Here is a 56,436-nt window from a genome sequence, read left to right on the forward strand (position 1 = left end):
TTTCAGGGGAAGTGAATTCTTTAATAAAGGAAGGCTCATTGGAAGAGCTCTTTATGAAGGAGCTTGCTAATGAATACTAATAGTTTAGGTCTTTTGAAAATCCGTTTGATAACGCAGCTCGGTTTAAACACTTTTAAATACGAAAAAGATAAGAAAAAGAGGCAGAATAAGATTTTACTTTCAGCAGCTATTGCACTAGTTTGTGTCATGTTAATGTTGTATTGCGGAACCTCGGCATATGGATTGGTGAAACTAGGAATGAGCGAAATTATTCCAGTTTATGCACTAGTTATTAGCAGTATATTAACGTTGTTTTTCACTATATTTAAGGCAAATGGCGAAATTTTTGCTTTTAAGGACTATGATTTTTTAATGTCATTACCGATTCGTGTAAGTACTGTTATTGCAAGTAGATTTTTGTATTTATACTTGCTGAATACGATCTTTTCAATCATAATTATGCTACCAATGGGAGTTGTGTATTGCATACATGAGAATCCATCAGTTTCTTTTTACTTTATGTGGTTCATCAGTATGTTTATAGCATCTTTAATCCCAACAACAATAGCAGCGATTTTTGGAGCTGGGATTACGGCAATCGCTTCTAAATTTAAAAATACGAATAAAATAACTACGATTTTAAGTTTTATAGTAATTATTACATTTGGTTTCTTTATGATAAAAAACGGAAATGCTCAATATAGCCTTAATGATATGAACGGGATTGGTGCAATTGTTTCAGAGCAATTAACGAAAGTGTATCCATTAGCTAACATGTTTCAAAAGGCAATTGTTCATGCTGATATTGTAGCTTTTATCCTGTTTGTTGGGATATCAGTTATTTGGTATTATCTTTTTGTAAAAATACTTTCGCTAAAATATAAGCAAATAAACACAAGAATCTCCACTTATCACATGCTTTCAAATTATGAGATTAATAGTATGAGAAAAGAAAGTGTATTGGTTGCATTGTATAAAAAAGAGATGAAGCGTTTCTTTTCTTCTACAGTGTATGTCATAAATAGTGGAATGGGAGTCGTGATGGCGATAGCTTTCTCGCTGGCTATAGTTGTAGTAGGGCCAAGTCAATTGATAGCGTATCCTGGAATTGAGGATATTTTGCAAAAGATTGCGCCATTTGCTATTGCAGCAGCGATTTCGATGACGTGTACAACATGTGTGTCATTGTCTTTAGAAGGAAAAAATGTATGGATTATTAAGTCACTGCCTATAGCGCCAAAGATGATTTATGACAGTAAAATACTTATGAATCTTTCATTGAGTGTACCTGCATCACTTATTAGTGCCGTATTACTGATAATAGGGTTAAAACTAGATATTTGGAGTTCTCTTTTAATCGTAATAACACCAATAACATATTCATTCTTTTCGGCAGTATGGGGGATTTTTGTTAATAATCGATTTGGGTATTATGATTGGGTATCAGAAACGCAAGTAGTAAAACAAAGTGTAGGATCGTTTGTTGGTATGTTTGGTGGCTTAATTGTGGCTGTTATACCTGCCTTGCTAATTGGTACCGCTACTATCTCGAACTACAGAGTATTTACTTTTTTAGTTGTTATAGTGCTTGTGATTATTACTATTTTCTTGTATAAGAACGAGTCGAGAAGAAGTATAAAATAAAGTGAAACTTTAATCAGTGGGGGCCATCCCCCACTGATTATTAGGCTTCACCAATCGGGCGTTTACGGGATAAAAAGCTGCTTTTCCTTTAAAGAGGAAGAGCAGCTTCTTTATTTTGAAAAAGTTTAGACCTTTATATTACTTTTTAAAACAGGTATCCATATCTCGCTTCTGAAATTCGGCGATGATACGTCTTTACTTTCATTCCACAATATTTCCGGTCCTTCCGCTAGTTCGTAGTCCGAAGAAGGGAACCATTCGGAATAAATACGTCCCCACACATTTTGTAATGCATCAGGAAATGGACCGACAGCTTCAAATATAGCCCATGTTGAAGCAGCGACTTCAAGTTGTTTGAATTGCTCTGGACAATCTTTCGTTGTGGCTACTCCAATATAATGATCGAGTTCGCCTTTTTCCTCCATTCTTCCTTCAGAAAAGTTAGTAGATGCACTAATGATTCCATCGGGTTCCACATTTGAAAGCATCTTTAATGTTTGAATGGACTGTGGGTTTAAACTTTTCCACATAGAAGCAATTTCTTCATTTACACCATTGAAAACGATTGGTACTCGTTTTGTAATACCTATAATTCGAAATGAGTCTTTTTCTTCAATTCGATAGTGCATTTCATTTCCCCCTTGAATAGATAATTGGAAGGTCATTGGTGAATAAGCTTTCAAAAAATGACTAGTACTTCGAGCTTCTGAAGGCGTTATGCCATGCAAATTTTGAAATGCACGTGCAAATGAATCTGGTGAATTGTAGCCATATTTTATAGCAACATCAATGACTTTTATATTGCTGTTTTTTAGTTCAAAGGCAGCGAGAGTAAGACGTCTACAGCGAATATAATCTGACAGTGATATGCCAGCTAGAAATGAAAACATCCTTTTAAAGTGATACTCGGAGCAGAGTGCTAGCCTCACAACTTCTTTAAAATCAATTTCATTAGTAAGGTTATCTTCAATATAGTGCATTGCTGCATTCATATTTTTAAGTGAATCCATATTATGACCTCCTCTGTACATAGAATAGCAGGAACGAAATAGCTCCATCCGACATTTCGTGCACAACTTTGTAGGTAGCTTTTTCACCTTACAAAAATGTAATGTTTCTGTAAGGAGAATGAATGGATGGTATGATATCCCAATGTTATAGTAACAAAGTACTTTAGCTCATTAGGTTAAATTTTGATTTCTCCGCTTATGTGCCTTACATAACTGTCATGTTTGTGTAAGAAACATCGATAGTGGCAAGAGTAGAGAGTGTATATAGTTGAAAATAGAGAATAGAAGAAATGAGGGATGTCGAGATGAAAACAGTGTTAGAAGCAAAAAATATTGAAAAAGTATATGACACAGGTGGGAATAAATTTGCAGCTTTAAAAGGTATTAACTTACAAGTAAAAGAAGGTGAGTTCGTTGGAATTATGGGACCTTCTGGTTCGGGTAAGACGACTCTTTTAAATGTTCTTTCTACAATTGATAATGCGACGAACGGTGAAATTTTAATTGATGGAAAAGATATCGTGAAGATGAATGATGATAAGCTGGCGTTGTTCCGCCGTGATCATTTAGGTTTCATTTTCCAAGATTATAACTTATTAGATACGTTAACGGTGAAAGAAAATATTGCGTTACCTCTTGCGTTGTCAAAGGTGAAAGCGAGTGAGATTGATCGCCGCGTTCTTGAAATATCAAAGAAATTCGGTATTGATCATATTTTAAGTCAGTTCCCATATCAAGTATCCGGTGGACAGAAGCAGCGCTGTGCGGCATCACGTGCAATTGTTACAAATCCGAGTATGATTTTCGGGGACGAGCCAACTGGAGCGCTTGATTCTAAATCTGCAACAGATTTACTTGAAAGTATGAAGTCGTTAAATGAATATGATAACTCAACAATTTTAATGGTAACGCACGATGCATTTGCGGCAAGTTATTGTAAACGAGTTGTTTTCATTAAAGATGGTGAGTTATATAAAGAATTACACCGCGGTGAATCAACGCGTAAACAGTTCTTCCAAAAAGTCGTGGATGTGATGTCTTCCATTTCTGGAGGTATGGCTGATGACCTTATCTAGCATTGCCCTCCGCAACATACAGCGGAACTTTAAAGACTACTTTGTATATTTTGCATCTATGATATTTAGTATTGTAATTTACTTTACATTTAAAGCACTGCAGTACAATTCACAAATGGAAAAAGCTGCGGAAGCTTCTAAAAAAATTAGTGGAGCGTTCCAAGTTTCCAGTGTGATGCTTATCATTTTCGTAGCAGTGTTCATTATATATTCGAACGGTTTCTTTACACGGAAGCGTAAAAAAGAAGTTGGACTGTATTCGTTACTCGGTATTCGTAAAAAACAAATCGGTAAAATGCTCTTTTATGAAAATATGTTAATGGGATTAATGTCTTTAATTATCGGGATTGCAATCGGTAGCGTTCTTTCAAAATTATTCCTTGAGTTATTAGTAAGTATGATGGGACTAAACTTAAATGTTCATTTTGAAGTACCGATGGCTGCGATTATTGATACAGCAATTATTTTCTTTGTGATTATTTTATATACATCACTTCAAGGATATCGTTTAATTTATCGTTTTAAGTTAATTGAACTTTTCCGCGCAGAACGTGAAGGAGAAGCAATGCCAAAAGGATCTGTCATTATGGCATTAATTTCAGTTTTCTTAATCGGTTCAGGTTATTTCTTAGCATTAATGTACATGAAAGCAGTTATGTATGCAGACTTTATGGTCGTTGCATTATACATTTTATTAGCGACAGTAGCAGGGACTTATTTATTATTCATGTTCTTCACAGTATTTGTATTGAAACGTGCAAGAAATAATAAGTCAGCGTTTTATAACGGTATGAATATGGTAACGACATCACAGTTACTATATCGTATTAAAGGAAACGCGAAATCACTTGCGACAATTGCTATTTTAAGTGCAGTAACATTAACGGCGGTTGGTACGTCAGTTACGATGTATTACAATACATTCACGCAATCAAAAGTAGCTGCACCATATAGTTATTCTTATGAGAAAAAAGATGAAGCATTAGATAAAAAAGTAAATGAAATACTTGCTGGAGAGAAGAAGAATCATCCAGTGACATATGAAGCAGAAGTTGAAATGATTCCTGTGAAAGGAACATTTAAAGGTGAAAGAGCGGATCAAGTTCTGAACACACACTATAATGTTACGAAGCAGTACGAGCTTATTTCTCAATCAAACTTTAATGCACTTGCGAAACATTTAGATGTAGAACCTGTAAATTTAAGTACGAATGAAGCTTTTGTATACGATAGCTTATATATTGAAAAGCTTGATTTTGGTCCTCTTTACACAGGAAATACAGCTGTATTCCCTGTTGGAAATGAATCAAAAGAGTTAAAGATTAAAGGCGTAAATAGTAGAAGTGTTACAAACTTAAATGAACTATTTGTAATCGTTCCGGATCAAACATATGAGCAAGCGAAACAAGTAAACGAAACGCGCATTGTAAAAAATATTGATGTAAAAGGTGAGCGAAATAGTAAAGAGTTAACAGCGAAATTAGCAGGTGTTATGCCAGCTAGTGAATCAGAAGTTTTAAAGCCATTTGAAGATTTCTATACAGGATTCCAAATGGGGCTTGAAACGACAGGGTTAATGATGTTCATCGGACTGTTTTTAGGATTAGTATTCCTATTAGCGACAGGCTCAATCATTTACTTCAAGCAGCTTACAGAAGCAAGTGCTGACCGTGATCGTTACGTTGTCCTTCATAAAGTTGGTGTAACGAAGCAAGAGATGAAGAAAGCTATCGCAAAACAAGTGAGCTTTATCTTCGCTATTCCGTTAGTAATCGGTATTTTACACAGCTTATTTGCACTAAAAGGATTAGCAAATATATTACCATTTGAAATTATGATCCCGCTTCTAATTAGTATCGGAGTATATGGTGTCATTTATATCGGATATTACTTCTTAACAGTTCGTTCTTATTATAAGATTGTGAGCGCGAAGTAATAGATGGTAGCTGTAAGTAAATAAGAATTATAAAATAGTGATTCACCTGATTTTTTAGTCAGGTGAATCACTATTTTTTGTTTTGATAAGCGCTAGTGAGAGATAAACAAAGTAACATTTGGGGAGGGAATAGGCAAACAGAATTTGTGTACTACAAGTCTATTATTCTGATTATATTAATAAAAGGATAAAAATGAAATGTTACATATTACTCGATGGGAATAGCATGAATTTTATAGACATAATTAATGCGCATCAATTATGTCTATAAAATTAAAGGTATGTTTATAGTCAAAGGTATCTATGCATATTACATAACGCTTCAAAGGGTTTATTTCAATTACAGTCATACGGCTTGAAGGAAAATAACAATCTTCATAATAAGTGATTAATATTTCTTTTTCGGAAATGAATGACTGTAATAGAAGATCTTCAATCCGCTCTCTATCGTTTTGTGGTGATACTCTTATTGGTCCTTTAATAACCTTGCGTGTGCCAGCAGATTGTTCAGGTGTAATAGTCATTTGAATCACTTTCGATGTACCTCTATCCTTTGATATATTTGCGCTACTCATGCCTTATATTCTCCTAACAATATATTTTCTGTATCTTTCTGACCTAGGAAGAACAGTTACTATTTAATTACTATTAATTTAAGCGCTAAATTTCTTATGTTCTTGAACTGAATACACTGTATAAAAAGCCTATTTTGAGAAGTAGTCTGCTATAAAACTTATATAATGAAGAAATTATGACGAATTAGCTTAGTACTAAAAAATTATCAAATTTATCAACTTATTTATAGTAATTTGTTTGTCATTATTGTACTTTTTTGAAGGGGCTAGAACTTTATTAGGATTAAGGGAAATAAGGGCGTGTAAAGATAAATAGAAAGAATATAAAAAAGAAGAAACAATCGACTGATTTTGAGGTGAGAGTATTACTACTCACAAATGATGGGATGTATTGAATTGGTGAATTCTATATATAGGTGAGCTAGTATTATATCTATCTCACCTAGTGTTAAGAAATCGCTTCTATATTACAGTATGATTTTCCCGATATTGTCTAGGGGTCATACTAGTAATTTTTTTGAAAACTCTTGTGAAATAACTTTGATCATTAAAATTAAGCCAAGCACAAATATCCGATAATGGATATGTTGTTAATGTTAATAACTTTTTGGCTTCTTCTACTCGTTCTCTTTGAATATATTCACTTAAAGGAATCCTTACTTCTTTTTTAAACAACTTAGATAAATAAGTAGGAGAAATCTCTAAAAGGCTAGCAAGATCATTGAGAGATATTTCATCGTAAATATGTTTGTGAATATGATTTAGGCATGTAGTTATTGAATTAGAATATGCTTGATTACTATATTCTTTAACACGTTCTGCAAAAGTACATAAGGCATCTTCAATTAATCTATTTACGGAGTACATGTTATCTAGTTTTTCAATGGTTTGGATATATAAAGTACCAAGTGAAAAAGCAATATGTGATGGAAGATTACCAGCTATCGCATATCGAATAGCTAAAGTAATTGCGATAATACCATTGTTTTTTTGATTTCTGAGTTGATCTCCTTTTGATGAAATCGCCGCATCCTCTTGTGGAAATGAATACGCATATTGTATTACTTGTTCTTTATTTCCTTCTTTAATTGCTGAAAAAAATTTACGTTCCAATGACATGTCATAATTTTGCGGATCATGCCGACGACGTTTTGAAATATATAAATCAGGATTTACAATTTTGTAAGAAACATCTTCTAGTAATTTATTTTTTTTCCAAACAATATCTCTATCTAATTTTTCATTGAAAACTACGTAATGTAACCAAATACTTATATCAATTAGAGTGCTTTTTTTAATCTCGGGCAGAAATTGATAGTAGTCTATTCCTTTTTGTATATTAGTACAATTAAAATATTCCATAAGTTTGATGGCCATTTCATCGGACACTTTTGGATAAGTAGTAGGGCCGATTATAATCGTTCCTTTTATATGCTCATGATTTGTTATATGGATGCTAATGAAATTCTCAAGATACTTATTCCCTTTGAAAATTGGGAAATTACAAGGAGCGTTTTCTTGATAAATTTCATTAAAATGTTCTTCTTTAGAAGAATAAAATGGACTACCAATCGTATGAGAAGTAGATTCATATAAAATTTTTCTATCAGTAGATAAAAATTGAACAGGAACAAGAAAAGTTCTATGTACAAGATCACATAAGTGCTGTAGGTCGATGGGATTATTCATTATCTTCTCCTTTTAAATAGTTTTGAAATAACAAATATTCATACTTAGATATACAGTCGTTTCTATAAGGGATAAATTTTTTATTATTCGAATTTTTCTGCTTACATGCAAAGGATTACATATATTTGATAGAAATGAAAGGCGATTTATAGATTAATTTTCGCAGATATTGTATGAAAATAAACATAGCGATGGTACCTTCCATAAAAGTTCTCTTTTATATCCATTATACCAAATTAATAAATGTAAAGGAGATATTTATATGTGGAATACGAAATGTTTCATGTATAAGAATGAATGACAGATACTGCTTTTTAATTCTTAATAAAATCTTAAGAAATCTCCTCAATTTTTATTAAGAAACGATAGTTATACTTAGAAACAAGTTAAAAACTATTGAACGAATGGGGAGAGTACATGCAGCTCATAACATTCTTAACTGAATTTATAAAACATCCGAAACATACCGGTGCAGTTGCACCGAGTTCTAAAATATTAGCAAAAAAAATGGTAGATGTAATTGATTTCAATAGAGCGGAATGCATTGTAGAGCTAGGTCCTGGCACAGGAGCTTTTACGAAAGAAATTATGAAGCGAAAGAAGAAGGAGACGGTATTACTTCTTATTGAAATTAATGAAGTGTTTTTTAAAGAGTTAAAGAGAAAGTTTAAAGGTGAGCAGAACATCATTGTTATACACGGTTCAGCGGAAAATATAAAGAAGTATATGAAAGAGTTAAATATAGACTACATCGATTATGTCTTATCAGGATTGCCTTTTACTTCTTTACCAGAAGAGGTTTCAAAGCGTATTTTAAATAATGTAATGGAAGCCATACATGAGAACGGTGAATTTATTACATTTCAATATTCACTTGTGAAAAAGGGATTTATACAGCACTTCTTTCCTGAAATTACATTGAAAAAAGTGTGGTTAAATGTTCCGCCGGCTTACGTCTTTAGCTGCAAAAAAGAATTACGGAGGGCGTATGCATAATGGAATTACATGAATTATTATCATACATTGAGCAGTACGGTTATTGGGCATTATTTTTCTGTTTATGGCTCGGGATTGTCGGTATGCCAATTCCCGATGAAATGATTGTAATGAGTGGCGGTTTCGTATCATCATTAGGCATATTAAATGTAATTCCCGCTTTTGTCTTAACATATTTAGGCGTTGTATCAGGGCTTTCTTTAGGTTATATATTAGGAAAAGTATTTGGTACGAAAGTACTTGATAAGCTAATGAAAAAGAAAAAAGCAAAATATCTTTTAAAATCGCAACAGATGGTTGGAAAATACGGTCATTATGCGTTAGTTACAAGTTATTTCATACCTGTTGTAAGACATATTGTGCCGTATTTAGTTGGAATGAATAACATGTCATTTAAGACGTATGCTTTATATTCCTATACGACAGGGTTCGTTTGGACACTTGTTTATTTTGTGCTCGGTTCTTTATTTGGACAACATATTGAAAGTATTGTAGCAGTTGCGATAAAGTATGGCGCGTATTTTGGCGGGATCGTTTTTGTTGTTGTGAGTGGTGCTTATTTGTATAAGCAAAGAAGAAATACAGTGATGAGTAAGTAAATAGAATAGAGGTTTATACTTAGGGAGAGTTATTTTGTAGAATAACTCTCCCCTTTAATGTAATAGCTTCTTATTGCTTACATTAGGCATTGTCTGAAATACAATTATATAAATTGTTAATATGATTGTATTGATCAGATTGGCTAATATAGTCATAAAATCACTTGATGGAGTGATAAGAACAAAGATTGAAAGTGCGGCAGAAGCAAGTGGAATGAACTTTTGTAGCGTAGTTAACTTTCCACCTTTATGAAGCTTCGAAGATTGAAAGAAGCAAAGTAAGAAAATAAAGGATGTAAATAATAATCCTAAATATCCCCATCCATCTTCAATATACCAAGGTAAAAAGCTTATTCTCGATGTGTAAATAAATAAATTGAATACTAAGGTGCTAATGATTAGCGTATTTAAAATCGTGATATTTGTCTGTTTTTTCATTTGAATTATACTCCGAAATTTATTTTATCCCGTATTAAAGGGCAGTAAAACCCCACTGATTAAAGTTTTACTTTATTGAGATGCTTTTGCCATTTCCATAAATCGCTTTTCAATTTCATCCAATTCGAATGAGTGGCATATTCTGTGGTCTTCTGTATCTAAAATTCTATAATGTTGTGATAAAATATTTTGTTGGATTTGGTAACCGTTTAATTCTTTTATTTGTCGCCACCATACTTTTCCTCCTAAAGTCTTCGGGAAGTTCGTATTGTAGTGTGTAAAAGCGATCGTTTTTATAATTTCATTCACATCATCCCCGAATGTCATTTGGACTGTATCGCTCTGTTCGAAGAGTGTTACGACACAAACTGCGCCTGCCCATGTTAGTGTGCGTCTTCCTTTTTCAATTTCCACTAATGTTTTCTTCGATAAACCAATAATTTCTGACATTTTATCTTGTGATAAATCGCTCTCAACACGAATGAGTTTTAATTTTGAATTGACTAATCCAATGAATTCTTGCTTGTCCATCATACATCTCCCTCTCTTGTATAGTGTAAAATTACACTATAGGTGTAAAGATGTCAACAATGGTGTAAAGGGTCACTTTTTATTTTTTTGATCTTGCTAATTAATAGTTCCCTTTTAGTTTAAGAAAATGTTAAGAAATCGTACAAGTTTTTATTAAGAAATACACTCTATACTTAGAGACGTCCTATAGAAAAACATAATGAAAGGTGGAATATAGATGAAAAGATTTATCCTTGCATCATTACTTGTCATCATGGCCGGAGCGGTATATTTATTAAATGGGAGCGCTAAGCTAGATCAAATGAATCCCTTTCTTGATATAGAGGATCATTATGCAATTATTGATACAGATGGAAAAGAGTTAGGCGGAAATAAAAGTCGTGAATATACGGTGAAAGCTTACGATCAGGATGGGAAGGAAAAAGAAGTTACAATTGATGGAGTAGATGAATTACAAAAAGGTTCGTACTGGCATGTGCTTACGAGAGGTAAGTTCTTACATGATAAAGTGCAAGTAACGACAGATAAAATTCCTGATGGGGCGAAGGCTAAGTTAGGACTGTAAGTATAAAACCGATTCTTGATGAGAGAATCGGTTTTGTTATTTTATGGTAAAATATAGAGGGGAGGAGTGAGAGTTGTGCTACTCATTGTTAGTCTTATTTTAATTGGATTTATGTGTAGTATGAGAATAGTATCCTTACATATGATAGAACGAGAAAAGATAGAAGAGCGATATGTATATTGTCCAAAATGTGATGCGAAAATTAGAAGAGGCAATTCCGCTCCTTTTTGCTCGAAATGCAATGTAACATTTTAACTATAAAAAATCCAAAATCACTTTGTATGGTTTTGGATTTTTTATGTTGAAAAATCACAGTGCGATTTCAGAAAAATGAAAGAGAAAATGATGTTCTCTTTCGTTTTTTTAGTTAAAATGAGGTGTACATAACAAGGATATTTTAAATGGAGTGTTATATTTGGGAATTCTTATCATAGTAGGGTGCCTATTAATAGGCATCATTTTTATTGGTTTAAGTATGTATAGGTTTGTAAAAGAAATAAAAGAAAAAAATTCAAAAAAAGATAAATGGACAGTAGTGGCACAAAACATTCTAGAGCTATTTTGTGATCCGCTGCACGGAGCACCGTTCTACTTTTTAATTGGTGCGCTCTTTTTTGTAGTGGGGCTTTTATTTCTCTATATGGGAATGGGATGGATTGAAATTGATTAGTTGGCGCTAGAGAATCAATTATATAGTCGTAGTATTAAGAAGGAGAGAGTAAATGCCGATTATAAGAGATATCCGATTAAGTTTTCTAAAGAGAAAAGAGAATATAAGCAGTCTAGAGATATTACAATCAACATCCTCGAGTAACTATGAGGAAGAGATATCTTTTTTTAAAGAAACGAGCTGTATTACTTCTTTATACGATCGACATATGTCAAAGTTAAGAACAGACTATGAAAAAGTTATCTTGATTTACTGTGTGGATGATATTTCATTATTAAATCAGTGGGAGAAGAAATATCGAATTTTTCCTGAATATATGAATGTGTTTGTAGAGTATGGGAGTGTAAAGGATTTTCCATATTTATCAGATAGAGAGAAAAAAGAATTAGCCCTTCAAATCGTTCATACTGAAATGAAGAGTTTAGCTGTGGAATGTGATTGGGATATAGAGATGTTAGAAAAAGCATACAATAAGGTACTGGATTTGGATTATAAAAATGAACTTGTATATATAAAGAAGAGTAGTCCAAATAAAAAATATGTATGTAGTATAATTTGGCAGCATGAAGTGGCTTATGCTGATATGTACTTAGAAATAAGAGAGTATAGGACGAGACGGTTAATCAAAAAGGAAAAACTTATTAGAGAAGAAGATATGTATAAAATGTTTAATCATGTTAGTGACGTGGCTTGGAAATTAAACCATAAAGTAATGTTGATGAACGACAAAGGGAAAACTATGTGGATGTTAACTTTTTTAGAGAAAAACGATCCAGATAATTTAGTTTGGAAGATGGAAAGAATAGGTTAGAAATAGATAAGAAGTGGAGTGCATATGATGGAGACACAAATCGTTATTGGAGTACCTGGTTTATGGAAAGATAGAATGGAATTAATACAAGAAGTTGTGAGTAAGAGTAACTATATGTTAGCAGGCAATATTATGCACCATCAGGAGAAAGAGATTGGCTTTGAAATTGATGTATATGAACAAGATCCATCTTTAGGAGAAGCTTTCTTCTATGCAAGTGGTGAGCGTTTTGATGAAGAATTGCGTCGGGAGTTGGAGAAGCATACTTATACAGTGTATGTTATTGCGAAAGTTGATGATACAGAGAGATTACAAGAAGTGATTGATGTAGGAATGGAACTATTAAATGCAGGTGGACTTGCTTTAAAAGTTGAAACAGCAGGCGTAGCTTATTCAAAAGATGAATGGAAAGAGCTTGCAGAGAATAAGGAAATATTCCCTATGTATTCGCATCTTGTAACTTTAGTGGGTGATGAAGAAGACGGCTATTATTCATGCGGGATGCGAGCGTTTAATCTACCGGATGTTGTTTTAGATGGAGGAATAGATCCAGAAGTAGCTGTAGATTTATTAAATGATTTTAACCTACATAATATATTGGAAAAACCTAATTTGAAAGATGGAGATACAATTAGTTTCACAGAAGATTCTCCAATGTACCGTCTATCTCATTATATAGATGAGCGTTATGAACAAGAGGATCCATTTTATAATCCGTGCGGGTTATGGCAGTTAGAGAGTGCTTCGGCAAAGAAATCTATATTTCAGAAGTTTGGGAGTGTGCTAAAAGGATGGAAAAATACATAAAAGAGCAAAAGAGTATATGTGAGAAATATAAAGCTGAGTATGTAGCATCACCGAATGACTCGAAATTAGGAATAGCACAAAATGTGAAAAGTGGTATTGTTCCAATTAATGGGTTACGAATGCCTGTAGAAAACGGAACGACAGGTTGGTACATTTGGGCGGGTGAAGAAATGGAGACAGAAGAAGATTTCTTTCTTCCTTTACACGTTCAACATATTGATGAATGGGCACCTGAAATAAAGAAATATTTAGGGTTACCACCTGGTTGGAGATTTTTAATTGCTGGAGATTACGAGGATGTGTGGTATGATCCGAATTTGCTTGATGAAGATTTAGAAGAGGATTCAGATGAATGGGAAGAAAATATGCTACAAGAGTATGGATGGTACATGCATAGCATATTAGCGGAAGATAATGATGGGATTCATGCCAATTATCATACTCATGGTCTAAGAGATAATTTTAATCATCAAGATTTACAAATAATATTAAATATGGATCCTGAAGTCGCGCATGGTGTTTTTTGTTCTATAATAGAAGAAATACGTAGTGGGAAAAAGTTTGAACAAGGGATTGAGTATACGAATATTATTGAAGGATATCCCATTATTATGAAGTCTTTCGTAGAGATGGATCGAGAAGTTTTGAGGGTTTTATTACCTGATGAAAGAGGGATTCTTCCTACTATGCTAGAGTGTGATGAATGTTATAAGACTCAATTGGATGATATTGAGGAAAGTTGATAAAAAGGGGCTTGAAACCATTCAAGCTCTTTTTTATTACTATTTATGTCCTAAAATATGCTCAACCTCATGCACACTTAATTTACTTGCTTTAGCAATCGTTTCAAGTGGTATACCAAGATCATACATACTTTTAATCATTTGAACTTTTCCCTGTTGAACCCCTTCTTTTCGACCTTGTTCAATGCCTTTTTCAAGCCCTTTTTTTATTCCTTGTTCCATTCCTCTTTTTATTCCTTCTGTCTCAGCGTGGGCGAATTTTGCTGCTTCATCCATTAAAACTTTCTCCCTTGTATCAGGTTGCTTCTTTCCTTCATTGTATCTAAAAAGAACTAAGGCATGCAAATAGACCATTCTGTTATTTTATGAGAAGTATTATTAGAAAATGAAAGGTAATTATGTCTATGTTATACTCTAGTGAAATTGAAAAATTTATATAGAGGTGAAGATGATATATATGCAAAAAGATATTTTGAAGCTATTAGATAGAAAGCAAAGTAACTATGAATTTCCTGCCTTTGATAATGAATATATGGATATTTCGCAAGTGAAATTCTCTCTTTTCTTTAAAGGTACTAAGGATTGGTTAATGGTGTTTCAAATTGTCGGTGTAGGTTCATTAGGTGTATTTAATGATATTCAAGTATATGGCGATAGAATGAATCATTCAATTGGTGATGACGGTATTTTGCAAGTAAATGATGGAGATTATGAATTATTTGATAATAAAGGTGAATTTATACCGGATATTCATAACGGTAGTTTAAAAATTCGCGATCATCATTTTGAATATCAATTTACAGAAGAAGATTATGCGAATAATGGAATAGAAGTGAAAACGAAAGAGTCTTATCCAACATATTTCATGCGTATGCTTGCTACTAATGACGAAGCTAGAACATTATTATGGTGGAGTAAAGAAGAGGTTTTAGAAGAGTTCGGTTTAAAAGGTGATTGGGAAGTAGCTTATGAAACGGAAGAGTGGCAACATGTTGAAGAAGAGAAAGTAAGTGAAAATGAATTCTTCCAATCAGTAGCTGCAGCGATAGAGAAGCAAGATCCAAGTGTTATTGTAAATAAGAATGCTAATACGCACTGGAAAAATTGGGTGGAGTTTGATTACGAAAACTCATATTAAAAATGAAAGAGTAGATCAAAGCGCATTTTTACTAAAAAGGACTATCCGAAATGTTAAAAATCGGATAGTCTTTTTTCATTACACAACCGCAGGATTATAAATCATCGTAAAGTGCCCTTGTAACAACTCAATATGACACGGTGTATGTAGAGAGCTTTCACCATCTGTATCTACTTCTTTTTCTTCTTCTGTTTCAATATGAATGGATTTAGCTTTGACGTGGAAGATGTCATTTTCATTTGAGTCTTCAAATAGTTTCTTTCCGATATAATCTTTAAAGGCTTGAATGCCTGTTGATTTGACTACGAAAATATCAAGTGTTCCGTCATCACATTTCACGTTCGGAATAAAGGATGGGATACCCCCGAGATATTCACCGTTTCCAACCATAACAAGGACAGCTTCGTCTTCATATACTTGTCCGTCGTAAGTAATTTTTACTGGGAATGTTTCAGCGTTTTTGACAGTTCGAATGGTACTTAAGTAGTAACCGATTTTACCAAGCTTTGCTTTCTCTTCTGCATCAATATTGTTTGATACTTCAGATACGAGTCCAATGCCCCAGAAGTTTAAAAAGTGTTGTCCGTTTGCTTTTGCGACATCAATTGATTTTACATGTCCTTTTGTAATGAGTTTCGCTGCTTCTGCAATATTTTGCGGAACACCAAGTGTGCGAGAGAAGTCGTTGCAAGTTCCGCCTGGAATGATTGCAAGTGTAGGTCTAGTTTCAAGAGGGGCTAAGCCATTTGTGCATTCAAATACAGTCCCGTCACCACCGAAGACGATAATTAAATCTACTTTACTAGCAAACTTCTGACAATATTTTGTTGCATCACCTTGCTTTTTCGTATGAAGGATATGTAGGTCAGGAAAAGCTGCGGCAAGAGGTGGTACGATTTTCGTTAAATTTGTATGTAAGTCGCCTTGACCGGCTTTCGGATTTACGATGAGGAGTACTTTTTCAAATTTTGTCTTTGTCATTTTTATTCTCTCCCTTTGTCTTTTACGAATTGTGATAGAAAATAAACTTCCATCAATAATTGATGGAAGTTTATTTTATTATATTTATTCCGTTACAACTGAAGCGATAAATGGTAAGTTACGATATTTTTCTGCACAGTCGATACCGTAGCCAACGATAAATTCGTCTGGAATTTGGAAGCCAACATATTCAGCTTTTAAGTCCACTTTACGGCGCTGAGGTTTATCAAGTAACGTACAGAATTTCAATGCTTTTGGTTTATGCATAAAGAAGTGATCTTTTAAGAAGTGAAGTGTTAAACCAGAATCGATAATGTCTTCTACGACAATTACGTTTTTTCCAGTAATGTTTACATCGATATCTTTTAATAGTTTTACTTTTCCAGTTGTTTCTGTTTGATTTCCGTAGCTAGATGCAGAGATAAAGTCGATAGTTACTTCGTTTTTAATATGACGAATTAAATCAGCAGCGAATACGAAAGATCCTTTTAATACAGCGATTACAACGATTTCTTCTCCTTCAAAATCACGTTCGATTTGAAGCGCTAGTTCTTTTACTTTTTCTTGTAATTGTTCTTCAGAAATTAAAGTGTCTTTTATTTCAATTTTCATTTGAATCCTCCTACAGTGTAAAACTTGTGAACATTTCGACTGTAAAGGATAGAAAGAAAAAAGTCAAAGAAGATATAAGGTTTTTACAGAAATCCCCACAAAATAATCAGATGATATGATATACTGATTACATTAAGAAAACGCTTCCATAAAGGGTGATTATGATGAAAAAGAAAGAGTATACAAGTGCAACATTTATAAAAGCATTACTTTTAACAATTGTTCTTGGTAGTTTGGCTTACATAATTGATGTACCAGCGATTCGGATTTCACTAATTGGAATGACTTTAGTATTAGGCGCAATTTCCCACGGTATGATGTCACAGCTACAAGAAGCTGGAGTCGATCATATGAAAGATCATATAGATGAGAAATGAGAAACCTTCACGTATAGAGAGTGAAGGTTTTTTGTTTCTTACAAAAATGTAAGGTAGTTGTAAGACAAATCGATAGTTGCATAGTAGTGTTTTGGATAAACTATAAGTGTAAGGTAAAAGGCAAGCATATTTTAGGTAAATTAAGTTTTAGGCACTCTATATGTGAAAAAGGAGTAGGAGGGCATGGAGAAACGTTGGACGACCTTTTCTTTTTTAGCAACTAGCAACACCGTAATGCTAGCTGGCGAAATGGATTTTTTGCACTTGTTTGATCGAGAAGACGATCATTCTTCTTCTAAACTTACAATGAAATGGAATAAATGGAGCGAAAGTTGTAGGTTGGAAGAAGAGACCCCTAACGAAGAGCAAAAGATTATTTTGACCAATCCTATTAAAGCGTGGGTTGTTCAACGTCGTAAGTGTAACGTCAAAAATCACTTAAAGAAAACTGAGCCGAGACAATTAGTTATCACTCCGGCCCTTGCTACTTCTAAGTCACGCGAAAGTAACAAATAAATATCGAGACACATCAAAAAAAGCATTGTATTATACGATGCTTTTTTTTATTTTTACGAAAAGTCCCTTAGCGTAGAAAAGATTTGCTATGATTATGGAGGAATCTTACATTTTGTGTATGGTAGGAAATGGGATTTTAGTAAAATTAGAAAAGGTGTGTATGATGAAAAAATATAGTGTAATTGCAGTAGCTAGTTTATTGACAACAAATCTATTAGCGTTTCCTTCTAGTTCGCTAGCGGAAATTGAAAATAATATAGAAGCTTTACAGAGTATACATAGTGATAGACAGAGTGAATTGCAAAAACAATTTGATGCTATAAAAGAGAAACAAATGGAATTAGAAAAAAGAAAAGATATTTTGAAACAGCAGGAAGAGTTATTTGATAAAGTTGACGAATTAAAACAGAAAAAAGAAGAATTACTAAAACAAGATAGTGAAGATAAAGAAAAATTAGAAGAAGTTCAGCAAAAATTAGATGAATTAAAGAAACAACAAGAAGAACTTGAAAAGAAGAATCCGTTAGAAGTACAAGAAAAGAATAACCAAGAAGAGACAAACTTGAATGAATTAGAGGAACAAAAAAGGAAGAAAGAGCTTGAAGAGAAGAGTCGATTAGAAGAAAACGAAAAGAATAATCAAGAAGAAACAAATCCTGAATTAAAAGAGAAACAAAAGAGAGAGGAATTAAAGAAACAGCAAGAAGAATTAAGAATAACGCAGCAACAATTGGAGCAGCAACAAATAGAGTTAAAGCAGAAAGAAGAGCGAGAAAAACAAGAGCTTGAGTTAAAGCAAAAAGAAAAACAGGAACTTGAATTAAAGCAAAAAGAAGAGCAAGAAAAACAAGAGCTTGGGTTAAAGCAGAAAGAAGAGCGAGAAAAACAAGAACTTGAATTAAAGCAAAAAGAAGCACAAGAAAAACAAGAGCTTGAGTTAAAGCAAAAAGAAAAACAAGAACTTGAATTAAAGCAAAAAGAAGCACAAGAAAAACAAGAGCTTGAATTAAAGCAAAAGGAAGAACAGGAAAAAAGAGAAGTAGAATTAAAAAGGGCAGTGAGTAATTTACAAGCAGCACCACAATCATTCCCTGATGTTCCAGGGTGGGCGGAAGAGTCTGTTAATTATTTAGTGAATAAAAAAGTAATTACAGGAATGCCGGATGGAACATTTTCACCGAATAACGTATTAAGTAGGGCTGAAGCGGCTACAATTATGGCTAAAGTTTTAGGATTAGAAGTTAAAGAAGGGGACAAGCCGACCTTTATAGATTCGAAAGATAATTGGGCATCTTCCTACATTGCAGCGGTGGAAAAAGCAGGCGTTATTAAAGGTGAAGGAAACGGGAAATTTAATCCGTACGGTCAAATGACAAGAGCGTCAATGGCAACAATGCTTGTACGAGCATATCAATTAGATTCGAAAGTTAATGGAGAATTACCGACATTATTTAATGATGTGAAAAATCATTGGGGTGAGAAATCCATTAATATTTTAGTAGAATTAGGTATATCAAATGGTATTGATGGAACACAGTGGCAACCTGACAAATCGATAACACGTGCTGAGGCAGCGCGACTTGTTGCGGTAACAGATCAATCTAAAGATAGCGAAGTAAAAGTGAAAAAGGTAAATATAACGAAAAGTTTCTTTACGTATAACGAGCCATCATTATCATCAGGTATTTCAAATGCGTATGCATCACAAGAAGTAAAGGTATATGAAGAAAGAGACGGTGGATGGATAAAAATTCATACGGATCTGGGTTTTAAGTGGGTGTGCCTAACTGAGAAGAAAGTAAATATAACGAAAAACTTCGTTACATATAATGAATCGTCATTATCGTCGGGTATTTCAGGCGAGTATACTCCGCAAGGAGTGACGGTTGTAGAAGAAAGAGAAGGCGATTGGATTAAAATTCGTACTAGTTTAGGCTATAAATGGGTATGTCTAACTGAAAAGAAAGTACAGATTGATAGAGACTTTACTACTTATGATGCTCCGTCACGCTCTGCGAAAATTTTAGCGTATTATGGACCACAAACAGTAACTGTTGTAGAAGAAAGAGGAACGTGGCTTCGAATAAGTACATATGCAGGATACCAATGGTTGGACACGAAAAAGGAGACAAAGTATTTATCTAAAGTGTTTTTTGCATATGACAGTCCTAGTTTTGTATCGCGTGTATCAGGGAAATATTCTCCGCAAACAGTAGAAGTTTATGGCGAAAGAGAAGGCGGTTGGATTCAAATACAAACTAATAATGGTTTGAAATGGGTTAATGAAGGCAATGTTAATCGTAGTCAAGTGATATTGAACGTACCATCAATTTATCAATTCCCAGAATTACACAATGGCTGTGAAGTAGTCTCTTTACAAATGCTTGTGGAACATCAAATTGGTCGTTCATTAAATAAAGTAGCATTTGCTTTTGAAATGCCTTTTGATCAAACGAAATTAAAGAACTATAAAACATCATCACAAATTTGGGGAGATCCAGATGTAGGGTTTGTAGGTGATGTGACAGGAAATACGCCAGGATATTCTATTAATCCAGAACCATTAAAAAGATTGTTAGATAAATATGCAAGAGGAACTAACTTAACAGGAAATGATTTTTTATCCCTGGAAAATTATGTGAGGAATGGGAAGCCGGTTGTTACTTGGGTAACTGTAGCACTAAATAATCCTAGACCAATTACAACGTGGAAAACACCAGGCGGAAAAACAATTTATGGGCGAATGAATACTCATGCTGTCGTTTTAACAGGTGTCGATGATAATTATGTGTATTATAATGACCCATTTTATGGAACGAAAAATGTGAAAGTGAGTAAGAATTGGTTTGCAAGTATTTATAACCAAATGGGGAAGAAAGCTTTAAGTGTAGACTAAATAAAAAGGTTATCCAAGAGATTATTTTTGGATAACTTTTTTTTATAATGAAATCTTTAACAGAACTCCATTTCATCTGCATCTCATATTTACATCTCTTGTTTATTCTAGTAATACATCCGGTGCGGCGTGATGTATTACTAGAATAAAAGGAGAGGAATAAAATGAAAAAAAAACTATTACCAATTTGTGCAATGGCACTTTTAACAGTGGGATATTCTTCGATAGCGAGCGCTTCTACTGGAACATTAACAAAAGAAGAAGCGGCGCAAGTGCAGCAAGATGCAGCTAAAAAAGAAGCAGCAATTAAGGCCGGGCAAAAGAATGAAGTAGAGAAAAAGGAAGCAGCACAAGTACAAGAAAAAAGTGATATGGCTAAAAAAGAGGAAGCAATAAAAGCGCAAGTGCAGCAAGATACAGCTAAAAAAGAAGAAGCGCCACAAGTGCAAGAAAAGGAAGCTCTTGCAAAAAAAGAAGCAGCAATTAAGGCCGGGCAAAAGAATGATGTGGCAAAAAAAGAAGTAGCAAAAGAAGCTGTAAAGGGAGAAAAGTTACCAAATACAGCGTCAAATAATGTAGCAATGATGGCATTAAGCGCATGTCTTGTAGCGATAGGGACATTATTTGGTTTGAACCGTCGTAATAAGATTAAGGCATAAATAAAATATTGTCCTATAAAGAATGGGATAATTTCATATATTAAAAATGGTAGGTTACTCCTACCATTTTTTGCATGGAGGGATTCACAGTGACAGTTCTAAATCGTATTGGATTTACGTTAATGATAGTAGGTTTATTAATGGGAGCCTATTACGCTTTTGAATGGTATAAAGGAAAAAGTTCTGCACAAGATTTAACGACAGAAGAAATTAAAAATTTTGAGCAGCAAACATCCAAGCAGCATTCTAGCGAAGTGCCAGTAAATGCACAAGTACCTTCTTCTCAAATACAGCATAAAGAAGGAGAAAAGGTAGCTATGTTAAATATACCGAAAATAAAGAAAAAATTTTCTGTATATTGGGAAGCAAATGATGCAACATTGAAAAAAGGAGTCGGTATGTTTGTTAGTGATTTAACGACAACACCATCTGGAGGGGGGCATACTGTACTGAGCGGACATAGGGATACTGTATTTACAGAATTAGGGGAGCTTAAAGAAAAAGACAATCTCATTTTAGAATATGACAATACAATGTACACATATGAAATTCAAAAGATGTGGATTACACATGCGGATGATCGCACTGTTATTGTAAAAAAAGAAGAACCGACATTAACATTGACGACTTGTTATCCATTTGATTATATAGGGGATGCGCCGGATCGATATATTATCGAGGCAAAGTTAATTACGAGTAATTCAAAATAAATTATAGAGCTTTGAATAGTAATTTCTTAAAGCGAGAGGGGGAGACATAGATTATGTCAAAAAACATTTTAATTGTTGAAGATGAAGATATTTTACGTGAAATATTAAAGGATTACTTTTTGAGTGAACAATATAAAGTACTTGAAGCGAGAGACGGAAAAGAAGCTTTAGTCTTATTTGAAGAAGAAGAAGAGGTCGATTTAGTTATACTTGATATTATGTTGCCGGAACTTGATGGATGGTCTGTTTGCCGAAGGATTCGTAAGACGTCCGGGGTTCCAATTATTATGCTGACGGCACGTGTAGATGAAGATGATACGTTACTTGGGTTTGAGCTTGGGGCAGATGATTATGTTGCGAAACCATATAGTCCGCCTATTTTATTAGCGAGAGCGAAAAGGTTGTTGGAAAGTAGAAAAGCAACAAAGAAACCTTTAGAGAATGAAGATGATACTTTATCAATTCACGGCATTCATGTCCATCTTCCGTCACGTACTGTTACTGTTGATGAGGCAGACATTAGTTTAACACATACAGAATTTGAAATATTAGTGTATTTCATGAAAAACCAAGGAATTGTACTAACAAGAGAGCAATTAATTTCAAGAATTTGGGGATATGAGTTTGCTGGGGATGATCGCACAGTAAATAGTCATATTCGTAATTTGCGAAATAAATTAGGAGAGAAAGCAAAGTACATTATAACTGTAGTGCGAACCGGTTATAAATTCGAGGGGAACATATGAGAAAAGGGATTGTACTTAAATTATTTACCCTTACAGCAGCGCTATGTATGTTGATTTTAGCGACGATATTTATTGGACAAACGATATTTTTCAAGCAATATTATGCGAATCGAAAAGTGGAAGATATTAAAGTGAATTTAAATTCTTTTGAAAAGAACTATTTAAATTATGCAGGAAGTGCAGAAGGAATTCAGAAGCTGGAGCAAGATTTTTTAAGAGAAAATAATACGTGGATTACGACGTTAGATCAGAATGGGAATTTAAAACATGCGGATGATTTTTATTTTGAGATTACTTTAGAGCGACGGGAAGAGAAGGAATTGGGACAAAAAACAATCATCATTCCTTTGTACTATCTCATGAATATAGATGAAATTGAAAGTGGGACACTACCTAGTTTTGTAGGAGAACCAGTTTATTTTTATGGACTGAAAAGAGACGACAGTTTCGTCACACATTATTTACAGTTAGCACAGATGAATTTAAGTTGGTCTAATAAACCGTTAAGTAAGAATTTAGCTGAAAAAGAACTGAAGCTGAGTGAGGAAAAGCCAAAAGTTACTCAAGATTCTATCAATGGGGAAAGAAAAAATGTTGTTGGAATTTTGAGTGATGAGGACAAGAAGAGGGCTGCTCAACAGTCGGATTTTAGTATATATGGGACTATTACGAAAGTTCAGTTTCCAGATGTAAAAGGATCTATAAATCCAATTTATAAAAATAGTTTATTCCTAGATAACATAAAAGAATTTCAAACTGATTTATTACAAAAAGAGAGTAATCAAATACAATACTCAACACAAATAATGGACTATGAAAAAAATGATATAAAATATAAATTATTAATTAAACCAATAAAAGAAAAAGACGGATCGGTAACATATATATACGCGATGGCTTCTTTACAGCCTGTAGATGAGGCTGTACAAATGGTACAAGATTATTACATCTATATCATTGCATTTGTAGTCGTTCTTATATTTCTAGCTTCTTTCTATTACTCAAAACAAATTGCAAAACCGTTACTAAAAATAAATGATACAACGAAGAAAATAGCACATTTAGATTTTACAGAAAAAATTCCGATTACTTCAAAAGATGAAATTGGTGATTTATCGCAAAATATTAATACACTATCTAATAAACTACATTCACATATTGGACAGCTAGAACAAGATATTGAAAAAGAAAGAAAGTTAGAAAACACAAGGAAAGAATTTATTGCAGGCGTATCGCATGAACTAAAAACGCCGCTGAGTATTATGAAAAGCTGTATTTCCATTTTAAAAGATGGGGTAGCTGAACATAAGAAAGACTACTATTTTCAGGCGATGGAAAAAGAAGTAGACAAGATGGATATACTAATTTTGGATATGCTTGAATTAGCTAAATTTGAGTCTGGCACATATAACATGAAGGTGGATTCTTTCTATATAGATGGAGTGATTGAAGAAATATGTGAACAGCTTTCATCGGAGATAGAGAAAAAAGAACTGAGTGTGCATAAACATATATGTTCAGCGGAAGTGATTGGGAATCAAAATAGAATTGAACAAGTAATTGTGAATTTTATTACGAATGCAATACGTTATACACCAGCAAAAGAAGATATTATTATTTCCACAATAGACGAGACGAATCATATAAAAGTGTGTATTGAAAATAAAGGTGCTCACATTGAAGAAGAACAATTAGATAAAATTTGGGATCGTTTTTATCGCGTGGATGCGGCACGAAAACGTTCACAAGGTGGAACAGGGCTTGGTCTTGCGATTTCAAAAAACATTTTAGAACTGCACAATGCTGAATATGGGGTGAAGAATACCGAAGATGGTGTGTTATTTTACTTCTATTTACCGAAAAAAGCGTAGACAATACATGTTACGCTTTTTTAAATTAACTTCATATTATCTTTACCTAATCTTTATTTTGGAGCAGTATACTTTGGATAGAAAATGAGGTTATGTAAGGAGTAGATTAGCCGTGAATAGCAATTTACTAGGTGTGATGGTATTTATTTTCTTTTGTGCATTTATCGTATTTATTATTGATATTACTCATTGAGAATTTTGATAAAAAAAGAGCGCTAATTAAGCGCTCTTCTTTTCTGTATTCATTTGATAAGCACCGATGCTTTTGAATAAGCGTGGTGAAGTTGTAAATAAAAGAATTAGTAATACAGTACATAGTATGAAAGAACCGATCATTGTACTGCCGTTTACAATTAATGAATATAAGACAGCCGATTGTCCTTTAGGTGCATATTGACCAAAGAAAATAATGCCAGCAATAAAGTGACAGAAATAACGTGCAAAGCTGCCGACAAATGTGGCAAGTATAATGTAAACGAGTGCTTTTTTGCCTTTGTTCTGTTTTGGTTTATCTTTACGACTGCCAAAATTGGAATGCTCTGCATTACTGTTGTCTGAGGCAAGTGCTTTTTGAATTGGACGATAGAATAAACCAGCAAAGCCGATAAAGGCAAAGGCAATGAAGTACTCAATGAATGCTTGTACTGGTGTTAGAATGTAGGCATCACCTACGACAATTTGTAATAATCCCCAAATTAAGCCTCCTAAGGAAGCCATTTTGAAGCCCCAGCGGTATGCGATAATAAAAATAGGAATCATAGCAAATGAGATGGAACCGCCTGTTGGAAGTTTAAGTGATAATGGTAAAATGTCGATAATCAAGGCGAAGGCTGCAAGAATTGCAGATTCGATCATCGCTTGTAAATTGGTGTTACGCATGTTGTCTCCCCCTAAATCCAAGTTGCACAAAAAAGAATAGATATCATAGGAGGACACGAAATACGTAAATAAAAAAGAGGTATGTATTTCGGACGTTTACACAATCCCTGCGTTAGCATTAACTAACAGGTTCAAAGGGTCGGAACGAAATGTTCCCTCTCAGCGGTAAGGCTCCCCCTGTGATAACGAGATTCTTTATTTGTTATTGTTTATTGTAAGCGAAATGGATGAGAATGGCAAATGCACTTTGTATGACAATTATTGAAATATAATTGTATTGAAATGTTAATAAATATGAAGCAAAAAGATATAGTCCAAGTGAAATAGAGTATGATATAATTTGTTTGAAAATAATTATCATTCTCTTCTGAGGGGGAAGGTTATGAGCTTAGTAGATATTAAAATTGGTGAGAAAGTGTTAGTAAAAAGTATTCAGTCGTTAGATCAGTTATTAAAGCGTAGACTAGCTGCTTTCGGTCTTGCGGAAGGAAGCGAGCTTCGCATAAAACAGAAAGCGATGTTTAAAGGTCCTTGTACATTGGAGTGTCGCGGACAGTTAATTAGTATTCGTCATTGTGACGCGAAAATGATAAAGGTGGAATTAGCGTGAATAAAGTTGCTTTGCTAGGGAATCCGAATACAGGGAAAACATCATTATTTAATGCACTCACTGGTTCTTATGAATATGTAGGAAATTGGAGCGGTGTAACAGTAGAAAAGAAGGTTGGTAAATTAAAAGATAAGCAAGGAACACTGATTGATTTACCAGGCGTTTATGATTTAAATCCAGTTTCACGTGATGAAGGTGTCGTTACAAACTTTCTACTAACAGACGAATTTCATCATATGTTAAATATAGTGGATTCTTCGCAATTTGAGCGAAATATGCATTTAACATTACAATTACTTGAATTTGGTAAGCCAGTTTCAATTGGTTTAAATATGATTGATGTGGCAAAGCAAAGAGGAATTGTTATTAATGTAAAACGATTATCAGAAATATTAGGTGTAACAGTCGTTCCTGTCGTTGCAAGAAGCGGAAAAGGCTGTGAAGAATTACTTGCTACTCTTCATGAAGAGAAACAAAAAGAGAAAAAGCCATTCGTTATTTCATATGGTGTACAAATGGATGAAGGAATCGGAGAGGTAATTGCTCTTTTAGAGACAGCGAATTATGAGCATCCAAGATGGTTAGCCCTACAATTTTTAAGCAATAACGAAGTAGTAGAAAAAGAAATGAAAGCATTACCAATTTATAAGGAACTTGTAGCCATTCGATCTCGTTTAGAAGGAAAACTTGATTGTACGTTAGAAGAGCACATTTACAAAACTCGTGAAGCGTATATTGAAAAGTTAAAAACAAATGTCATTCAGCATGAGAAAGAAGGAAAAATTCCTTTTTCGGAAAAAATCGATAAGTTAATTACACATAAAATTTTAGGACTTCCAATCTTTTTAGCAGTTATGTTTTTTATTTTTCAGGTTACGTTTACGTGGATTGGTACGCCTTTATCTGATATGCTTGATGGATTTTTTGGCGGACAACTTACTGATTGGGTTACAGCTGGGCTCACAAGTGTTGGGGCTTCTGACTTTATTCAAGCACTCGTTACAGAAGGTATTATTGCTGGCGTTGGTGCTGTATTAGTATTCGTTCCACAAATCTTTGCACTATTCTTTTTCATTTCATTATTAGAAGACTCAGGATATATGGCGCGAATTGCAGTTGTTATGGATAGAATTATGGAGTTTTTCGGTTTAAACGGAAAAGCGTTCATTCCGATGATTATTGGTTTTGGGTGTAACGTTCCAGGTATTATGGCTGCGAGAACGATTGAACAAGAAAAAGAAAGATTACTTACAGTTCTTGTAACACCATTTATGTCTTGTTCAGCACGTTTACCTGTATATGCATTATTTGCGGGAGTTTTCTTCCCTAATAGTCAGGCAACTGTTGTGTTCTCTTTATACATTGCAGGTATTGTTCTTGCGTTACTCGTTACAAAAATTATGTCTCTTACTATTTTAAAAGCGGAAAAATCTATTTTCGTAATTGAATTACCTCCTTACCGCGTGCCACAAGCGAAAACGCTATGGTTGAGCACGTGGGAAAAAGGTAAAGGATTTGTTCGTAAAGCAGGTACATTCATCTTCGGTGGTTCGGTTGTTATTTGGTTATTAAACTATGCAGGTCCATCAGGATTTGGTGTTGATATGGGAGACAGTTTCTTAGCGATGATTGGTGGATTTATCGCTCCACTATTCGCACCGCTCGGCTTTGGAACTTGGCAAGCTGGGGCATCCCTTTTGACAGGATTTTTGGCAAAAGAAGTTGTCGTTTCAACAATGGCGATTATTTATGCGGTTAAAGAAGATGTGCTAGGAAATGTAATGGGAGCACATTATACTGCTTTATCAGCGTATGCATTTATGTTCTTTGTTTTATTATATGTTCCATGCTTAGCGACAGTAGCCGTTATTAAACGTGAAACAGGATCAGCGAAGTGGACGATTTTCTCTGTCGTTTATCCACTCGTTGTTGCTTATGTATTAACGCTCATTATATACCAAGTTGGATCCTTACTCGGATTCTAGAAGGAGATGTATTGTGATGATGGTCAATATTATAATTGGAGCTATCATTTTTGGTTATGCAGCATATACGTTAGTTAATTTTGTAAAGAGAAGTAAAAAAGGAAAATGTGCAGCATGTTCTTTAAATAAATCATGTCAGTCGCAAACTTGTAGTCCGGATATGGAGCAAATTGCTCATAAATAGAAAAAAGCTTTGCGAATTTCGCAAAGCTTTTTTGTTTACTTTTTAATTTTTACAAGTTGTGAAGCTTCTACTCCGTTGTAACCTGGGAACTCTTTACTAGGATCCTTATCGAATTTTAATACACCTACAGATTTTTCATCACCTTTTACACTTCCGTAAGTTGCATCGTCAACAATTGCGAACATGTCTGCATACGCACGACCACTGCCGATAATTATGTTTCCTTCATATTTTAATTTTGCACCATCAAGCGTAGCATTTTCTACTTTATCTTTTGCAAATAATACACCTTGCTCTGCGGTTACAGCCGGTAATTTATCAAGTGGTTTCGTGTCGTCTTTTGCATCCACTTTGTTAAGTAACTCTTTTTTTACCAGTTCTTCACCAGTTTTCTTATCCATTACAAGAACTTTTTTACCCTCTAATGTTGTCATTTTCATTTTATAGAAGTCTTTTTCTTTCAATTCTTTTTATTTTTATCTGTAATTTTCCCTACTTGCTCTTCTGATCCGTACAGTACAAACCCGTTCGCTTTCTCTCCTAATAAAGAACAACCTGATAATGCTCCGAATGAAATTGCTGCTGCTAACCCGATTCCTACTAATTTTTTCATGATGATTTCTCCTTTTTGTATGTTTTATAGTAAATACACTTTTTGTATTAGTCCTGAAATTATGAGAAACATTTTTGTTATTTCGTTGCTTCTGGTATTAGTGTATAAGAAATGTTGATCCGTAACTATCGAGTTAGCTTACAGTAACATTACAATTATGTAATTGAGTGAAAGTACGTAAAAATAAGTTAATGTTTTGGGAAAGAAATAATAAGAATATAGTAGGAATACAATATTGTATCTAGAATGTCATATTATATTGGCTGTATTTTGGAAATAACATGTAAGGACATCTTAGTTTTGTTATAATAAACACATAGGCTGTAAAAATGAATATTCTTACTGTAAAGGGAGATTTTTAATTTTTCTAAGTAGTGAATTTGAAATATGAGGTATATCATAGGAGGAATTTGGATGTCTGTATTTAAACGATTAAGAGATTTAACAATGTCGAATGTGTATTCATTAATTGAAAAGGCAGAAGATCCAGTTAAGATGACGGATCAATATTTACGCGATATGCAAGCGGATGTACAAGAGGCTGAGAAAAGTGTAGCTGCTCAAATCGCGCTTGAGAAAAAGTTCAAATTATTATTTGAAGAGCAAGAAGCACTTGTGAAAAAACGTGAAGAGCAAGCTCATATGGCTGTTCAAGCAAGTAATCTTGATCTTGCACGTCGTGCTCTTGAAGAAAAACAAAATGCAGAGCAAAAGATGAATGAATATAAAGCGAGCTATGAGCAAAATAAAGCTGCTGCTGATAATCTTCGTGCGAAGCTAGAAGAAATGCGTAAACAATTAACAGAGCTGAAAAACAAACGTGAAACACTTGTAGCACGTGTAAATGCAGCGAAAGCACAAAAGAATATTAATCAGGCGATGTCTGGATTTGACTCAAATACAGCAAAAGCTGGTTTAAGCCGTATGGAAGAGAAAGCTCTTCAATTAGAGGCTGAAGCAGAAGCAAGCGGTGAAATTTACAAGAAAGAAAAGTCATTAGACGATGAATTCGCAAGCTTAAACAAAAATTCTGCTGTTGACGATGAATTAGCTCGTATTATGAAGCAGTATGAGAAATAATATAGAATAGACAAAGAAGCCGACATGTCTGAAGAGAATTCATGTCGGTTTTCTATTACCTTTTAGAGGAGGTTTTGCAATGACGTGGACGAATGTTTTAGCTATGCTTGTATGGACTGGAGCAAGTGCGGTACTTTTATTTGCAATTATGTGGGTTGATTCGATTTTTACAAAATACAATGATTTAAAAGAAATAAAAAACGGGAATACAGCTGTAACAACTCGTTTCGTTATGAAATTATTCGCACAAGGATACATTTTGTCACAATCGATTACGAAAGCGAATGACTTATGGCAAGCGCTTCTTGCCTCAGCAGTTTCATTCGTTATTTTATTAATTGTAGAAATGTTCATTGAATTTGTGTTAAAGAAAATGTCTGGTTTAGATTTAGAAGAAGGAACGAAAGAAGGCAGCGTAGCACATGCATTGTTAGCTGGTTCATTACATATTGTTGGTGCACTTATTTTAGGTGCTTGTTTATAAAGAGAGAAGGAGGGGTAGATTGTGAGTTTATTTAAACGTATTAAAAATATAATGAAAAGTCCAGAGCCGCCGAAGCCAGAAAAGAGTCTTTTAACGTTAGCTCCTGGTGATATGATTGAAGTTTCGTTAGTAATGTACGAATTAACTGGAAAAACGAGCATGCATTCTCGCAAGGAGATCGTTTTAACTTTGCAGGACGGGAAAGATATTCGTTATTTAAAAATTGAAGACCGTGAAAATACGTATTACAAATTGTATACACCGATTGACGGTCGTTTAGATTCAATTGATGAAATCCCGACGACGATTGAAATGGATGATATAGAGTATCATATGGAAGAACAATATAATGGACGTGTTGTTGTTATGGGGAAAACGCCATTCGCTGCTTCAGAAGAACAGTACGTATGGGAATTCCAGTCTGACAACCGCAAATTATTACGTGTTGAATGGCAAAATGGTCGCACAATGATGTATGAGGGAGAAGCAATTATTCCTGCTGATGTACAAATCATAAGAGCAACATAAGGGGGGCGTAATCATGTCAAACCGATTGTTTACCATGATTAAATCGTTCGTGATCCCTATACTTGCTATCGTTACATTACTTGTTATTGCCGGTTATGCTTTATCGGGCTGTCAAAGTGGTCAAGCGAAGTCAATTCAGGACCGTTATCCGCTAGAGTCTGTCGCAAAGGATGGTAAACAAGAATCTTACGTGTATAGGGCTGCCAATCGGTCAGTTCCTGAAGTTGCAAAGGAACTTATAGCCGAAAGGAAACCGAAGCAAGCATCTAAAGAAGACGAAAATCAAATGTTCCTCGTTTATTCTGATAAAATGTATAATCTTCAAAAGGATAAAGAGAAACCATCTGATACGTTAATTGAAATAAGTAATGAAGAATTTGTCCGTCAAAATTACCAACCATCCTTCTTACAAGGATATATTATGGGGAGTATATTAAACGATATATTCGGTTCACGGAAATCATCATACGGTGATTATCGCGGATATAACGACAGACAAAATCATAAACCGGTTATCCCGGAAAGACCACCTACGAAAGAAGAAAAGAAAACCCCGCCTCCAATTACGAAGGAAGGGAAAGGATCTATCATTAAGCGAGGAGATAATGTAGATCCGAAATCATCAGTAGGTGATAAGGGAAGTATTACTGAAAAAGGAAGTAATACGACGCCTCCACCTTCTACCGGAAGCAAAGGAACAATCACAAAAAATCCAGGTGGCTCGAGCGGATCTGATGTGAAGCCGAAATCATCTATTAAAACGCCGCCAAAGAATACGTCTCCCCCGAAAACGAGGGTCGGTGGTTCAGGAAAGATTACGAAGAGAAGATAGTAGAGAGACTGAAAAGTGGAATTTGCTTTTCGGTCTTTTTTTATCATGGAAATTAATTCCTTGTAGCTGGTACAATTAAGTTATAAGGAGGAGATTGTTATGACTATGTATAAAAGATTTAGTGTAATTATATTCCTCGTATTATTCCTCGGTTTGTTTATTAGTACAACGATGAAATTTCACTTTGTAGTAGGTATTCTATGGATACTATGTACATGTACTCTATTTCTATATATTCCGCTGCGCTTTCAACAGGAAGTACCCGCCTTTCAAAAATATGTAGCATGGATTAAAAGCGGAGGAAGATGGGGGGAGTAAAATTATATCAGCGATTATTAGAATATATCGACTTACCGACAAAAACTGCCAACGGTAGTAACTTAATAATAAAAAGAGGCTGTACCAAAATTTTGGCACAGCCTCTTTTTTCATAATGATTAATGAATATCATGCTTCTTGAAATTACCGCCTTTTACTTCAGCTACGTCATAAACTGTAATAAAGGCATTAGGATCGATTTCATTAATAAGTTCTTTCATTTTACTTTCTTCTAAACGGTTAATTACACAAGAGATTTCTTTGAATTTCTCTCTTGAATAACCACCGTATACTTCGTTATACGTTGCGCTTCGGCCTAAGCGATCGCGAATTGTTTCTACCATTAATTCAGGCTCTTTAGTGATGATTTTAAATGTTTTCGAACCACTTAAACCAACCTCAACAATATGAATCACTTTAGAAGCGATAAAGTAAGCAATTGCCGAAAGGATAGCTCCTTGGAGACCAAATACTGTTGAGACAAAAATAAAGACAAACATATTTAAGAATAAAATAAGGTCACTTGTTCCAAATGGTAACTTTCGAGAAAGTAATACGGCTAGCATATCGATTCCATCTAATGCTCCGCCGTTACGTAATGCGAGTCCCATACCGAAACCGATAATAATACCACCAACAACAGTAACTAAAAGTGTATCGCCTTCAATAATTGTTGGTACTCCGTGCATGAGAACGGTACCTACTGCTAACGAAGCAATCCCGATAATTGAGTAAAGCGCAAAGCTTTTACCAATTTGTTTATAACCTAACCAAACGAAAGGGATGTTAACGACTGCGATTAGAAGTCCTAATGGTAACCCGAATAATCTTGAACTAACGATGCTTAAACCAGTTACACCACCGTCTGATACGTTGTTTGGAATTAATACAGCTTCTAATCCGTACGCTGTGATAAATGCCCCAATAATAATCATCAATGCTCTTGCAGCAATTTTCAGCTTATTGGGCTTACTCTTGATCATTTTTTTCATATAATTTCCTCGTTTCAAACTAGTTTCTTTTTTCTTGCATGTTTGCTAATCAGTTCGACTCATGCCTAACAACCATTTTAACATTATATTTGAAAAAATTCTCCTTTACTGGGTTTATGCAGGGAATATTATCACCATATTATTATTTTAAATACACTCGTATATGATTGATGCTTATAAAAAATAGGAATGTTTCCAATTGAAATATAATAGTATGATATGTATGTTTTGGCCACTGATCTTAAGGGGGAGATTCTTTGAGATATTGTACGAAATGTGGGAATGAAACGAATGAGGGCAACAAGTTTTGTGGACAGTGTGGTGAGAGTCTTAGTTATAAAACGGTAGAGGGAAGTTTTGTGAATAGCAATTCTAATAGTAGTATAGAAGTTTTTTCTTTAGTAGGTTTCATCACTGGATTAATATCTTGGTTTATTAACTTATGGGGGCTTATTGGTAGTGTAGCTATAGTGTTTGCTATACTAGGTTTAAACAAACAAGTGACGGGTACGAGTAAAACATTTGCTATTGTTGGATTGGTTTTTGGAATAATTAATGTGTTGTATGCTGTTACGTTACTTATTTAAATTTGATCAACTGAAAGATATAAAAAAGTCCCCTTTGTATAAAGCATTCAGGGGACCTTTTATTTGCTAGCTATTAAGAAAATATAAAACTAATTACTGTTAGGAATAAAGCGAAACCTAAAATAGTTCCACATATTTTCATATGGCGCTTACGTCCCATAACGACAATTGCGACATATTCGCGAATCATTGCGTTAGGCCAGTAATAAAATGCAGTTTTTGATCCGATTCCTTGGCTATTAAGGCCAGCTTGTCTTGCATATATACCAGCGCGGAAAAGGTGGAAATTGTTCGTTGTAAAAATACTTCTATACTTACCTTCAGGCTTTAAAGAATCCATAATTTCTTTAGAGAACGACATATTTTGATATGTGTTTACAGAGCGATTTTCTTGCACTGTATGTTCAAGTGGAATTCCTTTTTCAACAGCATATTTTTGCATTGCTTCTGCTTCTGGAAGGCCTTCATCTGGACCTTGTCCACCAGAGAAAATAATTGTTGGTGGTGTATTCACAGCAGCTTGTTTCCAGTAAAAGTCGATTGCTTTATTAATACGACTTGCAAGTAACGGTGGTACTTTATCATTAATTAAGCCGCTACCCAGAACGATGATGAAATCTTGATTACGCCTTGGTCTGTTGAATTGATATAAAAAATACGCGGTTAAGAAGTTAGACAAATGTACAAAGAAATACATAGTTATAAGCGAAATCGCAGTAAAAATAAATTGAAAATGCTCTGAGAATAAGTTTGCTGGACTTAAAATAGCGAATAATATAAAGAATAAAATCCCTAAAGCAGCAATTAAAGTTAAAGAGTTTGTGAAGCGTCTTCCTTCACGTTGCATTAAAATTTTTGCATTAAGAAATAGTCCAAACATTAAAGCGACTATAGCAAAAGGTATCATTACAATTAGCGCTAACATGGGAATAATAACGATAAAATGTAAAGAGTTACTACCAGACTCATATGAGGCTATAGCGCAAAATAATAGAAATGAACAGAAAAAGGCATTAAATAAAAAGCCATTTATTATTTTTCGTGGATCTTTTAAATATGAGATAAGAAAAATAATAAACAATATAAGAGGAATAATTCCGAAATACATAAATATAGTACACCTCAATTTGTATAATGTTTTTATTGCAACCTTAATACTACATGATTTTGAAGTTTTTAATGATAAAAATAATGATTCGGAATTTTCTCGAAAAATAATATGAATAAATATGATAAATTGTATCCAAGGCGATATATTAAAAGTAAAATGGTTGAAGAGGCACTCTGCGGAGTGCTTTTTTCTTATTTACACATGCTATTTTTTTAGGCGATTCTCATAGAATAGGAGTAACGAAATGAAAGTAGGTGACAAAATGCCAGCTGTTGTTGAAGGTGTTATTATTGAGAACTGTAACGGGACAATTAACTTAGGTGATAAATATAACGTACATCCAATTGAAAAAACGAAAGCTTATAACGGATCAGGATCATCAAATACTGGATTTAATGTGAGGACATTTAGTGGTATTAGTACAGCGGATGTAAGTGATAGCGATGTGTATGATCAAGTAATTCAATCTACGTTATAATTTTTATATGTAAAATTGCATAAAGTGATGTGTCCGCTGTGTGATACAATTTAGCTGTGAGCTGTTAGTGATTCTTCTGTATCATAGTTGTTAGATTGGAAATATAACATCTTATCCCGCACTAACGGGCAGTAAGACTCCCGCTTCAAAATTCGGAGAATGCGAGGAAGTTAGGTGGGGGATTAAATGCCCGTAAATGCCCGATTGGTGAAGGCTAATAATCAGTGGGGGATGAACAAAACCCCCCACTGATTAAAGTTTCACTTTATCGAAAATCATACGTAAAAAAGACACTTCAAACGAAGTGTCTTTTTTATCTTAGTGATACCCTTTAGCAGAGTCTTTATGAATTTTATTTTTAAATATGCTGTAGCTCCAAAGTTGATATCCAATAACGATTGGTACCATGACCATTGCAACGAAGAACATAATTTTTAAGTTTAATTGACTACCAGCTGCGTTGTATAACGTTGTGCTGTATGCATCATTAATACGAGATGGTAACATTCTTGGGAACATACCTGCAAAGCCAGTTGTCATAAACATTGCGATTGTTAAGCAAACGAATGTGAACGCAAGACCGATTTTATGTTTGTACACCATAATAAGTGCTAGTACACTCATTAACATTGCAAGTGCTGGAAGAATGAATAGTACAGGATATTCCGTAAAGTTTTGGAATAGATTTGTACGATTTGCAGTTGCTACATAGAAGATAGCTAAAATGATAGCAGCTGCCATTGAAAATGGTCTTGCGATTTTATAAGCACGATCAGATACTTCACCAGTCGTTTTAATCATAACCCAAAGGGCACCAGATACGACGAATATAGCAGTGAAGAACAGACCACCTAAAATACCGTAATGGTTTAGTAAGCTAAGTAAGTTTCCTTCATAACCGTTTTTTCCGATTTCTAGTCCGTAATATAGATTAGCGAATGTAACACCGAATAAGAAGGCGATTAAGAAACTACCGATTGTAAATGCCCACTTACAAGTTTTTTGCCAAATTGGTGAATCGTCTTTATGCATAAATTCGAGTCCAGCGGCACGGGCGAATAGTGCAAGTAATACTAAAAATAGTGGTGTATATAGGTAACTAAACATATTTGCATATGTGATTGGGAAGGCAGCAAATGTTGCGCCACCCGCTGTAATTAACCACACTTCATTACCACCCCAGAACGGGCCAATAGCTTCTTGTAATTGATTTCGTTCTTGTCGGTCTTTCGCAACGAACGGGAAAATCATCCCGTTACCAAGTGCGTAGCCATCAAGAATGAAGTAAACTGTCCAAATTACGCCCCATAAACCGAACCAGATGATTGCAAGCATATCATGAGACATGAGCTGTACCTCCTTCAGTAGTAGGCTCTTCTAATGCAGCAGGTCCTTTTTTCGCGAACTTCAGCATTAAGTATACGTCTGCGATTAAAAGTAAAGTGTAGAACAAGATTAGACTAATTAACGAGAACCAAATTTGTGGAACGGATATAGGTGATACAGACTCTGCTGTACGCATCAGTTTATATACTGTCCACGGTTGGCGACCTACTTCAGCGACAATCCAGCCAGCATTAATTGCAATGTATGGAAGTAAGACAGACCACATTGTAATTTTTAAATAACGTTTTGAGTTTTCTAGTTTTCCTTTTCGGTTTAAATAGAAACCGAACCAAGTTAATGCCATAAAGAACATACCAAGTGCAACCATTAAGCGGAAGCTATAGTAAACGAGGTTAACGTTTGGACGATCTTCTTTTGGAATATCTTTTAAACCAGTAATTTCGCCATCAAATGAGTTTGTATAGAAGAAACTTCCTAGTTTTGGAATAGTAAGGAATTCAAAGTTCTTTTCATTTTTTACATCAGGAATTTGAATGATTGAGAAGCCTTGTCCTTTGCCAGTTTCCCAAACTGCTTCCATTGCAGCCCCTTTTGCTGGTTGATACTTAGCTGCTGATACACCAGATTGGTGTCCCATAAAAGGTGTAACAGTTGCGGCGAATAATCCTAACATTAAACCAAACTTAAATGACTTTTTGAAGAATTCTACTTCGTTTTTACGTAGTAAATGATATGCACTAATTGCCATAACGAAGAAAGCACCGACAATATAACAACCAATTACAGTATGGAAGAACATATTCCATGCATATGGATTTGTAACAAGAGCCCAGAAGTCATTTAATTCAGCGCGTCCGTTACGTACTACGTACCCAACAGGATTTTGCATGAATCCGTTCGCAGTAATAATCCAAAGGGCAGAAATATTTGTTCCAAGTGCAACCATCCACATACAGAAAGCACGGAACTTTGGTGAAATTTTTTCTTTACCGAATAACCATATTCCCATGAAAGTAGATTCTAAGAAGAAGGCAACGAGTGCTTCGATTGCGAGAGGTGATCCGAAAATATCTCCCATATATTTGGAGTACTCAGACCAGTTTGTGCCAAATTGGAACTCCATCGTAATCCCGGTTATAATCCCCATTACGAAGTTAATTGTAAATAATTTCCCCCAGAAATTTGCCATTTTGCGGTATGTTGGATTCAATGTGCGGGCGTATTGAGTTTCCATACATGCCACTAAAATAACAAGTCCGATTGTCAAAGGTACAAATAAAAAGTGATAAAAAATAGTAATTGCAAATTGAAAACGACTCAGTAACAGAACGTCGGACATAATAAATATTCACTCCTTTTTACATTATCTACAGTTAGTTTATAGTGAGAATAGGGGTAAAGTATGTGTGACTTGTTACAAAGCTGTGTGTATATTTTGAAAGAATTATGTCGGTTATCTGAAAATATATTGCTTTTATAATAAGACAATATCCTTTTTGAGTTTTTCATATTTTGGTACACTATCTATGTAGTGTAAATGAGAGAAAAGAGGGTTTTTAACTATGAAGTCATTAGAAGAGATTTTACAATACAATGAAAAGTTCGTTGAAGAGAAAAAATACGAAGAGTATGAAACAGGAAAATTTCCAAATAAAAAAATGGTAATTATCTCTTGTATGGATACCCGTCTTGTTGAACTATTACCGAAAGCAATGAATATGCGTAACGGTGACGTGAAAATTATTAAAGTAGCGGGCGCTGTTATTTCACATCCATTCGGAAGTATTATGCGTAGTATTTTAGTTGCTGTATACGAACTTGGTGCTGATGAAGTATGTGTAGTTGGCCATCACGATTGTGGTATGGCAAAAATTCAAGCAAGCAGTACAATTGAAAAAATGAAAGAACGCGGCGTAACAGAAGAGAAATTAGATACACTTCGTTATTCTGGAATCGATTTAGAAAGATTCCTACAAGGGTTCTCTAGTGTAGAAGAAAGTGTAGAACATAGTGTGTCAATACTTCGCAACCATCCATTACTTCCGGGAGAAGTACCTGTTCACGGTCTTGTTATAGATCCTGACACAGGAAAATTAGATTTAGTTGTGAATGGCTACGACAATTAAGAATTTACTTTGTCATCCTTTTTATCTGGGACAGGATCAAATCCGCCCGGGTGGAAAGGGTGACATTTTAATATACGCTTACATGTAAGCCAAAATCCTTTGAGTGCACCATGTTTTTGAAACGCTTCTAATCCATAATGAGAACAAGTCGGATGAAAGCGACATGTTGGTGGTGTCATTGGAGAAATGAACTTTTGATAAAAGCGTATAATACCGATAAAAATCTGTTTCATAATGGTCTCCTTTTCAGCATAGTCTTAAAGTATTATAGCACGACCGTACATAATTCTTTACTAATGTTGATTTCCGTTATATCATATTGGATATAACGGAATTAAATTAAAAGCGGGAGAGATGTTATATGCCATCAGTAGAAAGCTTTGAATTAGATCATACAATTGTAAAAGCGCCTTATGTAAGACATTGCGGAGTCCATAATGTAGGTAGTGACGGTATTGTAAATAAATTTGATATTCGTTTTTGCCAACCAAATAAACAAGCGATGAAACCAGATGTTATTCATACGTTAGAGCATTTATTAGCATTTAATTTACGTAAATATATTGATCGTTATCCGCATTTTGATATTATCGATATTTCACCAATGGGCTGCCAAACAGGGTATTACCTTGTAGTAAGCGGAACACCGACGGTCCGAGAAATCATTGATTTATTAGAACTAACATTAAAAGATGCGGTTCAAATTACAGAAATTCCAGCTGCAAATGAAACGCAGTGTGGCCAAGCGAAGCTTCATGACTTAGAAGGAGCACAACGCTTAATGAACTTCTGGTTAAGCCAAGATAAAGATGAACTTGAGAAAGTGTTTGGATAAAGTGAAACTTTAATCAATGGGTGAGAGTCGTATTGCCTACAAATAGAGGGATAAAAAGGAAAACTGCCTGTGAAAGGGCAGTTTTTTTATTTTGTTAAGAGAAGAAAATACATAAAAGGAAAGAAGAAATTGAAGTAGAAGAACAACGATTTAGTGGAGTTCGTGACGAATATAAAAATTCGAATGGAGTACGGACTTCAAATTGATATATTCCCTTTACGGTATAAAAAACATTAGAGAATGTGCTAGTAGGTCCAGGCTGTACACCGACAATTTTTGATACAGATGTATTGGCCAAAGTCAGAATAAACATTAATTTGTGTTTGTTATGTGACAAGTACCACCAGTCGTTGACAGAGGTGAAATAGTATGTTAAAAATAAGGAAAGCGTTTACAACGAAAAGGATTGTTACTGTTCGGCAGGCAAAACCTAAATTTGTGTAAGGATAACTCGAGTGTTATTCTTATGTGCAAATTTAGGTTTTTTTTATAAACTTTTGCCTGCAATATAAAAAAACAAGGACGAATGTGAATGGAAATAAAAAAAATTTTAAACAATAATGTCGCTATTACGCATAATGAGTTTAAACAAGAAATTGTCGTTATGGGAAAGGGGTTAGCTTTTCAGAAGAAAGTAGGAGAAACAATTGATGTTTCGAAAATAGAGAAAACGTTTGTGCTAGAGAAGCATGGAGTTTCTGAAAAGCTAGCAAAATTATTAGAAGATACGTCTGAACTATATTTAAATATTTCTTCAAAAATTATAAACTATGCGCAATCTAAGCTTGCATACAAATTGGATGAATATTTATATGTTGCGCTAACGGATCATTTAAGTTTCGCAGTAAGTAGACATAAGCAAGGTGTACAGCTCAAGAATGCATTGCTATGGGAGATTAAAAAGTATTATAAACAAGAGTTTCAAATAGCACTACAGGCATTAGAGATGATTGAAAATGATATAGGAATTCGGCTTGGAGAGGATGAAGCTGCTTCCATTGCTTTGCACTTAGTGAATGGTCAATTAGCTAGTGATAATATGGCTTCTGTCGTGCAAGCAACTGAAGTGGTGAATAACATTTTGAATATCGTTAAATATCATTTTCAAATAGAAATGGATGAAAACTCGCTTAATTATGAGCGCTTTTTAACACATCTTCGTTTCTTCTCGGTACGATTTACTCGTAAAGAATATGCCCCTGAGGGTGATGATCAATTCCTTTATGAGCAAATCCAGCTGAAGTATCAATCAGCTTTTCAATGTAGTCAAAAAGTGAAGCACTATTTACAAAGCGTCTATAATTGGAGTGCTTCAAATGAAGAAATTGTTTATTTAACTTTACATATTCATCGGGTGACCTGTCGCCATGCGTCGAATCGTATGATGGATGAGGGAACACAGTAGTAGGTTTGAAGAAGAAAGGTATAATCGTTATTATTTATAAACTACATATTACTTAGAGGAATGTTACCTATGTTGGGCATAACCTGAGTCGACCTGAGCATGCAGCTTACTTGCGTGTATGTTCAGTTGGACTCAGGTTTTTTATTTGCAAAAATGTGATAGAAAGTGGGGATAAATATGAAATATGAACAATTAGCAAAAGACATTATTGAAAATGTCGGCGGTAAAGAAAATATTATTAGTGTTGTTCACTGTATGACCCGTCTGCGTTTTCAATTAAGAGATGAAGTAAAAGCAAAGACAGACGTTTTGAAAACTATGGATGGAATTGTCACTGTTATGAAGGCTGGCGGACAGTATCAAGTTGTTATTGGAAATCACGTACCTGATGTCTATCAAGCAGTGATAACGATTGGTGATCTTCATATGCCAGCATCTGACGGCGCTGATAGTAAGAAAAAAGGGATATTTAATCAATTTATTGATGTAATCTCTAGTATATTTACTCCAATTCTCGGTGTGTTAGCTGCGACAGGGATGATAAAAGGTTTAAACGCCCTTTTAGTAGCACTCGGATGGTTAAGTAATACATCTGGAACGTATCAAATATTAAATGCAATCGGAGATTCTCTATTTTATTTCTTCCCAATCTTCCTTGGCTATACAGCGAGTAAGAAATTTGGTGGGAACGTTTTTATTGGTATGGCAATAGGGGCTTCGTTAGTTTATCCGGCACTTTCTGGATTAACAACAAGTAAGCCACTTTATACATTATTTGCAGGGACGATGTTTGAATCGGCTGTTCATATTACGTTTTTAGGAATTCCAGTTATTTTAATGAGCTATGCATCATCAGTTATTCCAATTATTATTGCAGCGTATGTAGGAGCGAAGGTGGAGAAGGCATTCAAAAAAATAATTCCAGATGTTGTAAAAACTTTCTTGGTACCATTTTGCACATTACTTCTTGTAATCCCATTGACGTTTATCGTTATCGGACCGATTGCAACATGGGCTGGTCAGCTTTTAGGGCAAGGAACAATTTGGATGTATGAATTAAGTCCAGTAGTAGCGGGACTTTTCATTGGTGGCTTCTGGCAAGTAATTGTTATGTTTGGTCTTCACTGGGGGCTTATTCCAGTATCAATTAATAATCTTACTCTTTTGGGATCAGATCCAGTTTTAGCACTTATGTTTGGAGCTTCATTCGCACAAATTGGTGCTGTTCTAGCAGTTTGGTTGAAAACGAAGCAACAAAAATTAAAATCACTTAGTATTCCAGCTTTCATTTCTGGTATCTTCGGCATCACTGAGCCAGCGATTTATGGAATTACACTTCCATTAAAAAAACCGTTTATTATGAGTTGTATTGGCGGAGCGATTGGTGGAGGAATTTTAGGACTCGCAGGTTCAAAAATATATATGATAGGTGGCTTTGGAATATTTGGTATACCGACTTATATTGATCCAAAAGCAGGTATTACTATGGGATTCTGGGGACTTATTATTGCGATTGTTGTTTCTTTTGTATTTGGATTTATTCTTACTTATTTATTTGGATTAAATAAAGTGGAAACAGCTGCAACAGTTGATGAAGCAGCAGCTACATCAAAAGAAATGGATCGTAAAGAAGTTGGATCTCCAAATGAAAAAAATATCATTACTAGCCCGTTTGAAGGAAAAGTAATCGAGTTGTCTAGTATTAAAGATGCAGCCTTTGCATCAGGTGCACTAGGAAAAGGAGTTGCGATTGAACCTTCTAGCGGTAAATTACTCGCACCATTTTCAGGAACCGTTTCAGCACTATTTCCAACGAATCATGCGATTGGGCTTGTAACTGATTATGGAGCTGAAGTACTGATTCATATCGGGATGGATACGGTTCAACTTGGTGGAAAACACTTTTCTTCACACGTTGCGCAAGGAGATCGTGTAGAGAAAGGCCAATTGCTTATTGAATTCGATATACAAGCGATTCAAGCGGCGGGGTATGTTGTAACAACACCGATAGTGATAACGAATATTGATAAATATGATGTAGTAGTAGCGGAAGCAAATCCAATTAAAATTGGTGAGAATTTAATCGAATTAACTAGTAAATAAAGTGAAACTATAATCAGCGGGGGCATCCCTCGCTGATTATGATTCACATCAATTGGGCTTTTACGAAATTACAATAGAGTAAAGGAGTGCTAGATATGTTAAATAGTAAATTTCCAAAAGGTTTTTTATGGGGCGGAGCAATTGCTGCTAATCAGGCTGAAGGAGCATATTTAGAAGATGGAAAAGGATTAACAACGGTTGATTTATTACCAACGGGGGAAAAGCGTTGGGATGTTATGGCTGGGAACCTTAACTCCTTTAAGCCTGTTGAAGGAGAGTTCTATCCTTCACATGAATCAATTGATTTTTATCATCATTTTAAAGAGGATATTGCTTTATTTGCGGAGATGGGATTTAAATCGTTACGTGTATCGATTGCGTGGACGAGAATTTTTCCGAATGGCAATGATGAAACAGTAAATGAAGCTGGTTTACAGTTCTACGATGATTTATTTGATGAACTATTAAAATATAATATTGAACCAGTTGTTACGATGGCTCATTTCGATGTCCCTGTACATTTAGTTGAAGCATATGGGGGCTGGAGAGATAGAAAACTTGTACACTACTTTGAGAAGTATGCGAAAACTATTTTTAATAGATATAAAGATAAAGTGAAATATTGGATGACGTTCAATGAAATAAATATGTTACTTCATTTACCATTTGTAGGTGCAGGTCTTGTATTTAAAGAGGGAGAGAATAAAAAACAAATCCAATATCAAGCGGCGCATCACCAGCTTGTTGCAAGTGCACTGGCAGTGAAAGCTTGTCATGAAATTATACCTAATGCCAAAATCGGATGTATGTTAGCGGCAGGAACTGTATATCCACATACATGTAATCCAGAAGATGTTTTCAATGCAATGGAAAAAGATCGTGAGTCCTTCTTCTTTATTGATGTTCAGGCTAGAGGAGCATATCCAGGATATGCGAAGAGATTCTTTAAGGATCATAAATTAGTAATTGAGATGGAAAAAGATGATGAAGAAATTTTGAAAAACTACACAGTTGATTATATTGGATTCAGTTATTATTCAAGTAGGGTAACAAGTACGGATCAAAAAGTATTAAACAATATGACGAATGGAAATGTATTTGGTTCTATTGAAAATCCTTATCTAGAAAAATCAGAATGGGGATGGACTATTGATCCAAAAGGTTTTAGGATTACAGCAAATCAATTGTATGATCGCTATCAAAAACCTTTATTCGTCGTTGAAAATGGTCTAGGGGCTGTTGATGAGGTTACTTCTGAAGGTGAGATTCATGATGATTATCGGATTGAATATTTAGAGAAACATATGCTAGAAATGGCTGAAGCAATCGAAGACGGGGTAGAAATTATAGGGTATACAAGCTGGGGTCCGATTGATATTGTCAGTGCATCGACTGGTGAGATGAAAAAGCGTTATGGCTACATTTATGTTGATAAAGATAATGAAGGAAGCGGATCAAAAAAGAGAATAAAAAAGAAGAGCTTTAATTGGTATAAAAAAGTGATTGAATCTAATGGGGAAAATCTTAACTAAAAGATTACATGAAATTTAAAGCTATTTTCATACGGATAGACTAAAAAAACTGAGGAGCGGATTTTAATGGAGAAACAAATTAAAAGATTTCCAGAAGGATTTTTATGGGGCGGAGCTACTGCTGCTAACCAAATGGAAGGCGGATTTTATGAAGGTGGAAAAGGGTTAAATATTGCGGATGTTTTACCTGGTGGAAAAGGACGTCTTAAAATATTGCAAGATCCTGGTTTCAATTTTGAAATTGATAAAACAAAATTTAGTTATCCAAACCATGATGGTATTGATTTCTACAATCGTTATAAAGAAGATATTGCATTGTTTGCAGAAATGGGTTTTAAATCATTCCGTATGTCTATTGCTTGGACAAGAATATTCCCAAATGGTGATGAACTAGAGCCAAATGAAGAAGGTTTAGCTTTTTATGATCGCGTTTTTGCTGAGCTAGAAAAACACGGAATTGAACCTGTTGTGACAATCTCTCATTATGAAATGCCAGTCAATCTTGTTAAAAAGTATGGTGGTTGGAGAAATCGTGAAGTGGTTAGTTTCTTCGAACGATATGTAAATGTAATATTGAATCGCTATAAAAATCAAGTGAAATATTGGATGACATTCAATGAGATTAATAGCGGTTTAATTATGCCAATTATGGGACTTGGATTCTCTATCAATAAAGAAGAAGATAAATATGAGCCGACATTCCAAGCGTTCCATCATCAATTTGTTGCGAGTGCACTTGCAGTGAAAGCTTGTCACGAGATCATTCCGGAGTCAAAAATAGGTTGTATGATTATATATGCTCCAGTCTACTCATATGATTGTGATCCGCAAAATGAATTGTATGCACTTCAAGAAGAGCGTTTATTTAATTACTTCTGTGCTGATGTTCAAGTTCGAGGTAAATATCCAACGTTCATTCAATCCTATTTCAAAAAACATAATATTGAACTGGATATTCAAGAGGGTGATTTAGAATTAATAAAAGAGCATACAGTAGATTACATTGGTTTCAGTTATTACATGTCTCGTACGGAGAAAAAAGAGAAGACTGAGCAAGAAAAAGCACAAGGAAATATTATGGCAGGTATAAAAAATCCATTCCTGAAAGCGAGTGATTGGGGATGGGAAATTGATCCGACTGGCTTAAGAATTTCATTAAATAAATTGTATGATCGATATGAAGTACCACTATTCGTTGTTGAGAATGGTCTAGGTGCTTATGATGAAATCGAAGAAGACGGTACAATTCATGATGATTACCGAATTAATTATTTACGGGAGCATATGATCGCAATGCGTGATGCGATACAAGAAGATGGAGTTGAAATGCTTGGATATACGAGCTGGGGATGTATTGATTTAGTAAGTGCATCTACAGGAGAGATGTCTAAACGCTATGGTTACATTTATGTTGATAAGCATGATGACGGATCTGGAACATTAGAGCGCAAAAAGAAAAATTCATTCTTCTGGTATAAAGATGTTATTCATACTAACGGAGAAATACTTTAATACGAGTTCATAAAAAAGAAGAGCTGAAATGCTCTTCTTTTTTTATGGAAGTATGTCAGAAATCCCAACGAAGAAAGTGATTGTCGCAACAATAAAACAAAAGATAGCTTTCGATTTTTGCTTTCGCTGTATTTCATCAATTCCCCAAAGGATAAATATGATGCTTAGAAGGATAAATACGTATGGGAAAAGAATAGAGATTTGTGCAAAGAGGCTAAATAGAGCAAGAATAAAAGCAATAGCAGATAATATGATTCGAATATTTGTTAACATGGAAGCATCCTTAGTAGAAAAAGATAGTTACCGGGAGGCAATAATTATAATAGCGACGATTAAAGTGAATACGCCAGAAAAGAAAGAGAGTGTACTATTTACGTTCTTTTGTTTCTGTTTTTCTTCTGCGCTCATGATGAAAGTCATAACAGATAAGGCGATAAGCATATATGGCATCATAACAAGCGGATTTGTAAACATTCCGGATAGAGCGAGAGCGATGACGATAAGAGCGGATATAATGCGAAATGTTTTTAGCATACGATTCTCCACCTTTTTTTGTCTAGATTGTCCTCAAATTTATTACCTGTTCGAAAAAGCCAAATTGGTGAAAGATAATAGTCGGTAGGTGATTAAAGTTTCATTTTACATATAGCGAAAGTAGTCCGATATTAAAACGTAGAATATAAAACTAGCAACGAAAAAAAACGGAATGCTCATTGATTTTCGTCCGGATTTCAGTTCATTAATTCCTAGAAGAATAAAGGAGAAACTGAGAGAAAATTGTATGTATGGGGTAAATATGAAAGTATCGGTAATAAGAGAATAAGTACAAAGTGAGATGATGAGAAGCGTGAGAAGTCCTAAAACAATCCGTAATCCAGTTAGCATTGTATACCCTCCTTTTAAATAGACTATTTACCGGAATATTTCTGAGAAGCTAAGAAATAAAGCACCAGCTCCAGCTATGAAAGCAAATGTGCCACTAGATTTTCTGTCTTTTTTTATTTCTTCTATCCCTATAGTAAAAACCATTAATCCTAAGAAAATGAACATGTAGGGCATAACGTCTCTGTTGCTGCTAATAAAACTATAGATTGCTATAGATAAAGCGATAAGTGATACGGCATCCTTTTAGCATAAAATCCCTCCTTTTATTTTAAATAGGTAAGGGTGAGGACAATCCAACTGAAAGCTCCAGCAGCAATACAAATAAATCCGGTGCCTGAATCCTTTTTCTTTATTTGTTCAATTGCGATGAGAAACATTAAAGCGCCTAATAGAAATTGTGAAAGTGGTAGAAAGTTATTTTGACCTGTATAGAGCCCCATTGCCGACATAATTATCACAGTGAGTGCGATTGCGATGCGAAGTATACGAAGCATATTATGACTCCTCTTTATTATTTTTTGTATAAGGATTATCTTCTGGTTTATTAACAGAATGTTTATCCCGCATTAACGGGCAGTAAAACTCCCACCTCAAGATTTGGCTGGAGCAAAGAAGTTAGGCGGGAGATCAACTGCCCGTAAACGCCCGATTGGTTCAACTAATAATCAGTGGGGGATGAACAAAACCCCCACTGATTATAGTTTCACTTTATATGCGTAGCCTTTATTAATTGTTATGACGGAGAGTACTAATATGACTAGGACGATAATAATGCCGATAATTAATATTTTGAGAATGAAATTCCTTCTTTTCTTTATTTTACATAATTTTGTAATTGATGAAAACAATAGAAATTAAAAGGATGAAAGAAGGGTGTTACATGGAGAATAAAAAAACATATTATATATCAGTTGGAAATGGTCAAATTTCACAAGTGAAGACGGCGGACACATATAATTTTGAAATTTATGCAAATGACGAGGAGATTACAAAGTTAAGGGAGTATTTTGATCAAGCATATGAAGAGGATCTAGGTTCGTTTGTACGCTCCCATGTTCCATTCGTTGAGTATCATCATGATTCAAATAATGATCGATATGATGAACAACTACAAGAAGCATATAAAATGATTTATGACTTAGGGAATCATGAAACGAAAGAATTAGTCGCGCAAATGGGAATAATCAATGGATTATAATTGGATAATATTATGCAGAAAAGCGAGAATATGCTACAATTTGTGGTAGGGAAAGCTTGTAACCATCAATAGGGGAGTAATGGCATGTACAAATTTAAAGATTATTACCACAACACTGTACAATTATCGTTTGAACGTTACCCATTTTCTCCTGAGCCAAAGCATGTTTGGGTTGTATGCCGGTACGGGGATCAATGGTTATTAACGCATCATTTACGCCGCGGTCTTGAATTTCCAGGTGGTAAAGTAGAACTCGGGGAAACACCGGAAGAAGCGGCAGTTCGAGAAGTTCATGAGGAAACCGGCGGCATAGTTTCTGATTTAACTTACTTAGGACAATATAAAGTATCCGGAAAAGACAAAATAATCATTAAAAACATTTATTTTGCAACAATTAGTGCGGTAGAAGCACATACGCATTACGAAGAAACGAAAGGATCTGTTTTATTAACAGACATTCCTGATAACATTAAAACGGATAGAAAATTTAGCTTTATTATGCGCGATGATGTATTAGCGCGTACGATGAAACATATAGAAGAAATCGGCTGTTTTACGAAGTAAAGTGGCCGATTTCTTTTTTGTGTTCAAGAATAAATGTAAATATATCTTTATATTATTTTGGGTATATTATACAATTTTGTAAAGATATATTTGCATTTTAGGAGGGGAAATATGGATAAAGGAAAAGAAACGACTGTTGCTGTTTCGATGGTTAAATTAAATTTCTATGCATTTTTTATAATATTTACTTTGGCATTTGGAATTAGTTTTTTGCATGCACTTCTTTCAGGTGGGTTTCAAGTTGAAATTACGTTACCAACTGTGCTTCTTTTTATTATCGCAATGATTGTTCTCGTTTGTATTCATGAAGCGATACATTTAATAGGATTTCGCTATATCGGAGGCGTTCCATGGAGTGAGCTGAAATGGGGTGTCAATTGGAAGTTAGGTGTTGCATATGCTCATTCTAAAAAGGCGATTACAGTAAAGCAAATGAAGAAAGTGTTAATGCTTCCGTTTTTACCAACTGGAATTTTACCAATTGTATTGGGATTAGCTATGAATGATCAAGCGATCTCATTTTTAGGGATTCTACTAACAGCAGGTTGTATCGGTGACATTGCCTTATATCAAAAAGTTTCAAAGTTTCCAGATGATGCGCAAGTGATAGACCATCCGAGTAAACCGCAGTTTACAGTTTATGAATAATAAAGGAAGAGGAGGCGTTTTTGAACAACGGCCTCCTCTTATGATTGTCAGCTTTTGTTGGTAAGTCGATATTCCTTGCCTTATCGCTAATAAAATTCCATGTACTATCGTATTGTTTTCGTCTCCACCTCTAAAAGCGAAAGCACCTCCAACAAATCGTTCACCATGCGTGAATGTTCAAAGTCACCCCAAAATGAATCTCTCTTCCAAACGCCAAGAATCCCTACATGTTCAGAACCAAGCACATCGTTTTCTGGATGATCTCCAACGTACATGCATTCTTCTGCCTTCACATGTAGCTTTTGCAAAGCTCGTTCGAAAATCTCAGGATGTGGTTTTTTAATCCCTTCCGCTTCTGAAACGAGAATTGTATTTGTATACGTATGTATGTTTAGTGCTCGAAGGTTGTTCATTTGGAAATCAGTAAAGCCATTTGTAATAATACCGATTTTTATATTTTGCTGTTTTAACTGTTGAAGTAGTTCATGCATGTTTGGGAAAGGAATACAATGATGTTGGAAGTTTGTAATGTAGTCGTGCAGCAGTTGTTCTTGTATTAAAGTAGTAATGTTGTATTCGCAAAGGAGAGTGGCATACACTTTATCCTTCCACGTATAGCCGTTATTGTCGAGTTCAAGAAAACGAGAGCAATACTCGGATTTTTCTACGCTGATCAAATGAGAGGCGAAGCGATTATATTGATCATGAATAAACTTTTCTAAAGATTGACGACGATCTAATAGTGTTCCATCTAAGTCGAATACGACCGCACGAATCATATGTAACCCCCTCAAAGTTTTTATAAATAATTATCGCATATTCATTGGAAAATGATTATCATATTTTTGTAGGCTGTAACGATGGAGGTTTATAATGAAAGAACTGTATGGAAAATTAGTTTGTTTTATTATTTCAATTGGCTTAGTAGCTGGATGTGATTTGTCGGAACGAACTTCGAAAAGAGAGAAAAAAGATGTATGTGAAACGACAGAAAAATGCACACAAATAGGTGATGAAACGCTACAAAAAGTACATAAAAAGATAGATGGACTATCTGAACTAGAAGCAGCAGAAGATTATGATATAGAAGAGCATGAAAGTACGAATATGAAAGAAGCGGAAATGAAAAAAGAGGATGATGAAAATTATTTCTTTTTAGCTTCTTATTATATTGATGGTGATGAAATTGTAGATCCTTATTTCGATAAATTAGATCGCAAACGATTGAATAAGGTTTTCGCTGAAGATAAAGAAGCGAAAGAAGAGGTGTTGGAACAACGCCAAGATAGAGGGTATCATGGGTCGTTATGGGATATGTACAGTACTCTTATTCCAGCTAAGTATCGCAGCGACATAAAAGAATTTGATATGGTAACAGATGGCTACGATGGAATTGTGGCTCATGTTATGCCAAGTATGGAGTATCCGAAAGAGTGGGTTCTTAGTTTAGATACGCTTGATTCTGCAGTTAATATTGATCAAGTGATGAAAACATTAATTCATGAGACGGCTCACGTATTGACGCTGGGGAATAAACAAATACCAGTAAATGAAAAGTACTTAAAGGCTTTTGAAGAAGATAAAGATATTTCATCATACCAAAATAAATGTAAATCTCTTTTCTTACAAGAAGGATGTGCGAAAGAGAGCTCTTATATAAATCAATTCCATAATTTATTCTGGAAACCAATTGAGCAGGAGTGGACAGAAAAGAAAGTGGAAGAAAGCGAAGAAGCTCAAATTGAATTCTTTAAGGAAAAGCATGATGGGTTTGTTTCACTGTATGGAACGACAAATGTAGCAGAGGATATTGCGGATACATTTACAGCGTTTATATTACAAGATTCAAAAAAGGTGAAAGAAGGATCGGAATTAAAATATAAAAAAATTGCCTTCTTCTATCAATTCCCTGAGCTTGTAAAAATGAGAGCGGAAGTGTTAGCGGGATTATATGATGTTTCGAAAACTATAGAACAATAAAGTGGACGCTAATGCGATTGATGTGTTCGATATATTTTAGCCAAGGGAAAACGTGAAGAATTTTACTTCTTTGCGTTTCTTTATATTTATAAGATTGAAAATTCTGTCTTTTTTTAAAAAAGAAGAAGGAACTGAAGCTTTAAAATAGAATTAGTATAAAAATGTCACAAATTAGACACAATTATAATGCGCATATTATAGGGGCTATAAGTTTACTCTCGAGGAGGTAATGAAGCGTATGAAAACGATTCTTGCGGTTGCTGGTCTCATTTGGGTAATGTCTCACGGTTTTCCGATTTTTGAAGGAGAGCAAATTCGTAGTGCATTGGATAAAAAGTTTAATGATTATCATGTGATAGATCGAAAAGATAATGTCGTTACAGTGCGTGTGAAAGATTGTTTCCATACAGTTACGGTTGCGAATGGAAACGTTACAAATGAATCAAAAATGTGCGATCAAAGATAAAAGAAAGAAGCTGACTCTGGCGTATCGCTCTAAGTCAGCTTTTTTTTCGCTTTCCGATAAGGAGTTTTTCAAACGCCTCGACAAATACATACATAAGAGTTGCGAGGACGCAAGTGAGCAATACACTGAGCAAGACGAGTGTGAAGTTAAAGACTTGGAATCCATAGCTAATTAAATAGCCAAGTCCTTGTTTAGAAACGAGGAGTTCCCCAAAAATAACACCGACCCACGATAAGCCAACATTCACTTTTAACGTTGAAATAATTGCAGGGAAAGATGAAGGGAGAATAACGTGTTTATAGCATTGCCATTTATTTGCGCCAAATGTGTCCATGACCTTTATATAGTTGGAATCGACTTCTTGAAATGCGCTGTAAATAACGAGAATGGTAATGATGATGGAAATGATTACTCCCATTGCGATAGAAGATGAAATGTTTGGACCAAAAATAACAATGATAATTGGACCGAGTGCAACTTTTGGCATTGCATTTAGGACAACGAGATAAGGATCAAGTACGCGGGCTAAAAGTGGCATCCACCAAAGGAAAGTAGCGATAATAGCTCCGAGTACAGTTCCGAGAATAAAACCTACTCCAGTTTCCAGTAATGTCGTCCATATGTGAATCCAAAGTGAACCGTCAATCCATTTCGCTAAGAAGAGATCCCAAATGCTCGAAGGAGAGCTAAAGAGTAAAGGGTCAATCCACTCCTTTTTACTAGCTATTTCCCATAGCGAAAAAAAGAGGATGAGCAGTAAAAGCTGTAAAGAACGTGCTAACCATGCGCGTCTGCGTTCTTTTTTTCGAAACTGTTCATGTAGTTGTTTTATATTATCCAAGTCGTTCCAACTCCTTCCATATTTCTTGGAAGAGGGATGGGAAGTCATGGTGGTGGCGTGCTTCTAACGGTGATAAGGAACGAATACTTTCTGGGACGATGAACGTTTTTGCAATTTTTCCAGGGTTCGCCTGCAGTAAATAAATACGATCACTCATCGCGATTGCTTCTTCAATATCGTGTGTCACGAGTAGAGATGTTTTTTTATAGTTACGTAATAATGTGAAGACGAGATCTTCTAGTTTTAACTTTGTTTGATAATCGAGTGCGGAAAATGGTTCATCCAGCAATAAAATTTTTGGATCGGTCGCTAACGTTCGAACGAGTGCTGCACGTTGGCGCATACCGCCGGATAGTTCACGAGGATATTGCTGTTCTATATCATGCAAACCGACTTGTTGTAAAAGCTTTAATGTATGCTCTTTCGTATATTCGTCATAAATCTTCCGAATATGAAGTCCGAGCATAATGTTTTCTTCAATTGTTTTCCATGGAAACAAGTAATCTTGCTGGAGCATATAGCCCATAGATGGGGTCTTAGTTGTAATCGGTTCACCATCTAAAAATACGATACCTTCAATTGGATCAAGTAGCCCTGCGATGATGGAGAGGAGTGTTGTTTTTCCGCAACCACTCGGACCAAGAATAGAAATAAATTCTCCTTCTTCTACTTGTAAACTCATATCTTCAAGAATAAGTTTGGCATTTTTTTTTGCGAAAAAGCAGTGAGAAACGTTACGTATTTGTAAAAAGCTCATACACTTCGCCTCTATTTCTTAATAACGCTTTCGGCAATTTTTGTATTGACGAGCGTTTCATGTGGAACTTCTTTTTGCAATTCACCAGCTTCTTTCATAATCGTTTGGAGCTGTTTCCATTCAGAAGCATCTAATAATGGATTTGTCGCATAAGAATGTTGTTTTTTGTAGCGCTCAATTACTTTCACTGAAATGTCTTTTGAAGTGTCTTTAAATAGTGGTGAAACAGCATTGGCAATCTCTTCTGGACTATGAGTATCAACCCATTGCTGTGCTTTATATAGTGCACGCGTGAATTTTTCAGCAGCAGCTTTATCTTTCTTTAAGAAACTTTCTTTTGCCATAAACGTTGTATACGGAACAGTGCCAGATTCAGCTCCAAAAGACGCGACGATATAACCTTTTCCCTCTTTTTCCAGTATACTTGCAGTCGGTTCAAAGAGCTGTACAAATTCTCCCGTACCAGATGAAAAGGCATTTGCAATATTAGCAAACTCAATATTTTGAATTAAGTTTGTATCTTTGTGTGGATCAATGCCATTTTTCTTTAAAACGTATTCTCCAACCATTTGCGGCATGCCGCCTTTACGCTGTCCTAAAAACGTAACGCCTTTTACGTTATTCCAATTAAAAGAATCTAATTTTTTACGTGAAACTAAAAATGTGCCATCTGTTTGTGTAAGTTGGGCAAAATTAATGACAGGGTCTTTTGCTCCTTGTTGATGAACATAAATAGATGTTTCTGAACCAACAAGCGCAATATCGATTCCGCCAGATAAAAGGGCTGTCATCGTTTTATCTCCGCCAGCTGTTGTTTGTAAGTCAATATTTAAACCTTCCTCTTTAAAAAATCCTTTTTCAATTCCAACATATAATGGTGCGTAGAAAAGAGAGTGGGTAACTTCGCCAACGCGAATTTTTTGATCTTGCTCTTTCGTACTTTCCTTTGTGCTACTACAAGCAGTGAATGTGAAAACAGCTAATAACATGATGCAAAAAACGGTAATTAATTTTTTCACTATATGACACCTCCTAGAAGTCAATCTACAAGCATAATATGTAGGTAAGTGCCCATATGTGAGTATATATAGCAGGAATTTTTTGGGTAGTAAAGAAGTACAAATATAAGGGGTGATAAAATGGATTACGAATACGATGATAGCGTACATTTACATCTTGATTATTTCGGAACTGAATGTGATATGGAATCGATTGCTTATAAGAGGAAGCATGAAGACGTGTGGGATGTATATTTTAATTTTGGAGTATATGGTATTCAGAAAGATGATGTAGAGGCAGGAATGTTTATGGACGAATATGCCGGTTATTACGTTTTTTCTGTACATGCTCGTGATTTGAGTTGGGAATTTGGAAGTGCTCAGTTTGAAGAATGGGTTTTGAAGAACCATATAGTAGAAAAAACGCTTCAAAAATAGGGAGGAATTTCGTGGCCAGATTTCTCATTCTATTGTTCATTTTCGTAGTCGGATTTCTCATTATACAAGTGCTCATTTACCGATTTGCAAAGAAAAATATTCATAAGTATAAGGAAATGAAATGGATTCATATGTGGCTAGATATGACTATGAAAAAGGGGCCGAGATTAGATTTTTTTGATTTTATCTTTATAGTAATCGTGTGTATCATATGGAAAATATGGATGCTTCCTCTTATATAGTAAACATGCTAATCATTTCATCATTTTTTTCCTTTCATAAATAAGTAACAAAAAGAACCTGTCGCATTGAACTGTATCCCGAATCATGGGCACTTAAAAAAAGCCCATGATTCGGGGTTTTTGTGTATTTTTATCAAAAAACCTCGTTATCCTTAATCCATATAAAATATAGATTTTAAAAAAACTCCCCTTAAGCATCTAAAGGGAGTTTTTTAGGTTTATACATCAGTAAAATACTATTTTTAAATTACTATAAATCTATTTCTTTCGTGTTAGAACCATTACAACAAACCAAAATAAAATAACTAAACCTGCAATACCAATTGCTATTGGAGTGTTTAAACTTAATAAATAATCTACACCAAAATAGAAAATTACACAGATTAGAATAGCTAATACTATAACAAACTTGTCATTCATTAGAATACTAGTAACATTACTGCTGTATCTTTAAAAATCTTGTTCTTTATAATAAATTCCTCCTACGACATAACGTTTTCTTTTTATTTTTCTATTTTTTACCCTATATCCAAATAATAAGTTTATTGGAATTTAAATACAAGTCTCGTTGTCTATACGATTGTTTGGTATGATTAACCTGTAAAGAATTGTAAACTTTACAAGGTATATGATTGGAAAATTATGAAAAAAAGAATTGAAATTCCAAGAATATTGGATAGAAGTTTAATACATAAAACTTGGTTATCAAGTCGGAGGAAGGCACCTTAGGGTGTCTTTTCTTTTTTTCTTAAAGGACCTGCTCAATTAATGAGTAAAAACATAAAGTAAATTGAATCCGTTAAAATACATGAGTGACACCTTGTTTTCTCCTCTTATCTAAAGGAGGAACTATTATGGGCTTTGGTGGTAGTTGTAGTAGTTGTGGCGGCGGCTTTGCTTTATTAGTTGTATTATTTATTTTATTAATCATAGTTGGAGCTTCTTGCTTCTGCTAAAAAACTATCGGAAAAGACACTCTTATATGGGTGTCTTTTCTTTGTTTTTACTAATACAGACACAGAAAGCGCCTTTATACATTCTACAATCAGTCCATTTGTTGTTGTTGTTCTTTTTGTAATTTAAAATGGTAATTGCTAAATAGGAAGAGAGGATAAGAGTATGAGAAAGTAATCCAAATTCTAACGGCTTGTGAGAAATAATTCGAATGAAGAATGGAATATATAGCATGAAGTAAATAATGAGGAAAATGATTTTGGGAAATGAGAATGTAGGTGTATTCACATCGGAAACCCCCTTTTTCCAATTGTAGCATATAGTGTTA

At 34.7% G+C, this 56,436-nt stretch carries 65 protein-coding genes, 3 pseudogenes and 1 riboswitch (1 of these 69 cut by a window edge); of the genes and pseudogenes, 44 read left to right on the forward strand and 24 right to left on the reverse strand.

Annotated elements, in window-relative coordinates; translation table 11 throughout:
• Window positions 1-80, forward strand: partial view of an ABC transporter ATP-binding protein gene (locus CDB3_RS26350; protein ID WP_097829540.1) — the 3' portion only. The gene continues 637 nt to the left of window position 1, outside the view; only the last 80 of its 717 coding nucleotides appear in the window; its start codon lies beyond the left edge, outside the window; its stop codon occupies window positions 78-80.
• Window positions 70-1,644, forward strand: coding sequence for a permease (locus CDB3_RS26355; RefSeq protein ID WP_128856510.1), 1,575 nt, complete (start codon window positions 70-72; stop codon window positions 1,642-1,644). The genes CDB3_RS26350 and CDB3_RS26355 overlap by 11 nt, the downstream gene beginning before the upstream one ends.
• A 125-nt stretch (window positions 1,645-1,769) precedes the next feature.
• Here CDB3_RS26355 and CDB3_RS26360 read toward each other — a convergent pair whose 3' ends face one another.
• Complete coding sequence (locus CDB3_RS26360; RefSeq protein ID WP_128856511.1) at window positions 1,770-2,654, reverse strand: AraC family transcriptional regulator; 885 nt, start codon at window positions 2,652-2,654, stop codon at window positions 1,770-1,772.
• Between the two features lie 305 nt (window positions 2,655-2,959).
• On the opposite strand from CDB3_RS26360, the gene CDB3_RS26365 reads away from it, so the two are divergent.
• Both CDB3_RS26365 and CDB3_RS26370 read left to right on the forward strand, forming a co-directional pair.
• The gene (locus CDB3_RS26365; RefSeq protein WP_128856512.1) at window positions 2,960-3,730 is read left to right on the forward strand and encodes an ABC transporter ATP-binding protein; all 771 of its coding nucleotides are present in this window, start codon (window positions 2,960-2,962) and stop codon (window positions 3,728-3,730) included.
• Complete coding sequence (locus CDB3_RS26370; RefSeq protein ID WP_128856513.1) at window positions 3,717-5,666, forward strand: ABC transporter permease; 1,950 nt, start codon at window positions 3,717-3,719, stop codon at window positions 5,664-5,666. Before CDB3_RS26365 ends, CDB3_RS26370 begins: the two co-directional genes overlap by 14 nt.
• Window positions 5,667-5,911: 245 nt before the next feature.
• On the opposite strand, the gene CDB3_RS26375 is transcribed toward CDB3_RS26370, so the two are convergent.
• Together CDB3_RS26375 and CDB3_RS26380 are read right to left on the reverse strand one after the other, a co-directional pair.
• Window positions 5,912-6,241, reverse strand: a complete 330-nt coding sequence (locus tag CDB3_RS26375) for a YolD-like family protein (RefSeq protein WP_128856514.1) — start codon at window positions 6,239-6,241, stop codon at window positions 5,912-5,914.
• Between the two features lie 462 nt (window positions 6,242-6,703).
• A complete protein-coding gene (locus CDB3_RS26380; RefSeq protein WP_128856515.1) occupies window positions 6,704-7,930 on the reverse strand; it encodes a helix-turn-helix domain-containing protein in 1,227 nt (408 codons plus the stop codon).
• Between the two features lie 417 nt (window positions 7,931-8,347).
• On the opposite strand from CDB3_RS26380, the gene CDB3_RS26385 reads away from it, so the two are divergent.
• Both CDB3_RS26385 and CDB3_RS26390 read left to right on the forward strand, forming a co-directional pair.
• Window positions 8,348-8,926: a class I SAM-dependent methyltransferase gene (locus CDB3_RS26385; protein ID WP_128856516.1), complete on the forward strand. Its 579-nt coding sequence runs from the start codon at window positions 8,348-8,350 to the stop codon at window positions 8,924-8,926.
• Entirely contained in the window at window positions 8,926-9,525 is a 600-nt protein-coding gene (locus CDB3_RS26390) for a DedA family protein (RefSeq protein ID WP_128856517.1), read from the forward strand. The genes CDB3_RS26385 and CDB3_RS26390 overlap by 1 nt, the downstream gene beginning before the upstream one ends.
• A 54-nt stretch (window positions 9,526-9,579) precedes the next feature.
• On the opposite strand, the gene CDB3_RS26395 is transcribed toward CDB3_RS26390, so the two are convergent.
• Complete coding sequence (locus tag CDB3_RS26395) at window positions 9,580-9,963, reverse strand: hypothetical protein (protein WP_128856518.1); 384 nt, start codon at window positions 9,961-9,963, stop codon at window positions 9,580-9,582.
• Between the two features lie 72 nt (window positions 9,964-10,035).
• Window positions 10,036-10,494 carry a helix-turn-helix transcriptional regulator gene (locus CDB3_RS26400; protein ID WP_128856566.1) on the reverse strand — a complete coding sequence of 153 codons (459 nt, stop codon included), beginning with the start codon at window positions 10,492-10,494 and terminating at the stop codon, window positions 10,036-10,038.
• A gap of 217 nt (window positions 10,495-10,711) precedes the next feature.
• On the opposite strand from CDB3_RS26400, the gene CDB3_RS26405 reads away from it, so the two are divergent.
• The 6 genes from CDB3_RS26405 to CDB3_RS26430 all read left to right on the forward strand — a co-directional run bounded on the left by CDB3_RS26405 (window position 10,712) and on the right by CDB3_RS26430 (window position 14,090).
• Complete coding sequence (locus CDB3_RS26405; protein ID WP_128856519.1) at window positions 10,712-11,059, forward strand: YxeA family protein; 348 nt, start codon at window positions 10,712-10,714, stop codon at window positions 11,057-11,059.
• A gap of 75 nt (window positions 11,060-11,134) precedes the next feature.
• Window positions 11,135-11,314 carry a hypothetical protein gene (locus tag CDB3_RS26410; protein WP_128856520.1) on the forward strand — a complete coding sequence of 60 codons (180 nt, stop codon included), beginning with the start codon at window positions 11,135-11,137 and terminating at the stop codon, window positions 11,312-11,314.
• Window positions 11,315-11,474: 160 nt separating this feature from the next.
• Entirely contained in the window at window positions 11,475-11,729 is a 255-nt protein-coding gene (locus CDB3_RS26415; RefSeq protein WP_128856521.1) for a hypothetical protein, read from the forward strand.
• Window positions 11,730-11,781: 52 nt separating this feature from the next.
• Entirely contained in the window at window positions 11,782-12,540 is a 759-nt protein-coding gene (locus CDB3_RS26420) for a hypothetical protein (protein WP_128856522.1), read from the forward strand.
• Window positions 12,541-12,567: 27 nt separating this feature from the next.
• Window positions 12,568-13,347, forward strand: a complete 780-nt coding sequence (locus tag CDB3_RS26425; protein WP_128856567.1) for a DUF4261 domain-containing protein — start codon at window positions 12,568-12,570, stop codon at window positions 13,345-13,347.
• Entirely contained in the window at window positions 13,332-14,090 is a 759-nt protein-coding gene (locus tag CDB3_RS26430) for a DUF4262 domain-containing protein (RefSeq protein ID WP_128856523.1), read from the forward strand. Before CDB3_RS26425 ends, CDB3_RS26430 begins: the two co-directional genes overlap by 16 nt.
• Window positions 14,091-14,129: 39 nt before the next feature.
• On the opposite strand, the pseudogene CDB3_RS26435 reads toward CDB3_RS26430, so the two are convergent.
• Window positions 14,130-14,387 (reverse strand): annotated as a pseudogene (locus CDB3_RS26435) (Rpn family recombination-promoting nuclease/putative transposase); the annotation flags it as partial.
• 160 nt (window positions 14,388-14,547) lie between these two features.
• Here CDB3_RS26435 and CDB3_RS26440 point away from each other — a divergent pair.
• Window positions 14,548-15,228: a DUF7003 family protein gene (locus tag CDB3_RS26440; RefSeq protein WP_128856524.1), complete on the forward strand. Its 681-nt coding sequence runs from the start codon at window positions 14,548-14,550 to the stop codon at window positions 15,226-15,228.
• Between the two features lie 78 nt (window positions 15,229-15,306).
• On the opposite strand, the gene CDB3_RS26445 is transcribed toward CDB3_RS26440, so the two are convergent.
• Together CDB3_RS26445 and hpt are read right to left on the reverse strand one after the other, a co-directional pair.
• Entirely contained in the window at window positions 15,307-16,209 is a 903-nt protein-coding gene (locus tag CDB3_RS26445; RefSeq protein WP_128856525.1) for a diacylglycerol/lipid kinase family protein, read from the reverse strand.
• A gap of 84 nt (window positions 16,210-16,293) precedes the next feature.
• Window positions 16,294-16,821, reverse strand: coding sequence for a hypoxanthine phosphoribosyltransferase (hpt, locus tag CDB3_RS26450; protein WP_071744381.1), 528 nt, complete (start codon window positions 16,819-16,821; stop codon window positions 16,294-16,296).
• Window positions 16,822-16,982: 161 nt separating this feature from the next.
• Between hpt and CDB3_RS26455 the strand changes: the two genes are divergently transcribed.
• The 7 genes from CDB3_RS26455 to CDB3_RS26485 all read left to right on the forward strand — a co-directional run bounded on the left by CDB3_RS26455 (window position 16,983) and on the right by CDB3_RS26485 (window position 24,596).
• Complete coding sequence (locus tag CDB3_RS26455) at window positions 16,983-17,198, forward strand: hypothetical protein (protein ID WP_002073368.1); 216 nt, start codon at window positions 16,983-16,985, stop codon at window positions 17,196-17,198.
• A gap of 183 nt (window positions 17,199-17,381) precedes the next feature.
• On the forward strand, window positions 17,382-17,714 hold the full coding sequence (locus CDB3_RS26460) for a hypothetical protein (protein ID WP_128856526.1): 333 nt from the start codon (window positions 17,382-17,384) through the stop codon (window positions 17,712-17,714).
• Between the two features lie 163 nt (window positions 17,715-17,877).
• Complete coding sequence (locus CDB3_RS26465) at window positions 17,878-20,610, forward strand: S-layer homology domain-containing protein (RefSeq protein WP_372708560.1); 2,733 nt, start codon at window positions 17,878-17,880, stop codon at window positions 20,608-20,610.
• Between the two features lie 164 nt (window positions 20,611-20,774).
• Window positions 20,775-21,269 carry an LPXTG cell wall anchor domain-containing protein gene (locus CDB3_RS26470; protein WP_128856528.1) on the forward strand — a complete coding sequence of 165 codons (495 nt, stop codon included), beginning with the start codon at window positions 20,775-20,777 and terminating at the stop codon, window positions 21,267-21,269.
• 89 nt (window positions 21,270-21,358) lie between these two features.
• A complete protein-coding gene (locus tag CDB3_RS26475; RefSeq protein WP_128856529.1) occupies window positions 21,359-21,979 on the forward strand; it encodes a class D sortase in 621 nt (206 codons plus the stop codon).
• A 53-nt stretch (window positions 21,980-22,032) separates the two neighbouring features.
• Window positions 22,033-22,725 (forward strand): response regulator transcription factor, encoded by a 693-nt coding sequence (locus CDB3_RS26480; protein ID WP_128856530.1) that lies wholly within the window; start codon window positions 22,033-22,035, stop codon window positions 22,723-22,725.
• Window positions 22,722-24,596 (forward strand): sensor histidine kinase, encoded by a 1,875-nt coding sequence (locus CDB3_RS26485; protein ID WP_128856531.1) that lies wholly within the window; start codon window positions 22,722-22,724, stop codon window positions 24,594-24,596. Before CDB3_RS26480 ends, CDB3_RS26485 begins: the two co-directional genes overlap by 4 nt.
• 219 nt (window positions 24,597-24,815) lie before the next feature.
• Here CDB3_RS26485 and thiT read toward each other — a convergent pair whose 3' ends face one another.
• The gene (gene thiT, locus CDB3_RS26490) at window positions 24,816-25,475 is read right to left on the reverse strand and encodes an energy-coupled thiamine transporter ThiT (RefSeq protein WP_071744388.1); all 660 of its coding nucleotides are present in this window, start codon (window positions 25,473-25,475) and stop codon (window positions 24,816-24,818) included.
• A gap of 86 nt (window positions 25,476-25,561) precedes the next feature.
• Window positions 25,562-25,663, reverse strand: a riboswitch (TPP riboswitch).
• 194 nt (window positions 25,664-25,857) lie between these two features.
• Between thiT and CDB3_RS26495 the strand changes: the two genes are divergently transcribed.
• Genes CDB3_RS26495 through CDB3_RS26505 form a run of 3 tightly spaced genes read left to right on the forward strand, consistent with a single transcriptional unit; the run spans window position 25,858 to window position 28,254 of the window.
• Window positions 25,858-26,085 (forward strand): FeoA family protein, encoded by a 228-nt coding sequence (locus CDB3_RS26495; RefSeq protein ID WP_000060510.1) that lies wholly within the window; start codon window positions 25,858-25,860, stop codon window positions 26,083-26,085.
• Window positions 26,082-28,070 (forward strand): ferrous iron transport protein B, encoded by a 1,989-nt coding sequence (gene feoB, locus CDB3_RS26500; RefSeq protein WP_128856532.1) that lies wholly within the window; start codon window positions 26,082-26,084, stop codon window positions 28,068-28,070. The genes CDB3_RS26495 and feoB overlap by 4 nt, the downstream gene beginning before the upstream one ends.
• Before the next feature lie 16 nt (window positions 28,071-28,086).
• The gene (locus CDB3_RS26505) at window positions 28,087-28,254 is read left to right on the forward strand and encodes a FeoB-associated Cys-rich membrane protein (RefSeq protein WP_000989597.1); all 168 of its coding nucleotides are present in this window, start codon (window positions 28,087-28,089) and stop codon (window positions 28,252-28,254) included.
• Between the two features lie 35 nt (window positions 28,255-28,289).
• Here CDB3_RS26505 and CDB3_RS26510 read toward each other — a convergent pair.
• Window positions 28,290-28,867: pseudogene (locus tag CDB3_RS26510) on the reverse strand (lipoprotein BA_5634 family protein).
• 414 nt (window positions 28,868-29,281) lie between these two features.
• Between CDB3_RS26510 and CDB3_RS26515 the strand changes: the two are divergent.
• The 5 genes from CDB3_RS26515 (at window position 29,282) to CDB3_RS26535 (ending at window position 32,109) form a co-directional block, all read left to right on the forward strand.
• Entirely contained in the window at window positions 29,282-29,947 is a 666-nt protein-coding gene (locus CDB3_RS26515; RefSeq protein WP_002067789.1) for a PspA/IM30 family protein, read from the forward strand.
• A 79-nt stretch (window positions 29,948-30,026) separates the two neighbouring features.
• A complete protein-coding gene (locus tag CDB3_RS26520) occupies window positions 30,027-30,431 on the forward strand; it encodes a DUF350 domain-containing protein (RefSeq protein ID WP_128856533.1) in 405 nt (134 codons plus the stop codon).
• Window positions 30,432-30,452: 21 nt separating this feature from the next.
• Window positions 30,453-30,959, forward strand: coding sequence for a DUF4178 domain-containing protein (locus CDB3_RS26525; protein ID WP_000051748.1), 507 nt, complete (start codon window positions 30,453-30,455; stop codon window positions 30,957-30,959).
• A gap of 13 nt (window positions 30,960-30,972) precedes the next feature.
• The gene (locus CDB3_RS26530; RefSeq protein ID WP_128856534.1) at window positions 30,973-31,791 is read left to right on the forward strand and encodes a DUF4247 domain-containing protein; all 819 of its coding nucleotides are present in this window, start codon (window positions 30,973-30,975) and stop codon (window positions 31,789-31,791) included.
• A gap of 99 nt (window positions 31,792-31,890) precedes the next feature.
• Window positions 31,891-32,109: a hypothetical protein gene (locus CDB3_RS26535; RefSeq protein ID WP_128856535.1), complete on the forward strand. Its 219-nt coding sequence runs from the start codon at window positions 31,891-31,893 to the stop codon at window positions 32,107-32,109.
• A gap of 119 nt (window positions 32,110-32,228) precedes the next feature.
• On the opposite strand, the gene CDB3_RS26540 is transcribed toward CDB3_RS26535, so the two are convergent.
• Window positions 32,229-33,101, reverse strand: coding sequence for a YitT family protein (locus tag CDB3_RS26540; RefSeq protein ID WP_128856536.1), 873 nt, complete (start codon window positions 33,099-33,101; stop codon window positions 32,229-32,231).
• A 257-nt stretch (window positions 33,102-33,358) separates the two neighbouring features.
• Here CDB3_RS26540 and CDB3_RS26545 point away from each other — a divergent pair, with 257 nt between their 5' ends.
• Window positions 33,359-33,688, forward strand: coding sequence for a zinc-ribbon domain-containing protein (locus CDB3_RS26545; RefSeq protein WP_128856537.1), 330 nt, complete (start codon window positions 33,359-33,361; stop codon window positions 33,686-33,688).
• A 73-nt stretch (window positions 33,689-33,761) separates the two neighbouring features.
• Here CDB3_RS26545 and CDB3_RS26550 read toward each other — a convergent pair whose 3' ends face one another.
• Window positions 33,762-34,796 carry a YdcF family protein gene (locus CDB3_RS26550; protein WP_128856538.1) on the reverse strand — a complete coding sequence of 345 codons (1,035 nt, stop codon included), beginning with the start codon at window positions 34,794-34,796 and terminating at the stop codon, window positions 33,762-33,764.
• Window positions 34,797-35,043: 247 nt separating this feature from the next.
• Here CDB3_RS26550 and CDB3_RS26555 point away from each other — a divergent pair, with 247 nt between their 5' ends.
• Window positions 35,044-35,277, forward strand: a complete 234-nt coding sequence (locus tag CDB3_RS26555; RefSeq protein ID WP_070145244.1) for a spore germination protein — start codon at window positions 35,044-35,046, stop codon at window positions 35,275-35,277.
• A 318-nt stretch (window positions 35,278-35,595) separates the two neighbouring features.
• Here the strand turns inward: CDB3_RS26555 and cydB are convergent, their stop codons facing one another.
• On the reverse strand, window positions 35,596-36,624 hold the full coding sequence (gene cydB, locus CDB3_RS26560; RefSeq protein ID WP_128856539.1) for a cytochrome d ubiquinol oxidase subunit II: 1,029 nt from the start codon (window positions 36,622-36,624) through the stop codon (window positions 35,596-35,598).
• Complete coding sequence (cydA, locus tag CDB3_RS26565) at window positions 36,614-37,963, reverse strand: cytochrome ubiquinol oxidase subunit I (protein WP_128856540.1); 1,350 nt, start codon at window positions 37,961-37,963, stop codon at window positions 36,614-36,616. Before cydA ends, cydB begins: the two co-directional genes overlap by 11 nt.
• Before the next feature lie 223 nt (window positions 37,964-38,186).
• On the opposite strand from cydA, the gene CDB3_RS26570 reads away from it, so the two are divergent.
• Window positions 38,187-38,750, forward strand: coding sequence for a beta-class carbonic anhydrase (locus tag CDB3_RS26570; RefSeq protein WP_000838171.1), 564 nt, complete (start codon window positions 38,187-38,189; stop codon window positions 38,748-38,750).
• Here the strand turns inward: CDB3_RS26570 and yidD are convergent.
• Window positions 38,747-38,983 carry a membrane protein insertion efficiency factor YidD gene (yidD, locus tag CDB3_RS26575; protein ID WP_000809328.1) on the reverse strand — a complete coding sequence of 79 codons (237 nt, stop codon included), beginning with the start codon at window positions 38,981-38,983 and terminating at the stop codon, window positions 38,747-38,749. The genes CDB3_RS26570 and yidD overlap by 4 nt on opposite strands.
• Before the next feature lie 128 nt (window positions 38,984-39,111).
• Here yidD and luxS point away from each other — a divergent pair, with 128 nt between their 5' ends.
• The 5 genes from luxS (at window position 39,112) to CDB3_RS26600 (ending at window position 46,137) form a co-directional block, all read left to right on the forward strand.
• Entirely contained in the window at window positions 39,112-39,585 is a 474-nt protein-coding gene (gene luxS / locus CDB3_RS26580; protein WP_001141371.1) for an S-ribosylhomocysteine lyase LuxS, read from the forward strand.
• Window positions 39,586-40,117: 532 nt separating this feature from the next.
• Complete coding sequence (gene licT / locus CDB3_RS26585; RefSeq protein WP_128856541.1) at window positions 40,118-40,990, forward strand: BglG family transcription antiterminator LicT; 873 nt, start codon at window positions 40,118-40,120, stop codon at window positions 40,988-40,990.
• A 177-nt stretch (window positions 40,991-41,167) separates the two neighbouring features.
• Complete coding sequence (locus CDB3_RS26590) at window positions 41,168-43,093, forward strand: beta-glucoside-specific PTS transporter subunit IIABC (protein ID WP_128856542.1); 1,926 nt, start codon at window positions 41,168-41,170, stop codon at window positions 43,091-43,093.
• A 95-nt stretch (window positions 43,094-43,188) separates the two neighbouring features.
• Window positions 43,189-44,625 carry a 6-phospho-beta-glucosidase gene (locus tag CDB3_RS26595; protein ID WP_128856543.1) on the forward strand — a complete coding sequence of 479 codons (1,437 nt, stop codon included), beginning with the start codon at window positions 43,189-43,191 and terminating at the stop codon, window positions 44,623-44,625.
• Between the two features lie 66 nt (window positions 44,626-44,691).
• Window positions 44,692-46,137 (forward strand): glycoside hydrolase family 1 protein, encoded by a 1,446-nt coding sequence (locus CDB3_RS26600; protein ID WP_128856544.1) that lies wholly within the window; start codon window positions 44,692-44,694, stop codon window positions 46,135-46,137.
• A gap of 42 nt (window positions 46,138-46,179) precedes the next feature.
• Here CDB3_RS26600 and CDB3_RS26605 read toward each other — a convergent pair whose 3' ends face one another.
• From CDB3_RS26605 to ytzI, 5 genes and pseudogenes are all read right to left on the reverse strand, one after another.
• A complete protein-coding gene (locus CDB3_RS26605; RefSeq protein ID WP_128856545.1) occupies window positions 46,180-46,410 on the reverse strand; it encodes a DUF3953 domain-containing protein in 231 nt (76 codons plus the stop codon).
• A 27-nt stretch (window positions 46,411-46,437) separates the two neighbouring features.
• Entirely contained in the window at window positions 46,438-46,671 is a 234-nt protein-coding gene (locus tag CDB3_RS26610) for a hypothetical protein (protein ID WP_128856546.1), read from the reverse strand.
• A gap of 378 nt (window positions 46,672-47,049) precedes the next feature.
• Window positions 47,050-47,247: a YczI family protein gene (locus CDB3_RS26620; RefSeq protein WP_128856568.1), complete on the reverse strand. Its 198-nt coding sequence runs from the start codon at window positions 47,245-47,247 to the stop codon at window positions 47,050-47,052.
• A 38-nt stretch (window positions 47,248-47,285) separates the two neighbouring features.
• The gene (locus tag CDB3_RS26625; RefSeq protein ID WP_128856548.1) at window positions 47,286-47,516 is read right to left on the reverse strand and encodes a YczI family protein; all 231 of its coding nucleotides are present in this window, start codon (window positions 47,514-47,516) and stop codon (window positions 47,286-47,288) included.
• A 213-nt stretch (window positions 47,517-47,729) separates the two neighbouring features.
• Window positions 47,730-47,840, reverse strand: a pseudogene (ytzI, locus tag CDB3_RS26635) (YtzI protein); the annotation flags it as partial.
• 62 nt (window positions 47,841-47,902) lie between these two features.
• Here ytzI and CDB3_RS26640 point away from each other — a divergent pair.
• From CDB3_RS26640 to CDB3_RS26650, 3 genes are all read left to right on the forward strand, one after another.
• Entirely contained in the window at window positions 47,903-48,220 is a 318-nt protein-coding gene (locus CDB3_RS26640; RefSeq protein WP_000428378.1) for a hypothetical protein, read from the forward strand.
• 84 nt (window positions 48,221-48,304) lie between these two features.
• Window positions 48,305-48,784, forward strand: a complete 480-nt coding sequence (gene mutTA / locus CDB3_RS26645; RefSeq protein WP_000276383.1) for an antimutator 8-oxo-(dGTP/GTP)ase — start codon at window positions 48,305-48,307, stop codon at window positions 48,782-48,784.
• Between the two features lie 111 nt (window positions 48,785-48,895).
• Window positions 48,896-49,432: a DUF3267 domain-containing protein gene (locus CDB3_RS26650; RefSeq protein ID WP_128856549.1), complete on the forward strand. Its 537-nt coding sequence runs from the start codon at window positions 48,896-48,898 to the stop codon at window positions 49,430-49,432.
• Between the two features lie 104 nt (window positions 49,433-49,536).
• Here the strand turns inward: CDB3_RS26650 and CDB3_RS26655 are convergent, their stop codons facing one another.
• Window positions 49,537-50,211: an HAD family hydrolase gene (locus CDB3_RS26655; protein ID WP_128856550.1), complete on the reverse strand. Its 675-nt coding sequence runs from the start codon at window positions 50,209-50,211 to the stop codon at window positions 49,537-49,539.
• 94 nt (window positions 50,212-50,305) lie between these two features.
• Between CDB3_RS26655 and CDB3_RS26660 the strand changes: the two genes are divergently transcribed.
• Window positions 50,306-51,412 carry a recombinase family protein gene (locus CDB3_RS26660; protein ID WP_128856551.1) on the forward strand — a complete coding sequence of 369 codons (1,107 nt, stop codon included), beginning with the start codon at window positions 50,306-50,308 and terminating at the stop codon, window positions 51,410-51,412.
• A gap of 238 nt (window positions 51,413-51,650) precedes the next feature.
• Window positions 51,651-51,878, forward strand: coding sequence for a hypothetical protein (locus CDB3_RS26665; RefSeq protein WP_097829578.1), 228 nt, complete (start codon window positions 51,651-51,653; stop codon window positions 51,876-51,878).
• Window positions 51,879-51,912: 34 nt separating this feature from the next.
• On the opposite strand, the gene CDB3_RS26670 is transcribed toward CDB3_RS26665, so the two are convergent.
• The 3 genes from CDB3_RS26670 to CDB3_RS26680 are packed head-to-tail and all read right to left on the reverse strand — an operon-like array spanning window position 51,913 to window position 54,495.
• Complete coding sequence (locus tag CDB3_RS26670) at window positions 51,913-52,719, reverse strand: ABC transporter permease (RefSeq protein ID WP_128856552.1); 807 nt, start codon at window positions 52,717-52,719, stop codon at window positions 51,913-51,915.
• On the reverse strand, window positions 52,712-53,476 hold the full coding sequence (locus tag CDB3_RS26675; protein ID WP_128856553.1) for an ABC transporter ATP-binding protein: 765 nt from the start codon (window positions 53,474-53,476) through the stop codon (window positions 52,712-52,714). The genes CDB3_RS26670 and CDB3_RS26675 overlap by 8 nt, the downstream gene beginning before the upstream one ends.
• 11 nt (window positions 53,477-53,487) lie before the next feature.
• The gene (locus tag CDB3_RS26680) at window positions 53,488-54,495 is read right to left on the reverse strand and encodes an ABC transporter substrate-binding protein (RefSeq protein ID WP_128856554.1); all 1,008 of its coding nucleotides are present in this window, start codon (window positions 54,493-54,495) and stop codon (window positions 53,488-53,490) included.
• A gap of 120 nt (window positions 54,496-54,615) precedes the next feature.
• On the opposite strand from CDB3_RS26680, the gene CDB3_RS26685 reads away from it, so the two are divergent.
• From CDB3_RS26685 to CDB3_RS26695, 3 genes are all read left to right on the forward strand, one after another.
• A complete protein-coding gene (locus CDB3_RS26685) occupies window positions 54,616-54,912 on the forward strand; it encodes a DUF3986 family protein (RefSeq protein ID WP_097808238.1) in 297 nt (98 codons plus the stop codon).
• Between the two features lie 11 nt (window positions 54,913-54,923).
• Entirely contained in the window at window positions 54,924-55,154 is a 231-nt protein-coding gene (locus CDB3_RS26690) for a hypothetical protein (protein WP_128856555.1), read from the forward strand.
• 854 nt (window positions 55,155-56,008) lie between these two features.
• Complete coding sequence (locus tag CDB3_RS26695) at window positions 56,009-56,110, forward strand: YjcZ family sporulation protein (protein WP_000505688.1); 102 nt, start codon at window positions 56,009-56,011, stop codon at window positions 56,108-56,110.
• Window positions 56,111-56,436: the final 326 nt, after the last annotated feature.

It is taken from the genome of Bacillus sp. CDB3, from assembly GCF_002081505.1.
Lineage (GTDB): Bacteria > Bacillota > Bacilli > Bacillales > Bacillaceae_G > Bacillus_A > Bacillus_A cereus_AT.

Bases quoted from the DNA above. Each gene is read 5' to 3' on its own strand.
- CDB3_RS26610 (WP_128856546.1), bottom strand. From the start codon at position 46,671: ATGCTAAAAACATTTCGCATTATATCCGCTCTTATCGTCATCGCTCTC.
- CDB3_RS26360 (WP_128856511.1), bottom strand. From the start codon at position 2,654: ATGGATTCACTTAAAAATATGAATGCAGCAATGCACTATATTGAAGAT.
- CDB3_RS26530 (WP_128856534.1), top strand. From the start codon at position 30,973: ATGTCAAACCGATTGTTTACCATGATTAAATCGTTCGTGATCCCTATA.
- CDB3_RS26480 (WP_128856530.1), top strand. From the start codon at position 22,033: ATGTCAAAAAACATTTTAATTGTTGAAGATGAAGATATTTTACGTGAA.
- CDB3_RS26425 (WP_128856567.1), top strand. From the start codon at position 12,568: ATGGAGACACAAATCGTTATTGGAGTACCTGGTTTATGGAAAGATAGA.
- CDB3_RS26470 (WP_128856528.1), top strand. From the start codon at position 20,775: ATGAAAAAAAAACTATTACCAATTTGTGCAATGGCACTTTTAACAGTG.
- CDB3_RS26590 (WP_128856542.1), top strand. From the start codon at position 41,168: ATGAAATATGAACAATTAGCAAAAGACATTATTGAAAATGTCGGCGGT.
- CDB3_RS26465 (WP_372708560.1), top strand. From the start codon at position 17,878: ATGAAAAAATATAGTGTAATTGCAGTAGCTAGTTTATTGACAACAAAT.
- CDB3_RS26640 (WP_000428378.1), top strand. From the start codon at position 47,903: ATGGAGAATAAAAAAACATATTATATATCAGTTGGAAATGGTCAAATT.
- CDB3_RS26380 (WP_128856515.1), bottom strand. From the start codon at position 7,930: ATGAATAATCCCATCGACCTACAGCACTTATGTGATCTTGTACATAGA.
- CDB3_RS26365 (WP_128856512.1), top strand. From the start codon at position 2,960: ATGAAAACAGTGTTAGAAGCAAAAAATATTGAAAAAGTATATGACACA.
- CDB3_RS26570 (WP_000838171.1), top strand. From the start codon at position 38,187: ATGAAGTCATTAGAAGAGATTTTACAATACAATGAAAAGTTCGTTGAA.
- CDB3_RS26400 (WP_128856566.1), bottom strand. From the start codon at position 10,494: ATGGACAAGCAAGAATTCATTGGATTAGTCAATTCAAAATTAAAACTC.
- mutTA (WP_000276383.1), top strand. From the start codon at position 48,305: ATGTACAAATTTAAAGATTATTACCACAACACTGTACAATTATCGTTT.
- CDB3_RS26355 (WP_128856510.1), top strand. From the start codon at position 70: ATGAATACTAATAGTTTAGGTCTTTTGAAAATCCGTTTGATAACGCAG.
- CDB3_RS26495 (WP_000060510.1), top strand. From the start codon at position 25,858: ATGAGCTTAGTAGATATTAAAATTGGTGAGAAAGTGTTAGTAAAAAGT.
- CDB3_RS26505 (WP_000989597.1), top strand. From the start codon at position 28,087: ATGATGGTCAATATTATAATTGGAGCTATCATTTTTGGTTATGCAGCA.
- licT (WP_128856541.1), top strand. From the start codon at position 40,118: ATGGAAATAAAAAAAATTTTAAACAATAATGTCGCTATTACGCATAAT.
- CDB3_RS26665 (WP_097829578.1), top strand. From the start codon at position 51,651: ATGAAAACGATTCTTGCGGTTGCTGGTCTCATTTGGGTAATGTCTCAC.
- CDB3_RS26460 (WP_128856526.1), top strand. From the start codon at position 17,382: ATGGAGAAACGTTGGACGACCTTTTCTTTTTTAGCAACTAGCAACACC.
- CDB3_RS26650 (WP_128856549.1), top strand. From the start codon at position 48,896: ATGGATAAAGGAAAAGAAACGACTGTTGCTGTTTCGATGGTTAAATTA.
- CDB3_RS26370 (WP_128856513.1), top strand. From the start codon at position 3,717: ATGACCTTATCTAGCATTGCCCTCCGCAACATACAGCGGAACTTTAAA.
- CDB3_RS26600 (WP_128856544.1), top strand. From the start codon at position 44,692: ATGGAGAAACAAATTAAAAGATTTCCAGAAGGATTTTTATGGGGCGGA.
- cydB (WP_128856539.1), bottom strand. From the start codon at position 36,624: ATGTCTCATGATATGCTTGCAATCATCTGGTTCGGTTTATGGGGCGTA.
- CDB3_RS26625 (WP_128856548.1), bottom strand. From the start codon at position 47,516: ATGCTTCGTATACTTCGCATCGCAATCGCACTCACTGTGATAATTATG.
- CDB3_RS26485 (WP_128856531.1), top strand. From the start codon at position 22,722: ATGAGAAAAGGGATTGTACTTAAATTATTTACCCTTACAGCAGCGCTA.
- CDB3_RS26550 (WP_128856538.1), bottom strand. From the start codon at position 34,796: ATGTATTTCGGAATTATTCCTCTTATATTGTTTATTATTTTTCTTATC.
- CDB3_RS26405 (WP_128856519.1), top strand. From the start codon at position 10,712: ATGAAAAGATTTATCCTTGCATCATTACTTGTCATCATGGCCGGAGCG.
- yidD (WP_000809328.1), bottom strand. From the start codon at position 38,983: ATGAAACAGATTTTTATCGGTATTATACGCTTTTATCAAAAGTTCATT.
- CDB3_RS26540 (WP_128856536.1), bottom strand. From the start codon at position 33,101: ATGAAAAAAATGATCAAGAGTAAGCCCAATAAGCTGAAAATTGCTGCA.
- CDB3_RS26520 (WP_128856533.1), top strand. From the start codon at position 30,027: ATGACGTGGACGAATGTTTTAGCTATGCTTGTATGGACTGGAGCAAGT.
- CDB3_RS26675 (WP_128856553.1), bottom strand. From the start codon at position 53,476: ATGAGCTTTTTACAAATACGTAACGTTTCTCACTGCTTTTTCGCAAAA.
- CDB3_RS26375 (WP_128856514.1), bottom strand. From the start codon at position 6,241: ATGAGTAGCGCAAATATATCAAAGGATAGAGGTACATCGAAAGTGATT.
- CDB3_RS26390 (WP_128856517.1), top strand. From the start codon at position 8,926: ATGGAATTACATGAATTATTATCATACATTGAGCAGTACGGTTATTGG.
- CDB3_RS26660 (WP_128856551.1), top strand. From the start codon at position 50,306: ATGAAAGAACTGTATGGAAAATTAGTTTGTTTTATTATTTCAATTGGC.
- cydA (WP_128856540.1), bottom strand. From the start codon at position 37,963: ATGTCCGACGTTCTGTTACTGAGTCGTTTTCAATTTGCAATTACTATT.
- CDB3_RS26655 (WP_128856550.1), bottom strand. From the start codon at position 50,211: ATGATTCGTGCGGTCGTATTCGACTTAGATGGAACACTATTAGATCGT.
- CDB3_RS26685 (WP_097808238.1), top strand. From the start codon at position 54,616: ATGGATTACGAATACGATGATAGCGTACATTTACATCTTGATTATTTC.
- thiT (WP_071744388.1), bottom strand. From the start codon at position 25,475: ATGCGTAACACCAATTTACAAGCGATGATCGAATCTGCAATTCTTGCA.
- luxS (WP_001141371.1), top strand. From the start codon at position 39,112: ATGCCATCAGTAGAAAGCTTTGAATTAGATCATACAATTGTAAAAGCG.
- CDB3_RS26695 (WP_000505688.1), top strand. From the start codon at position 56,009: ATGGGCTTTGGTGGTAGTTGTAGTAGTTGTGGCGGCGGCTTTGCTTTA.
- CDB3_RS26595 (WP_128856543.1), top strand. From the start codon at position 43,189: ATGTTAAATAGTAAATTTCCAAAAGGTTTTTTATGGGGCGGAGCAATT.
- CDB3_RS26445 (WP_128856525.1), bottom strand. From the start codon at position 16,209: ATGACAAAGACAAAATTTGAAAAAGTACTCCTCATCGTAAATCCGAAA.
- CDB3_RS26430 (WP_128856523.1), top strand. From the start codon at position 13,332: ATGGAAAAATACATAAAAGAGCAAAAGAGTATATGTGAGAAATATAAA.
- CDB3_RS26605 (WP_128856545.1), bottom strand. From the start codon at position 46,410: ATGTTAACAAATATTCGAATCATATTATCTGCTATTGCTTTTATTCTT.
- CDB3_RS26440 (WP_128856524.1), top strand. From the start codon at position 14,548: ATGCAAAAAGATATTTTGAAGCTATTAGATAGAAAGCAAAGTAACTAT.
- CDB3_RS26555 (WP_070145244.1), top strand. From the start codon at position 35,044: ATGAAAGTAGGTGACAAAATGCCAGCTGTTGTTGAAGGTGTTATTATT.
- hpt (WP_071744381.1), bottom strand. From the start codon at position 16,821: ATGAAAATTGAAATAAAAGACACTTTAATTTCTGAAGAACAATTACAA.
- CDB3_RS26515 (WP_002067789.1), top strand. From the start codon at position 29,282: ATGTCTGTATTTAAACGATTAAGAGATTTAACAATGTCGAATGTGTAT.
- CDB3_RS26395 (WP_128856518.1), bottom strand. From the start codon at position 9,963: ATGAAAAAACAGACAAATATCACGATTTTAAATACGCTAATCATTAGC.
- CDB3_RS26385 (WP_128856516.1), top strand. From the start codon at position 8,348: ATGCAGCTCATAACATTCTTAACTGAATTTATAAAACATCCGAAACAT.
- CDB3_RS26420 (WP_128856522.1), top strand. From the start codon at position 11,782: ATGCCGATTATAAGAGATATCCGATTAAGTTTTCTAAAGAGAAAAGAG.
- CDB3_RS26455 (WP_002073368.1), top strand. From the start codon at position 16,983: ATGATGAAAAAGAAAGAGTATACAAGTGCAACATTTATAAAAGCATTA.
- CDB3_RS26535 (WP_128856535.1), top strand. From the start codon at position 31,891: ATGACTATGTATAAAAGATTTAGTGTAATTATATTCCTCGTATTATTC.